The following is a 56,898-nucleotide window of genomic DNA, read 5'->3' as shown; positions in this document are numbered from 1 at the left end:
GTCCCTCGGCCCGCTGATCCTGGCCTTGATCGCCGGTCTCGTGGTGGCGATGGCCGCCTCGGCGGTCACGGCGGTCACGGTCGAGCTGGTCGCCTACCGGCCGCTGCGCCGCCGCAACGCGCCGCCGCTGGCCTTCCTCATCACCGCGATCGGCGCGTCGTTCGTGCTCGCCGAGTCGTTCGGCATCGGCACGCGCCGGGCCCCGTTCGGCATGGCGGAACTGATCCCGTCGAAGACGGTCTTCACCCTGTTCGGCGCCGAGGTGACGAACAAGCAGCTGCTCATCCTCGGCGTCACGCTGGTCATGATGATCGCGCTGGACCAGTTCGTGAACCGCAGCCGCCTGGGCCGCGGCATCCGGGCGGTCGCCCAGGACGCGGACACCGCCGCGCTCATGGGTGTCAACAAGAACCGGGTCATCCTGCTGGTGTTCGTGCTCGGCGGCCTGATGGCCGGCGTGGGCGCCCTGCTCTGGGACGTCCGGTTCAGCTACACCAAGTTCAACGTCGGCTTCCTGATCGGGCTCAAGGCCTTCGCGGCCGCGGTGCTCGGCGGCATCGGCAACCTGCGCGGCGCGCTGCTCGGCGGCCTGCTGCTCGGCGTGGCGGAGAACTACGCCGCCGGCCTCTTCGGCGGCGACTGGAAGGACTTCACCGGCTTCGTGCTGCTGATCGTGCTGCTGATGTTCCGGCCGACCGGTCTGCTCGGCGAATCTCTCGGGAGGGCGCGCGCATGACCGCCACCGTGGACAACAAGCGGACCGCGGGCTTCAAGAGCCGCTGGGCGGCCATGCCCAAGCAGGTGCGCTGGGCGGCGATCGCCGCGCTGATCGTCCTGCTCTACATCCTGCCCAACAAGTGGTTCTACGAGTACCTCGGCTTCCCCATCGGCAGCGACTACTTCGCCTTCTACACCACCCGCTCGGACTTCGCCGGGGTGCTCTTCGACACCGCGGTGTTCGTCCTGCTGGCCGTCGGGCTCAACGTGGTGGTCGGCTTCGCCGGCCTGCTCGACCTGGGCTACTTCGGCTTCTACGCGCTCGGCGCGTACACGGTCGCGCTGCTCACCTCGCCGGAGAGCCGGTTCGGCACGGACTGGCCGTGGCTGGCGGCGGTGCCGCTGGCGGTGATGGTGACGATGGTGTCCGGCGTGATCCTCGGTGGCCCGACGCTGCGCCTGCGCGGTGACTACCTGGCCATCGTGACCCTCGGCTTCGCCGAGATGATCCGCCTGTACGCGGCCCGCAACGAGGGCATCCTCCAGGGCCAGCGGGGCATCCCGGCGATCCCGCACCCGCCGGGCACCGGCACGGACGGCAAGCCGCTGTTCGGTGTGGTGGACGCCCGGCCGTACTACTGGCTGATGCTGACGCTGATCCTCGTCGTGCTGCTGCTGATCCGGAACCTGGCCAACAGCCGGGTCGGCCGGGCCTGGGTGGCCATCCGCGAGGACGAGGACGCCGCCGAGATCATGGGCGTGCCGACGTTCAAGTACAAGCTGTGGGCGTTCGCCATCGGCGCGGCCGTGGCCGGCCTGACCGGCGCGGTCTTCGCCGGCAAGCAGACGTTCATCAACTCCGACCAGTTCGTGCTGGAGAGCTCCATCCTGGTGCTGGCCGCGGTGATCCTCGGCGGCGCCGGCAACATCAAGGGCGCCATCGTCGGCGGTGCGGTCACCTGGTATCTGCCGGAGTGGCTGCGCGGCATCGGCGACCTCCTCGGGGTGGAGTTCGACGCCGCCGAGTACCGGATCCTGGTCTTCGGCCTGGTGGTCATCGTCATGATGATCTTCCGGCCGCAGGGTCTGGTGCCCAACCGGCGGCGGGCGGCGGAGTTCGCCGACCGGCGCAAGGAAGCGGTTCCCCAGGAGACGGTGCCCAATGAGTGAGCCGCAGATGCACAGCGAGCGGGACGAGACCAGCGAGCGGGACATCGCCGACGACGGTCGCAGCACGGTCGGCACCCCGCCGGAGAAGGGCGCGGACACGCCGGTCGAGCCCACGCCGGGCGAGACCCCCGCGGCCGGGCGGGAGCCGCTGCTGGAGGTCGACCACGTCACCCTCCGCTTCGGCGGTGTGGTCGCCCTCAACGATGTCGCCTTCACCCTGTACAAGGGTGAGATCCTCGGCCTCATCGGCCCGAACGGCGCCGGCAAGACGACCTGCTTCAACGCGATGACCGGCGTCTACCGGCCCACCGAGGGTGAGATCCGGTTCGCCGGGCAGCGGGTCAACGGCAGGCGCCGGAGCTGGATCACCAAGGCGGGCATCGCCCGGACGTTCCAGAACATCCGGCTCTTCCCGGAGATGACCGCGCTGGAGAACGTGATGGTGGGCGCGGACGCCCACCACAAGACCAGCGTGATCGCCGCCATGCTGCGGCTGCCGCGGCACTGGCGGGAGGAGCGGGAGGGCCGCGAGCGGGCACTCGAGCTGCTGCGCTTCGTCGGCATCGAGCGCCGCGCCGGGGATCTGGCCCGCAACCTCTCGTACGGCGAGCAGCGCCGGCTGGAGATCGCCCGGGCCCTGGCCACCGAGCCGAAACTCCTCTGCCTGGACGAGCCGGCCGCCGGCTTCACCCCGGCGGAGAAGGAGGAACTGCTCGGCCTGATCCGGAAGATCCGCGACAATGGCACGACGGTGCTGCTGATCGAGCACGACATGCGACTCGTCATGGGCGTGACCGACCGGATCGTGGTGCTGGAGTTCGGCAAGAAGATCGCCGAGGGCCTGCCGGCCGAGGTCCGGGACGACCCGAAGGTGATCGCCGCGTACCTGGGGGTGCCGACCGATGCTGCTTGAGATCAACGACCTGACCCTGCTGTACGGGCGGATCCAGGCGCTGCACGGGATCAGCCTGCACGTCGACGAGGGTGAGGTGGTGGCCCTGATCGGCGCGAACGGCGCCGGCAAGACCACCACCATGCGGGCGATCTCCGGGCTGCGCCCGGTGGCCTCCGGCTCGATCGTCTTCGACGGCACCGACGTCACCCGGATGCGGGCCGACCTGCGGGTGGTCCGGGGCATCGGGCAGGCGCCCGAGGGCCGGGGTGTGTTCCCCGGGATGACCGTCGTCGAGAACCTGGAGATGGGCGCGTACACCCGCCGGGACCGGTCGGGCATCGCCGAGGACATGAAGATGGTCATGGACCTCTTCCCCCGGCTGCACGAGCGGCGCAAGCAGGCCGGTGGCACGCTCTCCGGCGGCGAGCAGCAGATGCTGGCGGTGGGTCGGGCCCTGATGGCCCGCCCGAAGCTGCTGCTGCTCGACGAGCCCTCGATGGGGCTCGCGCCGATGCTGATCCAGCAGATCTTCGAGATCATCACCCGGATCAACGAGCAGGGCACCACCATCCTGCTGGTGGAGCAGAACGCCCAGCAGGCGCTCTCCCGGGCCCACCGGGGCTACGTGCTGGAGACCGGCCGGATCGTCAAGGAGGGCACCGGCCGGGACCTGCTGCACGACCCGGCGGTCAAGGAGGCGTACCTCGGCGTCGCCTGAGGTCGCACGACGTCGGCGGCCGGTCGTCCCTGTTCCAGGGCGGCCGGCCGCCGCTTTTCGCGGTCCCGCCGTCCGCCGGGTTGTCGGCGGTACGGACTAGAGTCGCTGCCGTGACAGCTACGACGCCGCGCCTGCTCCTCGTCGACGGACACTCCCTGGCATACCGGGCGTTCTTCGCCCTTCCGGTGGAGAACTTCTCCACCACCACGGGGCAGCCGACCAACGCCGTCTACGGCTTCACCTCGATGCTGATCAACGTGCTCCGCGACGAGCAGCCCAGCCACATCGTGGTCGCCTTCGACGTCTCCCGCCGCTCCTTCCGCACGGAGAAGTACGCGGAGTACAAGGCCGGCCGCAGCGAGACCCCGACCGACTTCAAGGGCCAGGTCAGCCTCGTCAAGGAGGTCCTCGCGGCGCTGCGCATCCCGGTCGTGGAGAAGGAGGGCTACGAGGCCGACGACGTCATCGCCACCCTCGCCTGCCAGGCCCGCGACCAGGGCATGGACGTGCTCATCACCACCGGCGACCGGGACGCCTTCCAGCTCGTCGGCGACCAGGTCACCGTGCTCTACCCGCGCAAGGGCGTCTCCGACCTGGCCCGGATGGACCCGGCCGCGGTCGAGGCGAAGTACGGCGTCGGGCCCGGCCGCTACCGCGACCTGGCCGCCCTGGTCGGCGAGACCAGCGACAACCTGCCCGGCGTGCCCGGCGTCGGCCCGAAGACCGCCGCCAAGTGGATCAACCTCTACGACGGGGTCGAGGGCGTGGTGGCCCGGGCCGACGAGATCAAGGGCAAGGCCGGCGACAGCCTGCGCGAGCGGCTCGCCGACGTGATCCGCAACTACGAGATCAACTGCCTGGTCACCGACCTGGAGCTGCCGGTGCGCCCGGAGGACGCCCGCTGGCAGGGCTGGGACCGGGAGGCCGTGCACCAGGTCTTCGACACCCTCCAGTTCCGCATCCTGCGCGACCGGCTCTACCAGTACCTGGAGGCCGTCGAGCCGGAGGCCGAGGCCGGCTTCGAGCTGGCCGGGCAGGTGCTCACCGAGCCCGGCGCGCTGGCCGGCTGGCTGGCCACGCACGCCCCGGCCGGCACCCCGGTCGGCCTGGCGGTCAAGCTCGACACCGGCCCGAACCGGCGGCACACCGCCGCGGTGACCGGCATGGCGCTGGCCACCGCCGACGGCGCGGGCGCCTGGTTCGACCCGGCCCTGCTGGCGGCCGACGACGAGGCCGCGCTGGCCGGCTGGCTCGCCGACGAGGCCCGCCCCAAGGTGCTGCACGACAGCAAGCCGGCCGTGCTGGCCTTCGCCGCGCACGGCTGGGACCTGCAGGGCATCTCCCGCGACACCCAGATCGCCGCCTACCTGGCCCGGCCCGACCAGCGCTCCTACGACCTCACCGACCTGGCGCTGCGCTACCTGCACCGGGAGCTGCGGGTCGACGCGCCGGAGAGCGGCCAGCTCACCCTCGACGGGCTCGGCGACGACGAGGCGGCCGAGCAGAACCTGATGCTCCAGGCGCGCGCCACCCTCGACCTGGCCGACGCGATCGACGCCGAGCTGTCCCGCGACGGCGAGCAGTCGGCCCGGCTCATGGCCGGCGTCGAGCTGCCGCTCATGCGGGTGCTGGCCACCATGGAGCGCACCGGCATCGCGGCCGACACCCACTACCTCTCCGAGCTGGAGGCGCACTTCGCCGCCGAGGTGAAGGCCGCGGCCCAGGGCGCCTACGCGGCGGTCGGGCGGGAGTTCAACCTGGGCTCGCCCAAGCAGCTCCAGGAGATCCTCTTCGGTGAGCTGGGCCTGCCCAAGACCAAGAAGATCAAGACCGGCTACACCACCGACGCCGACGCCCTCCAGTGGCTCTACGCGCAGAACCCGCACCCGGTGCTCGAGCACCTGCTGCGCCACCGCGACGTCGCCAAGCTCAAGATGACCGTCGACGGGCTGCTCAAGTCGGTCTCCGACGACGGCCGGATCCACACCACCTTCAACCAGACGGTGGCCGCCACCGGCCGGCTCTCCTCGACCGAGCCCAACCTGCAGAACATCCCGATCCGCACCGAGGAGGGGCGGCGGATCCGGCGCGCCTTCGTGGTCGGCGAGGGCTACGAGTGCCTGCTCACCGCCGACTACAGCCAGATCGAGATGCGGATCATGGCGCACCTGTCCTCCGACGACGCGCTGATCGAGGCGTTCAACTCGGGGCACGACTTCCACGCCGCCACCGCCTCCTCGGTCTTCACCGTCGAGGTCGACCAGGTCACCGCCGACCAGCGCCGCAAGATCAAGGCCATGAACTACGGCCTGGCGTACGGGCTGAGCGCGTTCGGCCTGTCCCAGCAGCTCGGGATCACCGCCGAGGAGGCGCGCGGCCTCATGGAGAACTACTTCGCCGGCTTCGGCGGCGTGCGCGACTACCTGCAGGAGGTGGTGGCGCGGGCCCGGCAGGACGGCTACACCTCCACCATCCTGGGCCGCCGCCGCTACCTGCCCGACCTGGTCAGCGACAACCGGCAGCGCCGGGAGATGGCCGAGCGGATGGCGCTCAACGCCCCCATCCAGGGCTCCGCGGCCGACATCATCAAGGTCGCAATGCTGCACGTCGACACCGCGCTGCGCGACGCGGGGCTGCGCTCCCGGATGCTGCTCCAGGTGCACGACGAGCTGGTCTTCGAGGTCGCGCCGGGCGAGCGGGAGACCCTGGAGGCACTGGTGCGCAAGGAGATGGGGGAGGCGTACCCGCTGTCGGTGCCGCTGGAGGTCTCCGTGGGCGAGGGCCGCGACTGGAACAGCGCCGACCACTGACCGACGCGCCGAGCTTCACGATCTTGGACAGTTGCCGTTCGGAGCGAACGGCAACTGTCCAAGATTGCTAAAGCGCCGGGCTGGTCGATGAGGATCGGGCCGGGTGTGGGGTGGGGCTCGATGCCGGCGCCGGGCTGGCGTCGCCGGCGAGGGCCGCGGCGGCGTCGCGCAGGGCGGCGGCGAGGCGGTCCCGTACCGCGAGCTGGGCGGCGATGCGGGCCTCCAGCACGGCCAGCCGCTCCCGCCCCACCCGGAGCCCGCCGGGGGAGGGCGGCGCGGCGGCCACGTCCCCGTCCAGGCAGGGCAGGAAGACCCGGACGTCGTCCAGGGTCAGCCCGGCGCCGAGCAGGTGCCGGATGTTGCGGACCCGGGTGACCGTCGCCTCGTCGTACTCGCGGTAGCCGTTCGCCGCCCGCGACGAGTCGATCAGGCCCTGCTCCTCGTAGTGCCGCAGGGCCCGCGGCGTGCACCCGGTCACCGCCGCCAGCTCGCCGATCCGCACCCGACCCCTCCGTCCCATGGTCGACACCGCTCCGCCGAGGTGGCGGCTTCACCCCGGCCGGGTCACCCCCACCTCGCCGATCCCGCGCGGCGGCGATCACCGGCGCCCGGGCCTGTCAGGCGACCAGCGCCCCGCCGTCCACCGGCAGCACGACGCCGGTGACGAAGGCGGCCGCCGGGTCGCAGAGCCGCAGGATCGCCCAGGCTACGTCCTCGGGGCGGCCGATCCGTCCGAGGGGCGTGTGGTCGAGCTGCCAGCGGCGTACCGCGGCGCGCTGGTCGGGGGAGAGGCCCTGGTGTTCGCCGATGGGTGTGTCGATCGCGCCGGGGGCCACCGCCACCACCCGGACGCCGCGCGGCGCCAGTTCCACCGCCCAGCTGCGGGTCAGCGAGTCGAGGGCGGCCTTGCCGGCCGCGTACACCGAGCTGCCCGGCCAGGCGCGCTGGCCGACGGTGGTGGTGACGTTGACGATCACGCCGCGGCTCGTCGCCAGCGGCTCGACCGCGGCGTGGGCCAGCCGGATCGGCGCGATGAGGTTGGTGTCGAGCTGGCGGCGGGCGGCCCGCTCGTCCAGCCCGGCGAGCGGTCCGCCGCCGGCGATCCCGGCGTTGTTGACCAGCACGTCCAGCCGGCCGTACCGGTCGAGGGCGGCGCCGACCACCCGGGCCGGCGCGTCGGCGTCGGTCACGTCGGCGGTGACCGGGGTGATGCGGAGGTCGTCGGCGGCGGTCTCCGCCAGTGGCCCGGGGCGCCGGCCCACGGCGAGGACGCGGGCGCCCTCGGCGGCAAAGGCGCGGGCGGTGGCCCGGCCGATGCCGGTGCCCGCGCCGGTGACCACCACGACCCGCTGCTGTTCGTCGTTCATGCCGGCGATCGTGCGACCCTGCCGTCAGTGGCAGGGTCAAGCGGCCCGGGCTCAGCGGCCGGGTCCCGGCGTTCCTTTCAGCCCAGAAGTGACTCTCCGGTGGGAGGGCCGCCGCCCTCGTGGACGAGCGCGGTCAGCTCGGCAACCTCCGTCCCGCTCAGGCGGATGCTCGCGGCGGCGAGGTTCTCCCGCAGGTGGGCGAGGCTCGTCGTGCCCGGGATGGGCAGCATCGCCGGGGAGCGGTGCAGCAGCCAGGCCAGCGCGATCTGCTGGGGCGTCGCCTCGTACCTGGCGGCCAGCGGCGCGATGGCCGCCGCGACCTGGTCGGCGTTGTCCCCGCCGTCACGGAGGCTGACCGGGTGCCAGGGTGAGAACACCGCCCCGGCCTGCTCCGCGGCGGCGAGGAGCGCGGCGCCGGCCCGGTTGCCGACGTTGTACCGGGCGGTCACCGCGGCGATGTCCGCGACCGACCGCGCCGCCTCGAACTGGTCCGGGGTCACGTTCGACAGGCCGATGTGCCGGATGTATCCCTCGTCCTGCAGCTTCTTCAGCTCACCGACCTGGTCCTCGAACGGGGCGTCGGTGGCGTAGCCGCTGTGCAGGTAGTACAGGTCGAATCGATCCAGGCCGAGGCGTTGCAGGCTCAGCATCGCCGACTGCCGCAGGTACTTGGGGTTGCCCACCCAGCCGAGCGTCGACAGGTCGTAGCCGCCACGGACGAAGCCGCCCTTGCTCGCGATGGCCAGGCCCGGCGGGTAGGGGTGCAGCGCCTCCCGGATGAGCAACTCATTGGTGTGCGGCCCGTAGACGTCGGCGGTGTCGATGAAGGTCACGCCCTCGGCCACGACGGCGCGAAGCAGGGCCACGCCACCCTCATGGTCGGGATAGGGGCCCCAGACCTGCCTGCCGGTGAGTTGCATCGCCCCGAAGCCGATCCGGCCGACCGGCAGGTCGCCGCCGATGGTGATGGTGGGCAGGGCAGAGCTGGCGTGACCGGCCATGGTCCACTCGATCCAGGTCAGGCCCCGGCGGGGCGGACGGAACCTCCGCCAGACCGGAGGCCGCCTCCGGCGACGGTGACGCTGACGGGCGGATCAGCGGCCCGGTCCCCGGCGTTCCTTCGGCGGGGCGCCGTGCCGCTCCAGGGCCTTGCGGGACGGGCCGCCCGGCGGCGGGAGCGGTCCCTTGACCGGGTCGTGGCCCCAGTTCATGAGGGAGTACCGCCACCGGGTCCGGCGCACGTCGCCGCTGGGTCGCTGGGCCATGTGCCGCCGGACGTACCCGACGACCTTGCGCATGTGCTTGTAGTCGGCGGCGCTGAGCTGGTCGCGCTTGCGGCGCAGCAGGTCGATGATCCGCCGGCCGGACTCGTGCCCCACCGACTCGCCGCCCCGGGTGCCCTTGCGCCAGCCCACGTGCTTGGACTCGTCGGTCTCCAGCCACTTCTGGAGCTCGCCCGGCTTCATGTTCACCGCGTCTGTGAACTCCCGGTACGTCTGCTGCGGATCGTCACCTCGGCTCATGACGCAGCACCTCCGGTCGGTGGGCGACGTCCCGGCCCGAGTCGTCGTTGCGGATCCGGTACTGCGGCTCCTCCGCCGACGCGTTCACGGTGTGCCCGCGGACGTGTGTGCGGTCGGTGAGCTTCTCCCTGACGACCCCGTACGCCCGGCCGCTGTGGCTGGCCCACGATACGTGGTCGCCCCGGCGGAACTCCTCCTTCTCGGCCATGGCGTCCGGTTACCCGGGCCCGGCGGCCGGAAACGACGCTCAGCCGGCGGCCGGCTTCTCCGCCACGAAGATGGCGGTGCCGGGGAAGAGCCGGCCGCGCAGTGGGCTCCACTGCCCCCAGATCCCCTCGTGCCCCGCCGGCCACTCCGGCTCCACCAGGTCCAGCAGGCGGAACCCGGCGCCGACCAGCTCCCGGATCCGGTCGCCGAGGGTGCGGTGCTGCTCGACGTACGTGGCCACGCCGTGCTCGTCCTGCTCGACGTAGGGGGATCGGTCGAAGTACGAGTGCACGGCGGTCAGCCCGCCCTCGCCCGGGTCGTCCAGGAAGATCCAGCGCATCGGGTGGGTGACCGAGAAGACCCACCGGCCGCCCGGGCGCAGCACCCGGGCCACCTCCCGCATGGCCGCCGCCGAGTCGTCCACGAACGGGATCGCGCCGAACGCCGTGCACACCGTGTCGAACGCGGCGTCGGCGAACGGCAGGGCGAGGGCGTCGGCCTGCACGAGCGGCACGCGTACCCCGGTCCGGGCGGCGGCCTCGGCGGCGTGCCGCAACATGCCGGCGGACAGGTCCAGGGCGACCGGCCGGGCGCCCTGCGCGGCGAGCCACCGGGCGGCGGCGGCCGCACCGCAGCCGAGTTCCAGGATCCGGCGGCCGGTCACCTCGCCGAGCAGCCCCGCATCGGCCTCGCGCAGGCCCTCCGGGCACCAGACGAAGTCCACCTCGCCGAGGAACGCGCCGTGCTCGGCCTGGTAGGCGTCGGCGTCCGCGTCCCACCAGCCCCGGTTGGCCCGGCGAACCTCGGTGGCGCCTACCCGGCGCCGGGTCACCCTGTCGTCGTCCACCCGCCCACGCTAGGCCTCCGGGCGTCGGGTGCGACGATCGGGCGGCGCTGTTGCGGGTGGGGCAGATGTGACGGACGAGACAGCTGTGGCACCTTACCGCGCGAAATCTCCGCTTTCGCAGCTGACGAGCCCGAGGAGACCTGGGAGGGCTTGCACGCTGTGGTAATGCAGCGGGTAGGCTAGACGATGCGCTCGCGGATCGTGTGCCTCGGCAGGGAGCAGGTGCGCGGTCACCGGAGCCACTAATGATCTTCTCTTGGCGATCGTTCGGTGTGCCCGGCGACGGATCCGCTGGCGCGGACAGGTCACCGCGACGCCACGCCTGCTGTGACAACCCATCCGACCGGAGCAACCGCCCACATGACGAGCAGCATCGAGGCCCCCTCGAGCGCCAACAAGGTCACGCACGACGATCTCGGTTCCGAGGAAGCTTTCCTCGCCGCGATCGACGAGACCATCAAGTACTTCAACGACGGCGACATTGTCGAAGGCACCGTCGTCAAGGTCGATCGGGACGAGGTCCTGCTCGACATCGGCTACAAGACCGAGGGCGTCATCCCCTCTCGGGAGTTGTCGATCAAGCACGACGTGGACCCCGCCGAGGTCGTCTCGGTCGGTGACCACATCGAGGCCCTTGTCCTCCAGAAGGAGGACAAGGAGGGGCGTCTGATCCTCTCCAAGAAGCGGGCGCAGTACGAGCGGGCCTGGGGCACGATCGAGAAGATCAAGGACGAGGACGGCGTCGTTCGCGGCTCGGTCATCGAGGTCGTCAAGGGTGGTCTCATCCTCGACATCGGGCTGCGCGGCTTCCTGCCCGCCTCCCTGGTCGAGATGCGGCGTGTGCGCGACCTGCAGCCGTACGTCGGCCGCGAGCTCGAGGCCAAGATCATCGAGCTGGACAAGAACCGCAACAACGTGGTCCTGTCCCGCCGGGCCTGGCTGGAGCAGACGCAGTCCGAGGTGCGCACCGAGTTCCTCAACAAGCTGCAGAAGGGGCAGGTCCGCAAGGGCGTCGTCTCTTCGATCGTCAACTTCGGCGCGTTCGTCGACCTGGGCGGCGTGGACGGCCTCGTGCACGTCTCCGAGCTCTCCTGGAAGCACATCGACCACCCGTCCGAGGTCGTCGAGGTGGGCCAGGAGGTCGAGGTCGAGGTCCTGGACGTCGACCTGGACCGCGAGCGGGTCTCGCTGTCGCTGAAGGCGACCCAGGAGGACCCGTGGCGGCAGTTCGCCCGCACCCACGCGATCCAGCAGATCGTGCCGGGTAAGGTCACCAAGCTCGTGCCGTTCGGCGCCTTCGTCCGGGTGGACGACGGCATCGAGGGCCTGGTCCACATCTCCGAGCTGGCCGAGCGCCACGTGGAGATCCCGGAGCAGGTCGTGCAGGTCGGCTCCGAGGTCATGGTCAAGGTCATCGACATCGACCTGGAGCGCCGTCGGATCTCGCTGTCGCTCAAGCAGGCCAACGAGGGCTTCGTCGAGGGCGAGGAGCACTTCGACCCGACCCTCTACGGCATGGCCGCGACCTACGACGAGCAGGGCAACTACATCTACCCGGAGGGCTTCGACCCGGAGACGGGCGAGTGGCTCGAGGGCTACGACAAGCAGCGCGAGACCTGGGAGCAGCAGTACGCCGAGGCGCGCCAGCGCTGGGAGGCCCACACCAAGCAGGTGCAGACCTCCCGGGCCGCCGACGCCGAGGCCGCTGCCAACCCGGCTCCGCCCGTCACCGGCACCACCACCACGACCTCGGCGGCCCCGAGCCGTCAGGCCGAGGAGCCGGCCGGCACGCTGGCCACCGACGAGGCGCTCGCCGCCCTGCGGGAGAAGCTCGCCGGCGGCAAGTGACCCGGTGACGACACCGGCTCGGCGAGTCCGAGCCCGGCGCAGTCGCTGAGGGCCCCGTCCCCGCGATCCGGCACCACCGGATCGCCGGGGGCGGGGCCCTCGCCCTGTCCGGGGGCAGGTTGGCACCGCCAACGGTGATCGGGTTGACTGTTGCCGTGCTGAGGGTGGGATTGACCGGTGGGATCGGGTCGGGCAAGAGCGCCGTGTCCAGCCGGCTGGCCGCGCTCGGCGCGGTGATCGTCGACGCGGACCGGATCGCCCGCGAGGTGGTCGCCCCGGGCAGCGAGGGCCTCGCCGAGATCGTCGGGACCTTCTCCGACCGGGTCCTCGACGCCGACGGCGCGCTGGACCGGGCCGCACTGGGCGCCCTGGTCTTCGGCGACGAGGCCGCCCGCCGCCGGCTGGAGGCGATCACCCACCCCCGGGTCCGCGCCCGCACCGCCGCGCTGATCGCCGCGGCGCCCCCCGACGCCGTCGTGGTCAACGACGTGCCGCTGCTGGTCGAGGTGGGGCTCGCACCCACGTATCACCTGGTGCTCGTGGTGCAGGCGGCCGTGACCACCCGGCTGGAGCGGCTGGCCCGCGGCCGCGGCATGGACCGCGCGGAGGCCGAGCGGCGGATCGCCGCGCAGGCCGACGACGCCCGCCGCCAGGCGGCCGCCGACGTGCTGCTCGGCAACGACGGCACGCTGGCCGACCTGCACGCCGCCGTGGACACCCTCTGGCGCGAGCGGCTCCTGCCCTACGAGCGCAATCTCCGGGAACGCCGGGCCGTCCGGCCCGAGCAGGTGGTGCTCAGCGAGCCCGACCCGACCTGGCCTGAGCAGTACGCCCGCCTGGCCGCCCGCATCCGCCACGCCGCCGGCCCCGACCTGCGGGTCGACCACATCGGCTCCACCGCCGTGCCCGGGCTGGCCGCCAAGGACGTCATCGACATCCAACTCACCGTGCCGTCGCTCGCCGAGGCGGACGGGCCGCTCGCCGACCGGCTCGCCGACGCCGGCTTTCCCCGGCTGCCCGGCGACTGGTGGGACAACCCCCGCCCGCCCGGCAGCCGGCGCTGGGAGAAGCGGCTGCACGGCAGCGCCGACCCGGGCCGCCCGGTGCACCTGCACCTGCGGGTGGCTGACTCGCCCGGCTGGCGGTACGCGCTGCTGATGCGCGACCACCTGCGCGCCGACCCGGGGCAGCGGTCCGCGTACCTGCAGCTCAAGCGGGAGTTGGCCGCCTCGGCGCCGGACAGCGCCACCTACGGCACGCTGAAGGACCCGTGGTTCGACGAGGAGCACCTGCGGGCGGAGGAGTGGGCCGCGCAGACCGGCTGGCGGCCCTGAGCCCGCTCAGCGGCGTTTCGCGGGTGGCCTGGCCGTCCGCTCGGCGCCGGGCAGCGCCGGCACCCGCCCGGGCGCGAGGTCCAGCCGAACCCAGACGCCCCCCGCGCTCCGCAGCTCCACCCGGCGCGGCAGCCCGTTCCGGTCGATCCACCAGCGCAGCCCGGCGCGTACCTCGATGACGTCCACCGTCCGGTCCGCCACCCGGTCGTCGCGGATCCGGACCGCCGCGGCAGCCGGCGCGGGGGCGGCGTCGCCCCGCAGCGCCGCGTCGAGCAGCCGCTCCACGTCGTCGCGGGGCGGTTGCCCGCCCATCCGCCTTAGCTCGGCCGGCGCCGGCAGCGGCGGGCCCGCCGCGCCGCCCGCCGGCACCACGAGCCGGGCCACGCTTCCCGGCCACGCCCGCACCAGCGTGCGGCGCCCCGGGTCGTCGCCCTCCACCATCGAGAGGTACGCGGCGGAGCCCGCCCAGCTCACCCAGCCGGTGCCGTGCAGGCCGGCGGACGGGGCGGCCAGGGTCAGGCCGGCGCCGCCGGCCGCTCGCAGCCGGGCCGGCAGCCGGGCCAACCGGTCGGCCTCGGCGTCGCTCAGGGCCCGAGGCAGCCCGGGCCGCCCGCCGAGCGCGGCCACCGGGCGCAGCGTGGGGCGGTCGGTGCGGGCCAGCTCGACGGTCACCGGGGTCCCGTCCGGCAGCCGGCCGGCCAGCCGGTGCAGCCGGGCGTCCCGGTCGACCCAGAGGCGCGGCTGCCCCTCCCGCGCCGGGGCGGTCGCCTGGGCGGCCGGCCGGAGTGCGGAGAGAGGGGCCCGGAAGACATCCACGGGGACCCCGTCGACGGTTTCCGCGCCCAGCCAGCGGGCCTCGGGTTCGGTCGCGTCGACCCGGGCCGCGCCGAGCCCGAGCAGCAGGTCCCGCACCGCCGGCAGGCCCCGCCCGGCCGGCAGCTCCCGCAGCCGCCACCGGTCGTCCGGGGGCACCAGCGGGGGCGGCGCCGGTGCGGGCGTCGCACCGGGATCCGGCCGCACCAGCAGCGTCGACGCGGTCGCCTGGACCAGCCCCCGCTCGGCGCCCGCGCCGGGGCCGCTGACATCCAGGTAGACCAGCGGTCGGGCCCAGTCGACCCAGCCGACCAGCTCGGTACGGCCATCGCCCGCACCCACGGTGACCCGGACCCCGGCACGGACGTCCCGCTGGTTGGTGACCCTGAGGGCGGCCAGCCGGTCGGCCTCGGCGGCGGTGAGCGGGCGGGCCGTCGCGGTGGGCTCGGCCGGCTCCGGTGACCAGCTCAGCAGGCCGGCGACCAGGGCGGCCGCCGAGGCGGTGGCGGCCACCGCGAGCGCGATCAGGACGGCGCGGCGGCGGGTGGGTTGCTCGGGTGGGTCGCCGGTCCCGTCCAGCTCCGGGTGGCCGGGCGGGGCGAACGGATCGGCCGGCCGTTCCCCGGCCACCGGATCCGCGCGCGAACGGCGGCCGGGGGAGTTGACGGGTTGGCTGGTCGCGGAGCCGGCGCGGCGGTGCCGGCGGCCGGGTTCGCGGGTTACGGCAGTCGCACCCGGGACGGTGGGGGCGTCGAGGGCGCACTCGCCGGGGGCCGTTGCTCCACGCTGCCGCGATCGCGGCGACATGCCGTTCGTGCCGGACGGTGGATCGCCGGGATCCCCGGTCGGCGGCTCGGCGGGCGAGCTGTGTGCCGTCGCGCCTCGCCGGCCGCCGGATCTTGGCGAGTTGTCGTTCGTGGCGGACGGTAGGTCGCCAAGATCTCCGGGTTGGTGGCGGGTGGGCGTGCTCGACGGCGGCGTGGGGGAGTTGTGTGCCCGCTCGCCTCGTCGGCTGCCGGATCTTGGCGAGTTGTCGTTCGTGGCGGGCGGTAGATCGCCACGATCTCCAGGTTGGCGTCCGGCGGGCGCGCTCGACGGCGGGGCGGGCGAGGTGTGTGCCGTCGCGCTCCGCCGTTTTCCCGACCTTGGCGAGTTGCCGTTCGTGGCGGACGGCAGGTCGCCAATATCCGCGGGAGCCGGTTCGGTGAGCTGGGGCGGCTGCGGGTCCGGTGCGCGTTCGCCTGTGGCGGGCCCGGTCGGCGCTGGGTCGGCGGACGCGGCGGGCATCGTGCGGCCGGCGGGCTCGGGCGCGGCGGTGTCGCTGGGCTCGGGCTCGGGCTCGGCGCTGTCGGCGGGCTCGGTGGGGCGGGCGTCGTCGGTGGGGAGGGGGCCGGTGTCGCGGGTGCGAGCCCGTCGCGGCCGGCGTCCGGGAGAGGTCTCCACGAGTGCACAACGCGGCTGCCGGGTTTCGGTGACGAGCAGGGGCGCTCGCGGCGGCCGGTCAGCGCGTCGAGCGCGACCACCTCGGGTGCGCACGCCGGTTTCTCGGGTGCTGCGACCCCCGGTGCCGGGGGCGGCCGGGCCCCGGAGGGGCGGCCACCTGCCCGATCGGCCGCCGCGAGCGGCCTACGGTACGAGGGTAGTCCGGTGAGATGAGCCACACAATGGGAATATCGAAGCCGATCAGGGACGGTACGCGCTCGGCCCGGAAGTGTCGGACCTCGGGCGTACCGTTGAGGTCATGGCGCTCGACATTCCCCGGCTCGACGGCCGCTTCCAGGTCGTCAGCGAGTTCCAGCCGGCCGGCGACCAGCCGGCAGCCATCGACGAGCTTGAGCGTCGCGTGCGCGGCGGCGACCGCAACACGGTGCTGCTCGGCGCGACCGGCACCGGCAAGAGCGCCACCACGGCGTGGCTGGTCGAGCGGCTGCAGCGGCCGACCCTGGTGCTCGCGCCCAACAAGACCCTCGCCGCGCAGCTCGCCAAGGAGTTCAGCGAGCTGCTGCCGCAGAACGCGGTCGAATACTTCGTCTCCTACTACGACTACTACCAGCCCGAGGCCTACATCCCGCAGACCGACACCTACATCGAGAAGGACTCCTCGGTCAACGAGGAGGTCGAACGGCTGCGGCACTCGGCGACGATGTCGCTGCTCACCCGCCGCGACGTGATCGTGGTGGCCACGGTGTCGGCGATCTACGGCCTGGGCACCCCGGAGGAATACCTGGACCGGGCCGTCCGGCTCGCCGTGGGGCAGGAGCTCGACCGTGACCAGCTGCTGCGCCGGCTGGTCGACATCCAGTACACGCGCAACGACATGGCCTTCCAGCGCGGCACCTTCCGGGTCCGCGGCGACACGCTGGAGATCATCCCGGCCTACGAGGAGCTGGCCGTCCGGATCGAGCTGTTCGGCGACGAGGTGGAGAAGCTCTACTACCTCAACCCGCTCACCGGTGACGTCGTCAAGGAGGTCGACGGGCTGGTCATCTTCCCGGCGACCCACTACGCGGCCGGCCCGGAGCGGATGGAGCGGGCGATCCGCGACATCGAGGTCGAGCTGGCCGAGCGTCTGGCCGAGCTGGAGCGGCAGGGCAAGCTGCTGGAGGCGCAGCGGCTGCGGATGCGCACCACCTACGACATCGAGATGATGCGCCAGGTCGGGTTCTGCTCCGGCATCGAGAACTACTCGATGCACATGGACGGGCGGTTGCCGGGCAGCCCGCCGCACTGCCTTCTCGACTACTTCCCCGACGACTTCCTGACCGTGGTCGACGAGTCGCACGTGACCATCCCGCAGATCGGCGGCATGTACGAGGGTGACGCCTCCCGCAAGCGGATGCTGATCGACCACGGCTTCCGGCTGCCCAGCGCGGCCGACAACCGGCCGCTGCGCTTCGACGAGTTCCTGGAGCGGGTCGGCCAGATGGTCTTCCTCTCCGCCACCCCGGGTCCGTGGGAGCTGGAGCAGGCCCAGGGCGAGTTCGTCGAGCAGGTGATCCGCCCCACCGGCCTGATCGACCCCGAGGTCGTGGTGAAGCCCACCAAGGGCCAGATCGACGACCTGATGCACGAGATCAAGCTGCGGACCGAGCGGGACGAGCGGGTCCTGGTCACCACGCTGACCAAGAAGATGGCCGAGGATCTCTCCGACTACCTGCTGGAGAACGGCATCCGGGTCCGCTACCTGCACTCCGAGGTCGACACGCTGCGCCGGGTGGAGCTGCTGCGCGAGCTGCGCAAGGGCGACTACGACGTGCTGGTCGGCATCAACCTGCTCCGGGAGGGCCTCGACCTGCCCGAGGTCTCCCTGGTGGCGATCCTCGACGCCGACAAGGAGGGCTTCCTGCGCAGCGGCCGGTCGTTGATCCAGACCATCGGCCGCGCGGCCCGTAACGTCTCGGGCCAGGTCCACATGTACGCCGACAAGATCACCCCGTCGATGGCCCAGGCGATCGAGGAGACCAACCGGCGCCGGGCCAAGCAGATCGCGCACAACGAGGCCAACGGGATCAGCCCCGAGCCGCTGCGCAAGAAGATCCACGACATCCTCGACGACATCTACCGCGAGGCGGAGGACACCGAGAACAGCCGGGTCGGCGGTGCCGTCCGGCAGCTGTCGCGGGGCAAGGCGCCGGTCAAGGAGACCCGCAGCCGCAGCCGCGGCGGCGCGGCCACCCCGTCGCGGGAGGGCATGGCCCGGGCCGACCTGGCCAACCTCATCCAGGAGCTCAACGACCAGATGCTCGCCGCTGCGCGGGAGCTGCAGTTCGAGCTGGCCGCCCGCATCCGCGACGAGGTTTCCGACCTCAAGAAGGAACTCCGCGGGATGGATGCCGCCGGGGTGAAGTGACGGCCCGGGGTCGGGGGAGGCCGGCGTGCTCACCGAGGCGGTGATCGGGCTCCCCGATCCCCGGCTCCGGCCCTACGTGGACCGCTACCTGGGCTACCGCGAGCACGCGGTCGGCCCGCTCGTGCGCCGGGAGGCGGCCGGCGCCTTCGTGGTGCTGATCCTCGGGTGGGGCGCTCCGCTCGACGTCACCGACCCGCGCGCCGCCGACCGGGGCGCGCACGGGACGAGCGCCTTCCTGGCCGGCCCGTTCGACGGCTGGTGCGCGACCCGCACGGCCGGCGAGGGCGTCGGGGTGCAGGTGCTGCTGACCGCTCCGGCCGCCCGCCGGCTGCTCGGGCTGCCGCTGGGCGAGCTGGCCAACCGGGCGGTCCCGGTCGACCGGCTCGACGGCTGGCTGGTCCGGCTCCGCGACGAGCTGGCCGACCTGCCCGACTGGGCGGGCCGGTTCGCCCGCCTCGACGCGGCGCTCGCCGCCCGGCTGGCTCTGACCGGGCCCATCGATGCGCGCCTGGTGCGGGCCTGGCGGCTGCTCGACCGCAGCGGCGGCGGGCTGGGCGTCGGCGCGCTGGCCGGGGAGGTCGGCTGGAGCCGCCGCCACCTGGCGGTCCGGTTCCGGCGGGAGTTCGGCCTCCCGCCGAAGACCGTCGCGCGGCTGCTGCGCTTCCAGCGGGCGTACGCGATGGTGGGCCGCACGCTGGTCCCCGCACCGACCGGCGGCGCGGACGCGCCCGCGGGCACCTCGCTCGCCCCGCCCCCGAGTGGCCGGCGGGCGGACGGCGGCCGGGGCGAGGTCGGGTGGGCCGACCTGGCGGTGCGGTTCGGCTACTACGACCAGTCGCACCTGATCCGGGAGTTCCGTGAGTTCTCCGGGGCCACGCCCGCGGCGCTGGCCGGGCCCGGATCGCATTCGTCCAATCCGACCTGACCGTCGCGGCGGCAGACTCGGGCCATGCGAAGCATCTACCCGGTCCTCCGGTATCCCGACGCCCGCGCCGCCGTCGACTTCCTCCGGTCCGCGTTCGGCCTCACCGTCCACGAGGTGCACGAGGGGCCCGACGGCGCCGTGCGGCACGCCGAGCTCGGCTTCGGCGACGGCCTCGTCATGCTCGGTCCGGGGCCGGCACCGGCGACCCGGCCCGCCGACGACGACTACCGCGTCTACGTGGCCGTCGACGACGTCGACGCGCACCACGAGCGGGCCCGGGCGGCCGGGGCGGAGATCGTCCGGCCGCCCTTCGACACCGACTACGGCTCCCGCGACTACGTGGCCCGCGATCCGGCCGGGCTGGTCTGGTCCTTCGGCACCTACCGACCCTGACGGCCGCCTGATAGCTCTGTGCGAGCAAGGTATTGCCCTGAGTGACGGTGATGCGTACTCTCCCACGGTGGGGAGGCGCACATGCCGTTGTCAGCAAGTCCTGTGGTCCGGCGGGTGCGGCTCGGCGCCGAGCTGCGCCGGCTGCGCCGCCGGGAGTCGCTCACCCTGGAGCAGGTGTGCGGCCGGCTCGGCTGGGCGTCCACATCGAAGCTGTCCCGCATCGAGCTGGGGCAGAGCCGGCCGGACCTGGCCGACGTGCTCGACCTGCTCGACGTCTACGGCGTGCCACCCCACCAGCGGGACGAGCTGATCGTCATCGCGCGGGACGCCGCCACCGGCCGCGGCTGGTCCCGGGCGCTGGGCGAGATGGGGGAGCGGCAGCGGGCGTACGCGGAGTTGGAGGCGGGCGCCGTCCGCATCGTGGACTACCAGCCGGTGCTGGTGCCCGGGCTGCTCCAGACCCCCGAGTACGCCCGGCTGCGCGTGTCGGCCGGCGCGTTGCTAGCCGACGACGTGGACGTCGAGGCCGACGTCCGTGCCCGCGCGGTGCGCCAGGAGGTGCTGCGCCGGCCCGATCCGCCGCACTACACGGCGCTGATCGACGAGCGCGCCTGCGACCCGGGCGGCCTGCCCACCGAGGTCTGGCGGGATCAGATGCGGCACCTGGCCGTCCTCGCCGAACGGCCGCACGTGACGATCCGGCTGCTGCCCCGCGACGCGTCCCCCCACGGCGACCTGCACCCGCTCGCGCCGTTCTCCTACTACGCCTACCCGGATCCGGCCGATCCCCGCACCGTGCTGGTGGAGACGCTCACCACCGACCTGCGGCTGGTGGCGGAGGCGGACGTCGCCCGCTACGAGCAGCTGATCGACTGGCTGCTCGTGGTGGCGCTGCCGGAGGAGGAGACGGCGGAGCTGCTGACCCGGCGGCTCGGGCCCGCGCCGGTGCCCCGGCCCCGCGAACCCCACGAGCCCGACTGAGCGGAGCGGAACCCTCTCCCGGCCAAAGGGCAACGGTTGACGCGCGGTCACCGGGCCCGGCGCCCCCGAATTACCGTCGGGACCGGTGGCCGGCGCGTCGAGCGCAGGCTATGTCAGGGGTACGACAGCTCAGGCCGGCACGTCGACGAAGTGCTCGACCAGGGGCGGGCCGGCGAAGTAGGGGCCGATCAGTTCCCGCCACCGCCCGAAGCGTTCGCTCTGCCGGAAGTTGACGTCGTGCGCCTCGACCGAGTCCCACTCGACCAGCAGCACGAACCGGGACGGCGACTCCACGCCGCGGGTCATCCGCACGGAGCGGCAGCCCTCGGTGCCGGCGAGGATGGGGTGCGCCTTCGCGTACGCGGCGGCGAAGTCGTCCTCGTTCCCGGGCGTGATGTCGATGAGCGCGACCTCAAGAACCATGCCCGAAGCCTCGCACGCCGGCCGCCGGCCGGTACGTCCCGGGGGCTGTTCCCCGCGCCACACCCCCTCTAGGGTGGTCGCTCGGGAAACGGGGGAGGGACTCATGCTCGACTGGCTCACCGCCACGGCGTTCACCGTCCTGGGCGCCGGCACCACCTGGGCGGAGCTGCTCGGCTTCGCCACCGGTGTGGTCAACGTCTGGCTGGTGGCCCGGCAGCACATCGCCAACTGGCCGATCGGCATCGCCAACGTGCTGCTGCTGATGCTGCTGTTCTGGACCGCCGGCCTGTACGCCGACGCCGGCCTCCAGATCGTCTACGTCGTCCTCGGCCTCTACGGCTGGTGGCACTGGCTCTTCGGCGGGGAGCGGCGCAGCCGGCTGACCGTGGCCCGCACCGGCCGGCGGGAGTGGTGGGCGCTCGGCGTGGCCGGGGTGCTGCTCACCGCCGGGCTCTGGGCGCTGCTGGACCGGGCCACCGACTCCACGGTGCCGCTGGCCGACGCGGTCACCACCGCGCTGTCGCTGCTGGCCACGTACGGTCAGACCCGCAAGCTGGTGGAGAGCTGGTGGCTGTGGATCGCCGCCGACCTGATCTACATCCCGCTCTACGCGTACAAGGGACTCTGGTTGACCGGCGGCCTCTACCTGATCTTCCTGGCGCTCTGCGTGGTCGGGCTGCGGGAGTGGCGGGCGGACCTGCGCCGGCGCTCGGCGGCGACGCCGGTGCCGCCCGGCCCGGCGCCCGTCGCGGCGTGAGCGCGGCGAGCGAGCCGGGTCGGCAGTTCCGGCACGGCCTGGTGGTGGGCAAGTTCTATCCGCCGCACGCCGGGCACCACGCGCTGATCGAGGCGGCCGCGGCCCGGTGCGCGGCGGTCACGGTCGTGGTCGCGCCGTCCCGGCGCGAGTCGATCCCGCTCGACCTGCGGCTCGCCTGGCTGCGCGAGGCGCACGCCGACACGCCCTGGGTGCGGTTCGCCGGCCGGTACGACGACCACCCCGTGGACTACGCCGACCCGGCGATCTGGGACCTGCACTGCGCGGTGTTCGCCGACGCGCTGGGCGGGGAGCCGGTGGACGCGGTGTTCTCCTCGGAGGCGTACGGCGAGGAGTTGGCCCGTCGTTTCGGCGCGGTCGCGGTCTGCGTGGACCTGGACCGGCGGGCCGTGCCGGTTTCCGGCACCGCCGTGCGCGCGGATCCGGTGGCGCACTGGCGGCGCCTGAGCCCGCCGGTGCGGGCCTGGCTGGTCCGCCGGGTCGTGGTGGTGGGTGCCGAGTCGACCGGCACCACGACGATGGCGGCGGCGCTGGCCGCCCACTACGGCACCCCCTGGGTCCCGGAGTACGGCCGCGAGCTGACCGAGCGCAAGCTCGCCGGGCTGCGCCGCGTCCGGCCGGAGGCGACGATCTTCGACGTCACGTGGGACCGGGCCGACTTCGTCGAGGTGGTCCGCGAGCAGCAGGCCGCCGAGGACGCGGCGGCCCGGACCAGCGGCCCGCTGCTGTTCTGCGACACCGACGCGCGGGCCACCGCGATCTGGGAGGAGCGCTACCTCGGGTCCTCGTCGGAGGCGGTCCGGTCGGCGGCCCGCCGGCCGGCGCTGTACCTGCTGACCGGCCACGAGGGGGTGCCCTTCGCCGACGACGGTCTGCGCGACGGTGAGCACCTGCGGGCCTGGATGACCGGGCGGTTCCGGGAGGAGTTGGCCGGCTGCGGGGTGCCGGTGGTCGAGCTGCGCGGCCCGCACGAGGAGCGGCTGGCGGCGGCCGTCGCGGCCTGTGACGCCCTGCTGGCCGCCGGCTGGTCGTTCACCGACCCGCTGCTCCCGGCGCCGTGACGCGCAGAAGCCACAGGGGTCGAAACCTGGACACCTAGCCTCCTAGGACGCCCTGCGCCGCGAGACCTCGCCCACACCGGAAGACTCTTACCCTGGCAAACGGGACCCCCGAAGATGCGGCGACCCGGGCCGATGGTGAACAATGGCGGCCGAGGAGGGGAGTATTCCCCCGCGACGGAGTCGTCAGCACGGAAGAGCCCCGGCCCCCCGGTGGCACGACCCGGCTCCGCCGGTCAGCGACCCGCACCCCGGGCCGCTGGCGGAAGAGACCTCCGACAGTCACCAGAGTCAGCGTCGACGCACCCCGGCCCCTCACCCGGCGTACGGTGTGCCCGACGCTGTGTGTCTGCCGGAGGATGGATTTGAACGTGTCCGGATGGGTGTGGGCGGGAACCCTGGTCGCGATGACCGCGGTCCTGCTGGTCGACCTGTTCATCATCGGTCGCCGCCCGCACGAACCCAGCGTCCGCGAGTCGAGCCTGTGGGTCGGCCTGTACGTGGGGCTGGCCCTGATCTTCGGGGCGGGGCTGTGGCTCGCCTCGGGCCCCAGCGTCGCGGGCCAGTTCTACACCGGGTGGCTCACCGAGTACAGCCTCTCGGTGGACAACCTCTTCGTCTTCGTGATCATCATGGCCCGCTTCGGGGTGCCCCGGCAGTACCAGCAGAAGGTGCTGCTCATCGGCATCCTGCTGGCGCTGGTCATGCGGGGCGGCTTCATCGCCGCCGGCGCGGCGCTGATCTCCCAGTTCTCCTGGGTGTTCTACATCTTCGGCGCGTTCCTGATCTACACGGCGGTCAACCTGGCCCGCCAGGGGGAGCCGGACGAGGACGAGTTCAGCGAGAACCTGCTGATCCGGTGGAGCCGCAAGGCGCTGCCGCTGTCCCGCGACTTCGACGGTGCGCGGATGACCACCCACGAGAACGGGCGGCGGCTGTTCACGCCGATGCTGATCGTGATGATCGCGATCGGCACCACCGACCTGATCTTCGCCCTCGACTCGATCCCGGCGATCTTCGGCATCACCCAGGAGCCGTACCTGGTCTTCACCGCGAACGTGTTCGCGCTGATGGGGCTGCGGCAGCTCTACTTCCTGCTCGGCGGCCTGCTGGACCGGCTGATCTACCTCAGCTACGGCCTGGCCGTGGTGCTCGGCTTCATCGGGGTCAAGCTGGTCCTGGAGGCCCTCGCCGACAACAACCTGCCGTTCGTCAACGGCGGCGACCATGTGGCCTGGGCCCCGCACATTCCCATCTGGCTGTCGCTCACCGTCATCCTGGGCACCCTTGCCGCCGCCACGGCGGCCAGCCTGCTGAAGTCGTCCCGGGACCGGCGCCGCGAGCTGGCCGAGGCCCGTCGCTGACCGGACCGCGCGAAAAGGGGCGCCCCCGAGTTCGGGGGCGCCCCTTTCGGCGTACGGGGGGTCAGATCCGGTGGGCGCCGACCAGGGTGGCCTCCCGGTCCGGGGGGAGCCGCTCCTCGACGACCCGGCGTTTCACGTAGCAGGCGTGCAGCATCCGCCGGATCTCGCCCTGCGGCTCGGTGCTGACGATGCCGACGTGGTGGATGCGCCGGCCCGGCCGGGCGAAGAAGTAGAGGTCACCGGGGCGTTCCTCGCCCAGCGCCAGGGGAGTGGTCGCCTCGGCCTGGTCGTCGGCGTCCCGGGGCAGGGTCAGGCCGTACCGGCGCCAGGCCAGGTGCACGAGGCCCGAGCAGTCGATGCCGTCGGTGGACAGCCCGCCCCAGATGTAGATCAGGTCGCGCAGCCGCTCGGCGAGGGCGAGCGCCTCCTTGGCCTCCGGCCGCTCGCCGGGCAACGGGACCAGGTCGCCCTCCGGGGCCCAGAGCGGCTCGGCCCGACCGGGCGCGAGCACCGGCCGCCAGCCGTCCACGGGCCGCCCGGCCGGGGTGAGGCGGGTGCCGAGGACCACGCCGGAAAGGGCCGGCGGGCCGCCGGGGGCGGCGTGCAGCGCGGTGTGGACGGCGTCCACGACCAGCGGGGTGGCCGGTGGGCCGGGCTCCGCCGGTGCGGTGAGCTGGGCGGCGGGCAGCCACCCCGGATAGCCGCGTACGTCGAGCTTGGCGGCGGGCTGCGCCAGGGCGACGACGTGTGCCCAGCCGTCCGCGCGCAGCTCGGTGACCAGCACCCGCTCGCCGAGCAGCAGTTGCGTCAGGACGCAGTCGCCGACCTGCTGGTCGCGGTCCATGCCGGCGATCCAGGCGGCGACGTCCGGCGGATCGCCCAGCGCGGGGCGGTCGACGGGACGGACCGCCTCGGGGGTGGTCCAGAGGGTCGCCACCGGGACCCGGACGACGGCCTCGCGGCCCGGTTGAACCTCCATGCCCACCCCCACCTCACGACCTTATGAAAAATTCCACCGGCGCTCAACCACGCGCCTGAACCTTTGCTTCATTCACGTTGGCGATGCCGAGCCCCGGGGCGTCCGGCAGCACGACGGTCGCGCCGTCGTACCGGATCCCGCCGGCGACCGGCGACCAGGCCAGCCACCAGGCGGCGTCGAGGTCCGACACGGCCGTGGTGCCGTAGGCCGCGACCAGGCTCGCCGCCGCGCCCAGGCCCACCTGGCTCTCCATCATGGAACCGACGATGGTGCCCATGCCGTGCGCGGCGGCCAGGTCCAGCAGGCTCCGGGCGGTGTGCAGACCGCCGCACTTGGCCAGCTTGACGTTGACCATGTCGGCCGCCCGGCGGCGGATCACCTCGACCAGGTCGCGCAGGTCGAAGACCGACTCGTCGGCGAGGATCGGCAGCTCCACCCGGTCGCTGACCCAGGCCAGCCCGTCCAGGTCCCGCCGGTGCACCGGCTGCTCGACCAGCTCGACGTCGAGCCCGGCGTCCTCGATGCCGCGGATCACCCGGACCGCCTCGCGCGGGGTCCAGCCCTGGTTGGCGTCCAGCCGGATCCGCACCTCGGGCCCGACCGCGGCACGGACCGCGCGCACCCGGTCCAGGTCGCCCCGCGCGTCGGTGCCGACCTTGAGCTTCAGCACGGTGAACCCCTCGGCCCGGCGCCGGGTGGCCGCCGCGGCCAGGTCCACCGCGTCGCCGGCGGCCAGGGTGACGTCCGTCGGGACGCGCAGCGCGGTGCCGCCGAGCAACCGCACCAGGGGTACGCCGAGCCGCCGCGCGGCCAGGTCGTGCAGCGCCACGTCGATGGCGGCCCGGGCCGACTCGTTGCCCACCACGGCGCGGCGCACCTCGGCGCAGCGGGCCTGGAGGTCGTCGGCGTCCCGCCCGGTCAGCAGCGGCCCGAGGAGGTGCTGGACGCACGCCTCGGCGCCGGCGATCGACGCGCCGGTCACCTGCCAGACCTGCGGGGCCTCGCCGAAGCCCGACCGCCCGTCGGTGTCCACCACCTCGACGACCAGGGTGTCCACGGTGGTGGTGCGGCGCAGCGCGGTGACGAACGGGGTGTGTAAGGGGGCCGAGAGCCGGTGGGTGCGTACCGCCGCGATCGTCATGTGCGGCACCCTATACGGAGCTGGCGGCGAACAGGGGAGGGCCGATGACCGGGCGGGACTGGGAGCTGGTGGGCGCGCCGAACGCCCGTGACCTGGGCGGGCTGCGCACCTCGGACGGGCGGCGGGTACGCGCCGGCCGCCTGATCCGCACCGCGGCGCTCGGCCGGCTCACCGACGAGGACCTGCCGGTGCTGGGCAAGCTCGCCCCGGCCTGCGTGGTGGACCTGCGGCACGCCACCGAGCAGGCGGTCGCCCCGCCCGATCGGCTGGCCGGCGAGCCGCGGGTGGTGCACCTGCCGGTCTACGACTCGGCCCACCCGGTGTTCACCTACGTCTCGGCGGTGCTGCTCGGCCACAACCTCGACGCGTACGAGGAGTTGGCCCGCGACGGCATGCCGGGGGCGATGGCGGGCATCTACCGCTGGTTCGTCACCGGGGAGTCGGCGCGGGAGGGGTTCGGGACGGCGGTGCGGCTGGCCGCCGACGGGGCGAACCTGCCGCTGCTGTTCCACTGCTCGGCCGGCAAGGACCGCACCGGCTGGCTGTCGGTGGTGCTGCTCACCGCCCTCGGGGTGGACGAGCCGGTGATCCGCGCCGACTACCTGCGGCACAACGAGCTGACCGAGAGCCTGCGCGAGGTGCTGCTGGCCGCCATGACCCGCCGCCGGCCGGACCTGGACCCGGCGGTCGCCCGGCCGCTGCTGGAGGTGCGGCCGGAGTACCTGGACGCCGCCTACGACGAGGTGCGCCGCGTGCACGGCACGTTCGACGCGTACCTGCGCGACGGCCTGGGGCTGACCGACGCGACGCTGGCCGGGCTGCGCGCGAACCTGCTGGACTGAGCGGTCACCCGGCCAGGTCGTGCCGGGCCGCCCAGACCCGCGCGGAGACGTCGGCGATCAGGCGGCAGGCGTCGTCCTCGACCTCCTCGCCGCTCGGGCCGCCGTGGGCCAGGTCGGTGGTGGTGCAGACCACGACGGCGTACGGCGGGGCGTCGTCGGGGAAGACCACGCCGGCGCCGTGCCGGATGCCGCGTACCCAGCCGTTCTTGTGCGCGATCCGGGTCCCCTCGGGCAGCCCGGCGGCGAGGTCCTCGCGGTGTTCCTGGGCGAACAGCACGTCGAGCATGGCCGCGCAGGCGGCCGGTGAGGCGAGCGGGCCGGGCCGGCGCGCGCCGAGCGCCAGCCCGCCGAGCAGCGCGGCCAGGTCGGCGGCGGTGACCAGGTTGTCGATCCCGGAGTCGCGGGCCGCGAAGTCCTCGATGCCCCGGCCGGTGACGCTGTGCCGCGCCCCGGCCAGGGTCCACGCCTCGGCCACGGCGGGCAGCCCGACCTGACCGATGCAGATGTTGGTGGCCAGGTTGCTGGACCGGATGATCATCCGCTCGGCGAGCCAGCGCAGCGGCGCCGTTCCGCCCACCCGCGCCCAGACGGCGTCGTCGTTGTCGTAGTGCTGCGCGTTGGTGAACCGGGGCGCGCCGGGCAGGGCGGAGTCGAAGCTGTTGCGCACCGGGATCGGCCGGTCGAGGTCGACCCGGCCGGCCTCGGCGGCGCGGTGCAGGGCTACCAGCACGGCGACCTTCATGGTGCTGGCCGCGTAGTGGGTGGCGTCCGCGTGCCGGGTCCAGGTGGGCGGGGCGCCGAGCCGCCCGACGTACGCCGAGACGGTGCCGGGCACCTTGTCCAGGTGCGCGTCGAGATCCTCCCAGGTCATGCCGGTGACCGTAGCGGATCATCGCCGGGGCTGCGGTACGGGCCGGGCGGGGTCTAGCGTGCGGAGATGACGACTGCCGCGTACGACGCCATCGCCGACTGGTACGAGGAGTACGCGACCGACACGTCCGCGGACTACATGGACCGGGTGCGCCGGCAGATCGCCGACCTGCTCGGCAACGGGTCGGGCCGCTGCCTCGACGTGTGCTGCGGCACCGGGGTGCACGCCGCGCAGCTGCGCCGGCTGGGTTGGGACCCGGTCGGGGTCGACCTCTCCGGCGGGCAGCTGCGCTACGCCCGTACCCGGCTTCCGGTGGCCCGGGGCGACGCGACCCGGCTGCCGGTCGGCGCTGCGAGCGTGCCCGCCGTCACCTGCGTACTCGGGCACACCGACCTGCCGGACTACCCGGCGGTGATCACCGAGGCGGCCCGGGTCCTGGCTCCCGGTGGCCGCTTCGTGCACGTGGGGGTTCATCCCTGCTTCACCGGCGCGTTCGCCGACCGCTCCGACCCGGCCCGCATCGTCATCGACGGCGGGTACGCCGACCGGGACCGCACCTTCCGCGCCTGGAGCCCGACGGGCGTGCGAGCCCGGGTGGGCGCCTGGCACGTCCCCCTGGCCGACCTGCTCAACGCGGTGACCGCCGCCGGCCTCACCCTGAACCGCGTCCAGGAGTCGGGCTCCACGCCCATCCCCGACATCCTGGCCCTCCAGGCCACCAAACCCTGACCAACCCACCCGCCCCGCACCCCGCCCGCACGTGATCACCGGTGTGGACGTGGGTGTGGGCGTGGGCCTGGAAAGGGTGGAGCCCGGTCCGCCGGTTGGGGCGGTCCGGGCTCCGGGGTGGCTGTTTCGTCAGCCGGCGTGCTTGCGGCGGGCGGCCATCCGGCCGCGCTGGGTCTGGTCCAGCACCACCTTGCGGATCCGCACCGCGGCCGGGGTCACCTCGACGCACTCGTCCTCGCGGCAGAACTCCAGGGCCTGCTCCAGCGACAGCTTGCGCGGCGGGATCAACTTCTCGGTCTCGTCCGAGGTCGACGCGCGCATGTTGGTGAGCTTCTTCTCCTTGGTGATGTTGACGTCCATGTCGTCGGAGCGGGAGTTCTCGCCGACGATCATGCCCTCGTACACCTCGGTGGTCGGCTCGACGAAGAGCTGGCCGCGCTCCTGCAGGTTGATCATGGCGAACGAGGTCACCGCGCCGGCCCGGTCGGCGACCAGGGAGCCGTTCTGGCGGGTGCGCAGCTCGCCGAACCACGGCTCGTACGACTCGAAGACGTGGTGCAGGATGCCGGTGCCGCGGGTGTCGGTGAGGAACTCGGTGCGGAAGCCGATGAGGCCGCGCGCCGGGACCAGCCACTCCATCCGGATCCAGCCGGTGCCGTGGTTGACCAGCTGCTCCATCCGGCCCTTGCGGGTGGCGAGGAGCTGGGTGATCGCGCCCAGGTACTCCTCCGGGGCGTCGATGGTCAGCCGCTCGACCGGCTCGCAGGTCTTCCCGTCGATCTCCTTGGTCACCACCTGCGGCTTGCCGACGGTCAGCTCGTAGGACTCGCGGCGCATCTGCTCGACCAGGATGGCCAGGGCCAGCTCACCGCGGCCCTGCACCTCCCAGGCGTCCGGCCGCTCGGTGGGCAGCACCCGCAGCGAGACGTTGCCGACGAGCTCCTTGTCTAGCCGGTCCTTGACCATCCGGGCAGTGACCTTGGCACCCTTGACCCGGCCGACCAGCGGCGAGGTGTTGGTGCCGATGGTCATCGAGATGGCCGGCTCGTCGACGGTGATCAGCGGCAGCGGGACCGGGTTCTCGGCGTCGGCCAGGGTCTCGCCGATCATGATCTCCGGGATGCCGGCGACCGCGATGATGTCGCCCGGGCCGGCGCTGTCGGCCGGCTTGCGCTCCAGGCCCTCGGTCATCAGCAGCTCGGAGATGCGGACCCGCTGGGTGCTGCCGTCGGTGCGGCACCAGGCGACCGTTTCGCCCTTGCGGATGGTGCCCTGCCGGACCCGGCACAGCGCCAGGCGGCCGAGGAACGGCGAGGCGTCGAGGTTGGTGACGTGCGCCTGCAGCGGCGCGTCCTCCTCGTAGGCGGGGGCCGGGATGGTGTCCAGCAGGGTGCGGAACAGCGGCTCCAGGTTGTGGCTGTCGTCGGGCACCGAGCCGTCGGCCGGCTGGGTCAGCGAGGCGATGCCGTCGCGGGCGCAGGCGTAGACGATCGGGAAGTCGATCTGCTCCTCGTCGGCGTCCAGGTCGAGGAAGAGCTCGTAGGTGTCGTCCACGACCTCCTTGATCCGGGCGTCGGGGCGGTCCACCTTGTTGATCACCAGGATGATCGGCATCCGGGCCTTGAGGGCCTTGCGGAGCACGAAGCGGGTCTGCGGCAGCGGTCCCTCGCTGGCGTCGACCAGCAGCACCACCCCGTCGACCATGGTCAGGCCGCGCTCGACCTCACCACCGAAGTCGGCGTGGCCGGGGGTGTCGATGATGTTGATGGTGACCGGGTCGGAGCCGTCCGCCGGCAGGTAGCGCACGCCGGTGTTCTTGGCGAGGATGGTGATGCCCTTTTCCCGCTCGAGGTCCATCGAGTCCATGACCCGCTCGGTGGTCTCACCACGGGCGCCGTAGGCGCCGGCCTGCCGCAACATGGCGTCGACCAGGGTCGTCTTGCCGTGGTCGACGTGGGCGATGATGGCGACGTTGCGGAGGTCGGTGCGAAGCTGCATACCCTCCATACTCCTGTCTGCGGTTGCCGGGGCACGCCTCGGGGGTCACCCCGAGATCGCCCGGATCTCTGCCGAAAGTGCTGTCCCGACCGTTTCAGCGACTGGCATGCTGGCTCCCGTGCGGGGAACCGGATGCCTGACCTGCTGAACTGGCTGCAGGAGCTGCCGCCCCTGCTGATCTACCTGGTCGCCGCGACGATCGTCGCGGGCGAGACCGCGGTGATCTTCGGACTGCTGGTGCCGGGCGAGGCGACCCTGCTGCTGGTCGGCTTCTTAGCCTACGCGGGGACGCTGCGGATTATTCCGGCGCTGCTGGCCATGACGGCGGCCGCCGTGATCGGAGACACACTCGCCTTCCGCGCCGGCCGGCGGTACGGGCCGAAACTGCGTGCCTCCGGCCTCGGCGCCCGGATCGGGCCGCACCGGTGGCGGCGCGCCGACTCGCTGCTCGACCGGCTCGGTGGGCGGGGCGTGCTGGCGGCCCGCTGGGTGGCCTTCGCCCGCACCCTGGCGCCCCGGCTGGCCGGCGCGGCCGGGCTGCCGTACCGCCGGTTCGCGCCGTGGAACCTGGCCGGGGTGGTGAGCTGGGTCGGCGCGTCCGTGCTGGTCGGCTACGCCGCCGGCGAGTCGTACGAGCGGGTGTCCCGGCTGCTGGGCCGGGCCACCGGCGCCGTGCTCGTGCTGCTGGTCTGCCTGGTCGGCGTGGTGTTGGCCGGCCGTTGGCTGGGCCGCAACCCGGACCCGGCGCGGGCGCTGGCCGCCCGGGCCGCCGCCCTGCCGTCGCTGCGCTGGCTGCGCGCCCGCTACGGGGTGCTGTTCTTCCTGCTCGCCATGCGGTTCGGCCCGGCCGGGACGCTGCTGATCAACCTGGCCGCCGGCCTGCTGCTGCTGTTCGCCGCCGGGCTGGCCGTCGCGGCGGTGCTGGAGGCGGTGGTCCGGCACAGCGGGCTGGGGGTGCTCGACGGGCTCGTCGCCGACTGGTTCGCCGCCCGGCGTACCCCCGGGGTGGCCGACGCGGCGCTGGGCGCGGTCTCGGTGTTGCGCGGCTGGCTGCTGATCGCCGCGGTGGCCCTCGTGGCGGCGGTGGTGGCCTGGCGGAGCCGGCCCTGGCGGGCCGACCTGCTCAGCGTGCTCGGCACGGTGGGAGCGTTCGTGCCGCTGGTGGTGCTGGTCGTGGTGGCCGGCCTGACCGGGCCGGGCGGCCCGGACGGCGCCCCGGACCTGCTGCCCACCCAGACCGCGGTGGTCACGGCGAGCTTCGGCACCCTGGCCTGGCTGCTCTCCCGGGGCGCCCGCTGGCCGGTGGCGGTGGCGGTCTGGACGGGCGCGCTGGCCGGCGTGGTCGCCGTCACCGGCGCCCGGCTCTACCTGGGGTGGAGCACGGCCAGCGGCACGGCCACCTCGGTGCTGCTCGGTGCGGCCTGGGTCACCGTGTTCGTGGTCGCCTGGGCCACCCGGGACCACGCGGTCGGCGGGGACGACCCGCCGCCCGGCCCGGACGGACCGGCCACAGGGGACGGACCGCCGCGGCCGAGGGCCTCCCGGCCGGCCTCGCGGGTACCCCGCCGGCCCGCCGACCCCTGCTAGGGTGCGGACGACCACGGGGGAGGTCTGATGCGTCGAGGAGTGGGCCGCTGGGCCACGGCGGCGGTCGCCGCGCTGCTGGCGGCGAGTGTGGTCACCGGGTGCGGCGGCGGCGACGAGCCGACCCGCGAGGTGGCCGTCGAGCTGCCCAGCGAGGCACCCGTCGAGGCGCCGGCGGACGACCCGGCCGACCTGCCGAGCGACGAACCGCCCGCGGAAGCGGCGATGGGTGCCCGGCCGAGCCCGAGCGCCTCCCGGACGGCGAAGCCGACCACCGGGCGGGCCGGTGCGCCGCGGCCCACGGTGAAGCCGCTGACCGAGACGAAGGCGCCGCCCGCCCCGAAGCCCCCGGTGACCGGCTGCAAGCCCAGCTACAAGGGCACCGCCGCCACCCGCGGCCAGGTCAAGCAGGCGCTGACCGACGCCGCCGCGAAGACCTACTGGCCGGTGTCCGCCCCGGACATCAAGGTGCCGCTCAACCTGGTGAAGGCGACGGCCTGGCAGGAGAGCGGCTGGCAGTCCAACATCTACGCCTGCGACAGCGGCGTCGGGCTCATGCAGGTCCAGCCGCCGACCGCGAAGTTCGTCAACGACCGGTTCGAGAAGAGCTACGAACTCGACGCCTACCGGGACAACGCGGTCCTCGGCGCCAACTACCTGGCCTGGCTGACCAAGAAGATCGGCGACTCCCACTTCGGCTCGGACTACCGGCTCGACACCTCGCTGTGCACCAGCGAGCTGACGTCCTGCCTGCTGAACGCGGTGATCGCCGCCTACAACGTGGGCCCGGGCAAGGTCGCACCGGACTGCGAGCCCGGCAAGAGCCCGCCGTGCGGGCCGCCACCGCCGCTGCGGATCCCCAACGACACGTACGTCTACAACGTCCGGGCGCTGATGACGGAGTGCGTCTGCCTGGAGTACTGAGCCCACGAGACGGGGCCCCGGCGGAGGATCGCCGGGGCCCCGCACTGTCTCAGTCCCGCGTGGCGGCCGGCGCGACGGCCGGCGGGGCCGCCTGCGCGGGGGCGTCGGGCTCGCGGGCGATCCGCCCCGGCCACCAGAACCGGTCGCCGAGCAGGAACGCCAGGGACGGCACCAGCACGGTGCGGACCAGCAGCGTGTCCAGCAGGACGCCGACGCAGACGATGATCCCGATCTGGGTGAGGGTGATCAGCGGCAGCACGCCGAGCACCGCGAAGACCGCGGCCAGCAACACGCCCGCGCTCGTGATGACGCCGCCGGTGACCCGCAGCGCGGAGAGCATGCCGTCGCGGGTGCCGCTGCGCCGGGCGTCCTCCCGGGCCCGGGTGACCAGGAAAATGTTGTAGTCGACGCCGAGCGCCACGAGGAAGACGAAGGCGAGCAGCAGCACCCCGCTGTCCAGTGCCGGGAAGTCCAGCACGTGGTCGAAGAGCAGCCAGGCCGCGCCGAGGCTGGCGAAGAACGAGGCGATCACGGTCAGCACCAGCAGCAGCGGCGCCAGGAGCCCGCGCAGCAGCAGCACCAGCACCGCCCCGATCAGCAGCAGGATGAGCGGCAGGATCAGCTGGAGGTCCTTGCTGTTGGCCTCGTTCGAGTCGTAGGTCGCGGCGACCGGGCCACCGACCAGGGCGCCGTCGGGAGTGTCCGCGCCCTGGACGGCGGGCGGCGCGGAGTCCGGTACGGCGGCCACGGCATCGCGCAGCGCCACCACGGCCCGGTCGGAGGCGGCGCTGCCGGGCTCGGCGGTGAGCACCACGTCGATCTGGGCGACCCGGTCTCCGGCGGCGCCGGGACGGGCCGAGGCGACCCCGTCGACGTCGCTGGCGGCGGCAAGGACCGCGGGGGCGGCCTGCGGGTTGGTGAGCACCGCCACCGGCTGGGTGCTGCCGGCCGGGAACGCCCGCGCGAGCGTCTCCGCCCCGGCGACCGCCTCGGGCTTCTCGCTGAACTGCTCGGTCTCGGACAGGCCGGTGCGGATGCCCAGCCCGCCGAGGGCGAGGCCGGAGAGCAGCAGGACGGCGAGCGCGGCGACCGGCAGCGGTCGGCGGACGACCATCTCGCCCAGGCGGCCCCAGATCCGTCCCTCGCGGGCGGCGCTGCCGACGCGGGGGATGAACGGCCAGAACAGGCGCCGGCCGAACAGCAGCAGGGCGGCGGGAAGCACGAACAAGGCGGAGAGCATGGCGAGGATCACACCGGTGGCGCAGGCCAGGGCGAGCGCCCGGTTGGTCTCCTGCTCGGAGAGGAGCAGGGTGAGTACGCCGAGGACGACGGTGCTGCCGCTCGCCAGGATCGGCTCGGCGGTGCGGCGCAGCGCGGAACGCATGGCGGCGAACCGGTCCTCCTCCCGGCGCAGTTCCTCCCGGTAGCGCGCGATGAGCAGCAGGGCGTAGTTGGTCGCGGCGCCGAACACCAGCACACTGGCGATGCCGGTTACCTGCCCGCTGGGCAGATAGATGCCGAAGGCGGGCACGAGGGACTCCACCACGCGCAGCGTGATCTGCTCGGTGGCGCCCACCACCAGCAGCGGTACGAGCCACAGGAACGGGCTGCGGTAGGTGACCAGCAGCAGCACCGCCACCACCGCGGCGGTGACCAGCAGCAGCGTCGTGTCCGCGCCCTCGAACACCTTGCCGAGGTCGGCGGTGAACGCCGGGCCGCCGGTGACCTCGACGGTCAGCTCACCGGGCAGGTCGCCGACCGCCTCGCGCAGCTTCTCCACCTCGTCGACCACGGCCCGTGGGCTGCCCTCGGTGGACAGCGGCACCGCGACAAGCGCCACGGTGCCGTCCGGGGAAACCTGAGCGGGGGAGACCCGCCCGCCGGCGGCGAGCGAGCTCAGCTCGCCCGCGATGCCGTCGAGCACACCGCGGTCCGCGCCGCTGAGCGGAGCCTGGTCGGCGCGGCTCACCACCACCAGGGCGGTCTGGGAGTCCTTGGCGGGCAACTGGTCCTGCAGCCGTTCGACCTGCGTCGACTGCCATTTCACGGACAGGCCGGTGTCGGAGACGGGATCGGGATTGTCCGCCTTCGGCAGCCCGAAGGCGACCACGCCGACGACGAGCGCGGCGGCCAGGGTGAGCCAGGCGGCGAGCCGGCCCCGGACGACGCGGGTGAACAGTGACATCGGATGCCCTCACATGAATGGTCGAGGAGGAATCTCTTCAAACAAGTATCTTGATGAGCGAGATTATCCGGGGTGGCTCTATGCTGCAACCGGACCGGTTGGGACAGGGGGGGTGGCGGCGGAACGTGGGCGCGCAGAGCATGTACCGGCGACGGGACGACCCGCGCGGACGGATGATCGCCGACATCACCAACGACCTGCGCCGCTACTCGGTGGACGCGCAGCACATCGGGCACGCGTTCGCCGGCCTGCACGGCCTCAACGCCACCGACCTGCACGCCCTCATCGCGGTGATGGACGCCGAGCTTCTCGGTGACCCGATCACCCCCGGCCGGCTGGGGGAGGCGCTCCACCTCTCCTCCGGCTCGGTGACCGCGCTCGTCGACCGGCTCGAGCGAGGCGGGCACATCCGGCGCGACCGGGACACCGCCGACCGGCGCAAGGTCCTCCTGCACTACGCCGACCGGGGCGCCGACCTGGCCCGCAGCTTCTTCGGCCCGCTCGGCCGGCGGACCGACGACGTGATGGCCCGGTTCAGCGACGACGAGCTGGCCGTCGTGCACCGGTTCATGGCCGAGATGGTGGTCTCGATGCGCGAGCACCGTGACGCCGTGCGCGCGGCCCGGGGCGAGCCCGGCCGCGGCGCGCCGGAACCCGCCGCGGACTGAACGTGCAGGGCCTCGTCACCCGGCTCGCCGCGGCGGCGCTGCGGCTGCCCGCCGCCCGGACCCGGCGGATCACGGTCACCCGGGACCTCCCGGTCCGGGTCCGCGACGGGGTGACGCTGCGCACCGACCACTACGCCCCGGACCTGCCCGGGGCGGCCTGCGTGCTGATCCGCACCCCGTACGGGCGGGGTGGTCCCGTCCGGCTGCTCGGCCGCCTCGTGGCCGAGCGCGGCTACCACGTGGTGATCCAGTCCTGCCGGGGCACGTACGGCTCCGGCGGGGAGTTCGCCCCGCTGGTGCACGAGCGCGACGACGGCCTGGACACCCTCGACTGGCTGCGCCGGCAGCCCTGGTGGACCGGCGCCTTCGGCATGTTCGGCGCCAGCTACCAGGGGTTCGTGCAGTGGGCGCTCGCCGCCGAGGCGGCCGACGAGCTGCGCGCGATGGTCGCCGTGGTCACCGCCTCGGCCACCCGCGACTCGACGTACGCGGGCGAGTCGTTCGCGCTGGACACGGTGCTCACCTGGGCGGAGCTGCTCCAGGCGCAGACCGTGCCCTGGCTGGCCCGGCAGTGGGAGCTCAAGCGCGGGCAGCCCCGTCTCACCCGTGCGCTGGCCCACCTGCCGCTGGCCGAGGCCGACCGGGTCGCCACCGGGGTGACCGTGCCGTTCTTCCAGGAGTGGCTGCGCCACCACACGCCGGACGCCGACTACTGGCGGACCCGCATCTTCGGCGACCGGATCGCCGAGGTTCGCGCGCCGGTGGCGATGGTGAGCGGCTGGCAGGACATCTTCCTCCCCGCCCAGCTCGACGACTACGTCCGGCTCCGGGCGGCCGGCGCCCGCCCGCGGCTGACCATCGGCCCGTGGACCCACGGCAGCCCCGGGCTTCTCGTGGCGGCCCTGCGCGAGGGGCTCGACTGGCTCGACGAGCACCTGGCCGGGCGGCCGGCGCCGCGCCGCGCGCCGGTCCGGGTGCACCTCGGCGGTGCCGGCGGCGGCTGGCGTGACCTGCCCGACTGGCCCCCACCGGCCGAGCCGACCCGCTGGCACCTGCACGCCGGCCGCACGCTGGCCCCCGCGCCGCCGGCCGGCTCCGCACCCGACCGGGTCTTCTACGACCCGGCCGACCCCACGCCGTCGCTGGGCGGCCCGCTGCTGGTCGCCCAGCGGGCCGGCGCGGTGGACAACCGGCCGGTGGAGGCCCGGCCCGACGTGCTGACGTACACCGGCGCGCCGCTGGACGGGCCGGTCGAGGTGGTCGGCCCGGTGCACGCCGAGATCCACGTCCGCAGCGAGCTGTCCTACCTGGACGTCTTCGTCCGGCTCTGCGACGTCGACCGGCGGGGGCGGTCCTGGAACGTCTGCGACGGGCTGGTCCGGGTCGCGCCCGGACGCTTCCCGCGCGACGCGTCCGGTGTGGTCCGGGTGCCGGTCACCCTCTGGCCGGCCGCGCACCGCTTCGCGCCCGGACACCGGCTCCGCGTCCAGGTCTCCGGCGGCGCCCACCCGCGCTACGCGCGCAACCCCGGCACCGGTGAGCCGCTCGGCACCGCCGTCACTCTTCGTGCTGGCTGGCGGGAAGTCCTGCACGATCCCGAGCATCCTTCGGCCCTGGTGCTGCCGGTGGTTCCGGCGCCGTCCACGGTCGGCCCATAGTTCCAGATGGTGCTCTGAACTGGGCATTTACCGCCCAGTGTGGATATCCTCGGTGCAAGTGCCCGGTGCCGTGCAGTTACCCGGCGGGGCGCGTCCCCGGATCGTGCGCCTTCACGCGCAGTGATCGTCGTGCCCTGCCGGTCAGCGATCCGGAGGGGAGATCCCATGACGTCGGCTCCGGCGAACCTGTTAGCCGTCCGCAACCTGTTGCTCACCCATCTCAACGTCGACAAGAACGCCGTACGGAGTCAGGACCTGGAGCCGGCCGAGGTCGGCATCGTGGGCGATCCCAACCACCGGGGTGGTTACCACTGCGGATCCGACCGGGTGGTGCCCAGGGACTACTCGGTGGTGGAGTCCACCCGGGACTCCTCCGGACTGACCCTGCACGCGTCCGCGCTGGACGTCGGGACGTTCTCGGTCACGTCCGGCGGCGCCACGCACAACCTGCGTACCTTCTCCACCTGGCTGGTGTCGCAGTGCGCCGCGGGCGCCACGGACGCCAGGGACATCCGGGAGATCATCTACTCCCCGGACGGCAGGACCGTGAAGCGGTGGGACCGGCTGGGCAAGCGCACCACCGGGGACGACAGCCACCTGTTCCACACCCACGTCAGCTTCTTCCGCGACTCGACCAAGGCGAACCGGGACCAGACCCCGCTGTTCCGGCGCTACCTGACCGCGATCGGCCTGATCGCCCCACCGAAACCGGAGACCGACATGGAGTTGACGGACAAGCTCACCAGAAGCACCGGAAACCCGAACCGAACCGTCGGCGACGTCCTGGCCGACCTGGAGAACCTGCGCAACTGGCTCGTCTCGCCGGTCAACACCGCGGGCCTGATCACCCCGCCCCAGGCGAACTCGCCGCTGCAGCAGATGCTGACCATGGCGCGGGCCTGGCCGGCGCTCGTGGCCCAGGTGGACGCGCTGTCCAACCGGGACTTCACCGACGAGCAGCAGATCGTCACCGGGGTCCTCGCCGGGCTGCCGCCGGAGAAGATCGCCGAGGCGATCCCGCCGCAGATCGCCCGCGACGTCGCCGACGAGCTGTCCCGGCGGCTGACCGCCTGATCGGGCCCGGCCCCGCGGCGAGTGCCGCGCCGCGGCCCCGGGCTCCGTCGGAAGATTAAGCAACAGGTATTGCGCAAGAACTCTTGCGGATGTCACGCTGTCCGCATGGAGAAGCCCACCGTCCGGCAGGTCACCGACTCCCGCGTCCTCGCCGCGCTCGCCCACCCGCTGCGGCGCCGCCTCATGGACGTCCTCAAGGTGTACGGCCCGTGCACCGTCGGCCAGCTCGCCGAGCGCACCGCCCAGGCGCCGGCCAACGTCAGCCACCACCTCAAGGTGCTGGCCGCCGCCGACCTGCTGCGGGAGGCGCCCGAACTGGCCCGGGACCGCCGGGAACGCTGGTGGCGGCTCCGCGACCGCGGGGTGCGCTGGTCCAACGCCGACTTCGAGGCCGACCCCGCCGACCGGGCGGTGGCCGACGCGGCCAGCTCGCTGAACCTCGACCGGCACGTCGCCCTTGTCCGGGCCTGGCACGCCGCCCCCGACGAGGCCCACGCCGCCTGGGGCGACGGCCCGTTCAGCACCGACAAGTGGCTGCGCCTGACCCCCGTGGAGCTGGCCCAGCTCAGCCGCGAGGTCATCGACCTCCTCGACCGCTGGGCCGACCGTCCCGTCCCCGACGACGGGCAGCGGCGCGAGCCCGTCTTCCTGTTCGCGCACGGCGTCCCGGGCCAGCCGTGACCGCCCCGGCAGGCGTGACCGCGCCGGACATCGCCCCCCGGCCGCGCGGCGGCCTGCTCCGGCACCGCGACTTCCGGCTGCTCTGGGCCGGGCAGACCGTCAGCGCCGTGGGCAGCAACGTGACCGCCGTGGCCCTGCCCCTGGTCGCCGTGGCCGTGCTCGACGCGACCACGTTCCAGGTGGCGGTCCTCACGGCGGCGGCCTGGCTGCCCTGGCTGCTGGCCGGTCTCCCCGCCGGCGCCTGGGTCGACCGGGTCCGCCGGCGTCCCATGATGATCGCCGCCGACCTGGTCTCGGCGGCGCTGTTCGCCAGCGTCCCGCTGGCCGCCCTGCTCGACCTGCTCACCGTCGGCCAGCTCCTGGTCGTCGCCCTCGGCGCCGGCCTGGCCCGGGTGTTCTTCGAGACCGCCGACCAGGTCTACCTGCCCACCCTCCTGCGCCCCGAGCAGGTGCCCGAGGGCAACGCCAAGCTGCACGCCACGCAGACCGCGAGCTATCTCGTCGGCCCCGGACTGGCCGGCCTGGTCGCCCAGCTCGCCGGCGCGGTGACCGCGGTCCTGCTCGACGCGGTCAGCTTCCTGGTCTCCGCCGCATGCCTGAGCCGTATTCGGGCCGTCGAGCACCGCCCGGACCGCCCCGCCGGGTCGTCCTCGCTGCGCCGGGAGGTGGCCGACGGGCTGCGCTTCGTGGTCCGCGACCCGTACCTGCGGGTGCTGACGGTCTTCGGCGCGGCCAGCAACATCGGGCTGACCGGCTACCAGGCGGTGCTGGTGGTCTTCCTGGTCCGCTCCGCCGAGCTGCCCGCCGGGCTGGTCGGGCTCCTCATCGGACTGGCCAGCGTGGGCGGGCTCGTCGGCGCCGCCCTGGCCACCGGGCTCGCGCGGCGGCTCGGCTCGGCCCGCGCCCTGCTCGTCGCGGGCGCGCTCACCGGACCGCCCGCGCTGCTCATCCCGCTGGCCGGCCCCGGCGGCCGGGTGGGCTGGCTGGTGCTGGGCGGCGCGCTCGTCAGCCTGGGCGTCGCGGTGGGCAACGTGGTGAAGGGCAGCTTCCGGCAGACGTACACGCCGCACGGGCTGCTCGGGCGGGTGACCGTGAGCATGCAGCTGCTGAACTACGGCACCATCCCGCTCGCCGCCCTGCTGGCCGGCGCGCTGGGCGCCGCGTGGGGCCCGGCCGGGGCGATCCGGGTGATGACGGCGTGGCTCGCGCTGACGCCGCTCATCCTGCTGGCCGGGCCGCTGCGGCGGCACCGTGACCTGCCGGCGGCACCGGCCTGAAGATGCCCTGCGGCGGCGGTCGGACAACCGACCGCCGCCACCAGCACGAAGCTACATCGGGCGGACGTTGTCCGCCTGCGGGCCCTTCTGCCCCTGGGTCACCTCGAACTCGACCTTCTGGCCCTCGTTCAGCTCGCGGTAGCCGCCGGATTGAATGGCCGAGTAGTGGACGAACACGTCCGGACCTCCGCCGTCCTGCTCGATGAAGCCGAAGCCCTTTTCCGAGTTGAACCACTTGACCGTGCCGGTTGCCATGCGTCTCTCCCTGTTCAATGCGGGTGAGCACCGGTCGCCGCCGGTGATCGCCCTGTACCTTCCCGACCTTAACCGCCCGAACCGCGATCCGCTGGCGGAAGTGTCGGCGTGGCCCACGATTACGCCGCCAGCGAGAAAATCCCCCCGGCCCGGGGCGGCGGGGGGCATGCTTGCCCCGGTGAGGACACCGACGCCGCTGGCCGACCTGGAACGGGAGATCGCGGCGCCCGGCGACGGCCTGGACCGGCTCCGGCTGGTCGACGCGCCGTTCGTGCCGGAAGTGCGCCTGCACCTCGCCGAGGACGCGATCCTCTGGTGGGCCCGGATGGAGGCGGCCGCCGGCCGGTCGCTGCCCCCGCCGTACTGGGCCTCCGTCTGGGCCGGGGGGCAGGCGCTCGCCCGGCACCTGCTCGACCACCCCGACCTGGCCGCCGGGCGGCGGGTGCTCGACCTGGCCGCCGGATCCGGGCTGGTCGCCATCGCCGCCGCGCTCGCCGGCGCCGACCGGGTGGTCGCCAACGACGTCGACCCCTGGGCGGTGGCGGCCGTGACGGTGAACGCCCGGGCCAACCGGGTGGCCGTGGCCGCCACCGGGGACGACCTGCTCGACGGCACCGCCAGCGCCGACCTCGTGCTGGCCGGCGACGTCCTCTACGACGCCGCGCTGGCCTCGCGGGTGCTGCCCTACCTGCAACGGGCCGCCGACCGGGGCGTCCAGGTGCTGGTCGGCGACCCGGACCGGGGACACCTGCCGCCGGACCGGTTGGAGCTCGTGGCGGTCTACCCGGTGCCCGTCACCGAGCCCTCGGTCGACTCCCCGGTCCGCCGGGTCCAGGTGCTCCGCCCCCGCTGACCCCTCAGGGATCATCCGGATCCGGACTCGGGGGACCGGTGGGGATCAAACCCGATGTGCCGGGTCGCCCCGGGGCCATAGCGTACGGAGCATGACAGATCTGCTGGCCCAGGTCGGGGAGCTGCCCACCACCCTCCTCATGGGGATGCTGGGCGTGGTGATGCTCGCCGACGCCGTACCCCTGCTCGGGGTGCTGGTCCCCGGCGACGCCGCGGTCCTCGCCGCGGTCGGCGCGGGCCGGCCGGCGACCGGCCTGGCGACCGTCGTGGCGGTGGTGGCCGGGTGCCTGGCCGGCTGGTCGTTGAGCTTCCTGGCCGGGCGGCGCTGGGGCGAGCGGCTGCGGCACAGCCGGCTGGGCGACTGGATCGGCGAGCCGCGCTGGGCGGCGGCGGAGGCGCTGCTGTGCCGCGGCGGCGGGCGGATGGTGCTGGTGGCGCCGTTCCTGCCGGTGTTCAACGCGCTGCTGCCCCTCGCCGCCGGGGGCCTGCGGATGTCCTACCGGAGGTTCGTGGTCTGCGCGACGGTCGGCGCGACGCTCTGGGCGGGCCTCTACGTGACGCTGGGCATCACGGCGCGGGCGCTGACCGGGCTGCTGCCCGGCGCCCCCAACCCGACCGTGCTCACCATGGCGTTCGGCCTGCTGCTCGCCGGTCCGGTGCTGCTCGGCACCCGGCACCGGCTCCGCGCGGTGACCGCCGCGGACGCCGGCTGAGCGGGCCGGCCGGGCCGGCCCGCCACGCTCACCAGCCGCGGGCCCGCCACTGCGGCAGCGCCGGACGCTCGGCGCCGAGAGTGCTGTCCTTGCCGTGGCCCGGGTAGAACCAGGTCTCGTCCGGCAGCCGGTCGAAGAGCTTCCGCTCCACGTCGTCGATGAGCTGGCCGAACCGCTCCGGATCCTGCTCGGTGTTGCCGACCCCGCCGGGGAAGAGCGAGTCCCCGGTGAACAGGTGCGGCACGCCGGACGGGTCGCGGTAGAGCAGCGCGATCGAACCCGGCGTGTGCCCCTTGAGGTGGATCACCTCCAGCGCGCAGTCACCCACCCCGACCGTGTCGCCCTCGCGCAGCGGCTCGGCGTCGATCGGCAGCCCCTCGGCGTCATCCGCGTGCACCAGCGGGCGGGCGCCGGTCTTGGCGACCACCTCCTCCAGGGCGACCCAGTGGTCCATGTGCCGGTGGGTGGTGACCACCGCGGCCAGCCCGCCGGAACCGACCAGGTCGAGCAGGCGGGGCGCCTCGTTCGCGGCGTCGATCAGCACCTGCTCGCCGGTCTCCCGGCAGCGCAGCAGGTAGGCGTTGTTGTCCATCGGGCCCACCGACACCTTCGTGATGGTGAGCCGGTCGAGCTCGCGCACGGCCGGCGCACCGCCGGGCGTGACGTCTCCGCTGTAGGTCATGACGGCGTTCAGATCCATTCCGGTGGAGTCGGCAGGGGACCGTCGGGAGTGACGGTGAGCACCTCGCCCGCGCTGCGGCCGGTCAGCCAGGCGGCGAGTTCCGGCGCGGGGCCGGTGACGGTGGGCGCCCCCTCGGGGTCACCCACGACGAGTTCCTGGCGCACGCCGTCGAAGCGCAGCACCATGGCCGGCGCCTGCGGGTTGCCGGCGAGGCCGGTCACCACCTCGTGCAGCAGCCGCTGGGCGAACGCGTCCGGCCAGTCGGCCGCCCGGTAGCCGGCCCCCAGGTCGACGTGGTGCACCTCGACCTCCCGCAGCCGGCCCCAGACCAGCATCGCCGCCGGCCACGGGCCGCGCCGGGTCTGCACGGTGGCGCCCCACGCCTCCACCGGCATCTCGGCGACCGCCGCGGTGAACCGCTGCGAGCTGCGGCGCAGATCGTCCATGAGGTCTGCCGGCCCGCGGCCCGCGCCGGCCTCGATGTCGGCCGACCGGGCCTCGGGGCTGGCGTACATCGGGATCGCCTCGCCGGTGCGGGCGGAGGTCAGCAGGTTGACGAAGCCGTCGGCGTTGCGGGCCAGGTGGGTCAGGACGTGCCCGCGCGTCCAGCCCGGCAACAGGGACGGCGCGGCCATGTCGTCGGCGCCCAGGGCGGCCACGGTACGCAGCAGCCGGGCGGTCGCCTCGTCCAGCTCGCCGGTCAGCAGGAGGGGATCGCTCGTCACGCCTTGGACCCTAGCGGTACGCCGCCGTCGCGTCGCCGGGGAAATCGCTTTCGGCGAGTCGGCGCGACCCCTACCGTCGGTGCCGACGACGTCAGGTCGCGGCGCGGCGTCAGATCGCGCCGGGCGGACGTGGTCGTCGGCGCGGCACCGGGAGTCGGAGCGGGGGTGGTGGTGAGCATGCCGGTCGCAACACACGTGATCCGCCACGAACCCCCTCGACACCGATGAGGACACATGACCATCGACCTGACCGCCCTCGGCTGGGACGCCGACCGGGTGGCGTACCTGAATCGACGCACTGACCGCCGACCGGGCCGGGTGGCCCGCGTCGACCGCGGCGTCTGCACCGTGCTCCGTCCGGAGGGGCCCGTCCGGGCCACCCTGGGCGGCGGCGTGCTGGCCGCCGCGGCCCGCGACCTCACCGCGCTGCCCTGCGCCGGCGACTGGGTGCTCCTGGCCAGCTGGCCGGACGGGCCGGTCACCGTGGAGACGGTGCTGCCCCGCCGCACCGCGCTGATCCGGCGTACCGCCGGCAAGGACGCCAGCGGCCAGGTGCTGGCCGCCAACCTCGACGCCGCCGCGGTGGTCGAGCCGGTGCACCCCGCGCCGGACGCCGCCCGCATCGAGCGGCTGCTCTCCCTGGCGCACGAATCCGGCGCCGAGCCGCTCGTCGTGCTCACCAAGGCCGACCTGGCCCGCGACCCGGCGGCCGTGGCCCGGCAGCTCGCCGCACTGGCGCCCGGGGTGCTGGTGCTGCCGGTCAGCGCCGAGCGCGGCACCGGGCTGGACCCGCTGCGCCGGTACGTCGCGCCGGGGCGCACCCTCGGCCTGCTCGGGCCCTCCGGCGCGGGCAAGTCGAGCCTGGTCAACGCACTGGCCGGGGCCGACGTGATGCGGACACAGGCGATCCGGCGGTCCGACGGCAAGGGCCGGCACACCACCACCTGGCGGGCGCTGGTGCCGATCCCCGGCGGGGGAGCGGTGCTGGACACCCCGGGCGTGCGGGCCGTCGGCCTGCTGGACGGCTCGGCCGGCCTGGACCGGGCGTTCGCCGACATCGCCGAGCTCGCCGCCGGCTGCCGGTACGGCGACTGCGCCCACGAGGCCGAGCCGGCCTGCGCGGTGCGGGCGGCCCTGGAGACCGGCGAGCTGCCCGTCCGGCGCTGGGAGAACTGGCGCCGGCTGCAGCGCGAGGTGGCGTACGAGAGCCGGCGCCGGGAGGTCCGGCTCGCCGCCGAGCGGCGGGGCAGTTGGCGCAACGGCCGGCGGCGGACCGCGCGTCCGGCGACCCCGCCCGGACCCGGGGGACTCTAGACCGTGCCGGGGCGGTCGGGCGGGCCGCGTCGGTGTCCGCCCGACCGCGCTGAGCTGGGGGAATGTCCGCGCGACGGAAGTTGTCATACCTCGGGGCTAGAGTTGCCGAGGCGTCTTCCCTGCGCCTCGACAACCCTCGAAAACCGCTCAGACCCCGCGTCGGGCGGACAGATCCGCCTCACATTCTTCTTCCGGGAGCACACGCACCGTGGCCGACCGACTGATCATCCGTGGCGCGCGCGAGCACAACCTGCGTGACGTCAGTCTCGACCTGCCCCGGGACGCCCTGATCGTCTTCACCGGGCTCTCCGGTTCGGGCAAGTCGAGCCTGGCGTTCGACACCATCTTCGCCGAGGGCCAGCGCCGCTACGTCGAGTCGCTCTCGTCGTACGCCCGGCAGTTCCTCGGCCAGATGGACAAGCCCGACGTCGACTTCATCGAGGGTCTCAGCCCCGCGGTCTCCATCGACCAGAAGTCCACCTCGCGCAACCCGCGCTCCACCGTCGGCACCATCACCGAGGTCTACGACTACCTCCGCCTGCTCTTCGCCCGCATCGGCGAGCCGCACTGCCCGATCTGCGGCGAGCGCATCTCGAAGCAGAGCCCGCAGCAGATCGTCGACCGGGTCCTGGCCATGGCCGAGGGCACCCGGTTCATGGTGCTCGCCCCGGTCGTGCGCGGCCGCAAGGGCGAATACGTGGACCTCTTCGCCGAGCTCCAGGCCAAGGGCTACGCCCGGGCCCGGGTCGACGGCGTGGTGCACCCGCTCACCGAGCCGCCGAAGCTCAAGAAGCAGGAGAAGCACACCATCGAGGTGGTCATCGACCGCCTCAGCGTCAAGCCCAGCGCCAAGCAGCGGCTGACCGACTCGGTCGAGGCGGCGCTCGGGCTCTCCGGCGGCCTGGTGCTGCTCGACTTCGTCGACCTGGCCGAGGACGACCCGGCCCGGGAGCGGCGCTACTCCGAGCACCTGGCCTGCCCCAACGACCACCCCCTGGCGATCGAGGACCTGGAGCCCCGGGTCTTCTCCTTCAACGCGCCCTACGGCGCCTGCCCGGAGTGCACCGGCCTGGGCACCAAGAAGGAGGTCGACCCGGAGCTGGTGATCCCGGACCCGGAGCGCACCCTGCGCGAGGGCGCCATCCAGCCCTGGGCGACCGGGCACAACCTCGAATACTTCCTGCGCCTGCTGGAGGCGCTCGGCGAGGCCCAGCACTTCGACGTCGACACCCCGTGGCGGGCGCTGCCGTCCCGGGCGCAGAAGACCATCCTGCACGGCTCCGACGACCAGGTGCACGTCCGCTACCGCAACAAGTACGGCCGCGAGCGCTCCTACTACACCGGCTTCGAGGGTGTGATGCAGTGGATCGAGCGCCGGCACACCGACACCGAGTCGGAGTGGTCGCGGGACAAGTACGAGGGCTACATGCGCGATGTGCCCTGCGCGGCCTGCGGTGGCACCCGCCTCAAGCCCGAGGTGCTCGCGGTCACCCTGGCCGGCAAGAGCATCGCCGAGGTCTGCAACCTCTCCGTCGGCGAGGCAGCCGACCTGCTCGCCGGCATCGAGCTCACCGACCGGCAGAAGATGATCGCCGAGCGGGTGCTCAAGGAGATCAACGCCCGGCTGAAGTTCCTGCTCGACGTCGGGCTCGACTACCTCTCCCTGGACCGCCCGGCCGGCACCCTGTCCGGCGGCGAGGCGCAGCGCATCCGGCTCGCCACCCAGATCGGCTCCGGCCTGGTCGGCGTGCTCTACGTGCTGGACGAGCCCTCCATCGGCCTGCACCAGCGGGACAACCACCGGCTCATCGAGACCCTGCTGCGGCTGCGCGGTCTCGGCAACACGCTGATCGTGGTCGAGCACGACGAGGACACCATCCGGGTCGCCGACTGGATCGTCGACATCGGCCCGGGCGCCGGCGAGCACGGCGGCAAGATCGTGCACAGCGGGTCCGTGCCGGCCCTGCTGGAGAACGAGGAGTCGGTCACCGGGGCGTACCTGTCGGGGCGGAAGTCGATCCCGACGCCGGTCATCCGCCGGCCGCAGACCCCGGGCCGCGAGCTGGTCGTGCACGGGGCGCGCGAGCACAACCTGCGCAACCTCACCGTGGGCTTCCCGCTCGGCCAGCTCATCGCGGTCACCGGGGTCAGCGGCTCCGGCAAGTCGACGCTGGTCAACGACATCCTGCACGCGGTGCTGGCCAACCAGATCAACGGCGCCCGGCTGGTCCCCGGCCGGCACACCCGCATCACCGGGCTGGAGCACGTCGACAAGGTCGTCGGCGTCGACCAGTCGCCGATCGGCCGCACCCCGCGCTCCAACCCGGCCACCTACACCGGCGTCTGGGACCACATCCGCAAGCTCTTCGCCGAGACCACCGAGGCCAAGGTCCGGGGGTACGGGCCGGGCCGGTTCTCGTTCAACGTCAAGGGTGGGCGCTGCGAGGCGTGCTCCGGCGACGGCACGATCAAGATCGAGATGAACTTCCTCCCGGACGTCTACGTCCCCTGCGAGGTCTGCAAGGGCGCCCGTTACAACCGGGAGACCCTGGAGGTGCACTACAAGGGCAGGACGGTCGCCGAGGTCCTGGACATGCCGATCGAGGAGGCGGCCGAGTTCTTCTCCGCCATCCCGGCCATCCACCGGCACCTCAAGACCCTGGTCGACGTCGGCCTCGGCTACGTGCGCCTCGGCCAGCCCGCGCCGACCCTCTCCGGCGGCGAGGCGCAGCGCGTCAAGCTCGCCTCCGAGCTGCAGAAGCGCTCCACCGGCCGGACCGTCTACGTGCTCGACGAGCCCACCACGGGCCTGCACTTCGAGGACATCCGCAAGCTCCTCATGGTGCTGGAGGGCCTGGTCGAGAAGGGCAACACCGTGATCACGATCGAGCACAACCTCGACGTGATCAAGTCCGCCGACTGGATCATCGACATGGGCCCGGAGGGCGGGCACCGGGGCGGCACGGTGCTCGCCACCGGCACGCCCGAGGAGGTCGCCGAGGTGCCGGAGAGCCACACCGGCCAGTTCCTGCGGCCGATCCTCAAGCTCGACGGCGCGGCCAAGGGCGCCAAGGCGGCCACCACCCGGGCGGCCAAGGCCAACGGCGGCGCGGCGAAGCCACGCACACGCAAGGTGCCGGCCGGGGCGCGCTGAATCAGGCGTACGACGGGCGGGCCGGGTCACCGGCCCGCCCGATCTCTGCTCAGATATCCGTTTGGTGACGCGTGAGTATGAACCGTGCGGCACCCTGGTCCGTGTTCCGAAGTGCGGCCACGGATCATGACGGTGGCGACAGCAGAGAGGAAAACCGGACATGAGTGATGATCAGGTGCTGACCGGGCCGGCCACGCAGACGCGCCGCGCCCTGCTCGCGGGCGCCGGCGCGGTCGGCGCGGCCGTGGTGCTGGCGGGCTGTGGCGACGGCGACGAAACCGGCTCGGGCGCCCCCGCCCCGACCAGCGGCGGTCCGGGCGCCACCGGCGCCGGTGACGCCGAGGGCGGCGACCGGGACAGCACCGGCCCGCTCGCCCGGACCACCGACATCCCGGTCGGCGGCGGCGCGGTCTTCGCCAGCAAGGGCGTCGTGATCACCCAGCCCGAGGCCGGCCAGTTCAAGGCCTTCGACCCGATCTGCACCCACCAGGGCTGCCCGGTGTCGAACGTCGACGGCGGCACCATCAACTGCACCTGCCACAACAGCCGGTTCTCGATCACCGACGGCTCGGTGAAGCAGGGCCCGGCCACCAAGCCGCTCGCGCCGAAGACCATCAAGGTCACCGGCGAGCAGATCACCCTGGCCTGACCGTCCCGCGCGTCCCCCGCTCGCCGCCCGCCGGCGGGGGACGCGCGGCGACGGCCGGGTGTCGGGGGTGCGGACTAGGCTTGGCGCGTGGCTGACCCCTCGACCTACCGTCCCGCACCTGGCACCATCCCGGAGTCGCCAGGGGTCTACCGCTTCCGCGACGGCACCGGCCGGGTGATCTATGTCGGCAAGGCGCGCAACCTGCGCAGCCGGCTCAACTCCTACTTCGCCGACCCGGTCAACCTGCACCAGCGCACCCGGCAGATGGTCTTCACGGCCGAATCGGTGGACTGGATCACCGTCGCCACCGAGGTCGAGGCGCTCCAGCAGGAATACACCTGGATCAAGCAGTACGACCCGAGGTTCAACGTCCGCTACCGCGACGACAAGTCGTACCCCTACCTGGCGGTGACCCTCGACGAGGAATACCCGCGCCTGCAGGTGATGCGCGGCGCCAAGCGCAAGGGGGTGCGCTACTTCGGGCCGTACTCGCACGCCTGGGCCATCCGCGAGACGCTGGACCTGCTGCTGCGCGTCTTCCCGGCGCGGACCTGCTCCTCCGGGGTGTTCAAGCGGGCCGGCCAGGTCGGCCGGCCCTGCCTGCTCGGCTACATCGGCAAGTGCTCGGCGCCCTGCGTCGGCAGCGTCACTGCCGAGGGCCACCGGGACATCGTCAACGGCTTCTGCGACTTCATGGCGGGCCGCACCGACACCATGGTCCGCCGGATCGAGAAGGAGATGCTGGAGGCCAGCGAGCAGCTCGAGTTCGAGCGGGCCGCCCGGCTCCGGGACGACGTGGCGGCGCTGCGCCGGGCCATGGAGAAGCAGACCGTGGTGCTCGGCGACGGCACCGACGCCGACGTGGTGGCCTTCGCCGACGACCCCCTCGAAGCCGCGGTCCAGGTCTTCCACGTCCGCGACGGCCGGGTCCGCGGCCAGCGCGGCTGGGTGGTGGAGAAGACCGAGGACCTCACCACGGGCGACCTGGTGCACCACTTCTGCACCCAGGTCTACGGCGGCGAGCAGGGCGAGGCCGACGTCCCGCGCGAGCTGCTCGTCCCCGAGCTGCCCGGCGACGTCGACGCCCTCGCCGAATGGCTCTCCAGCCGGCGGGGCAGCCGGGTGTCGCTGCGGGTGCCGCAGCGCGGCGACAAGCGGTCCCTGCTGGAAACCGTCGAGCGCAACGCCAAGGACGCGCTCGCCCGGCACAAGCTCAAGCGGGCCGGTGACCTGACCACCCGCGGCCAGGCCCTCGACGAGATCGCCGAATCGCTCGGCATGCGCACCTCCCCGCTGCGCATCGAGTGCTTCGACGTCTCCCAGATCCAGGGCACCGATGTGGTGGCCAGCATGGTCGTCTTCGAGGACGGCCTGCCCCGCAAGAGCGAGTACCGCCGGTTCATCGTGCGGGGCGCCACCGACGACCTGTCCGCCATGTCCGAGGTGCTGCGCCGGCGCTTCGCCCGCTACCTCGATGCCCGAGCCGAGACGGGCGAGATCGGCGAGGAGACCGCCTCCGACCCGGACCGGCCCGGCATCGACCCGACCACCGGGCGGCCGCGTCGGTTCGCGTACCCGCCGCAGCTGGTCGTCGTCGACGGTGGCCCGCCGCAGGTCGCGGCCGCCGCACAGGCCCTCGCCGAACTGGGCATCGACGACGTGGCGCTCTGCGGGCTCGCCAAGCGGCTGGAGGAGGTCTGGCTGCCCGACGACGAGTTCCCGGTCATCCTGCCGCGCACCTCCGAGGCGCTCTACCTGCTCCAGCGGGTCCGCGACGAGGCCCACCGCTTCGCCATCACGTTCCACCGCCAGCGGCGCTCCAAGCGGATGACCGAGTCCGCGCTGGACAACGTCCCCGGCCTCGGCGAGGTACGCCGCAAGGCCCTGCTGCGGCACTTCGGCTCGCTCAAGCGGCTGTCTGCGGCGACGGTGGAGGAGATCACCGAGGTGCCGGGGGTGGGGAAGCGGACGGCGGAGGCGGTCCTGGCCGCCCTCGACGAAGGCGCCCAACGCACCCCCAGCGCCTGACCCCCGCCCGGCCTTCGGCAGGTCGCGTCTCTCCACCGCTTGTCGCCTCCGGCTGCGGCCCAGCCGTCGGTGGAACGGTATGGACGTCTTGCGTCTGCCGAGACACCCATGACGATCCACTCACCGACGCCCATTCCGCGAGGTCACGACGCGATCCACCGAGATGTCCGTCATGCCGTCTGGTGACCCGTCGACCCGCTGCGTGGAAGCCTCGCCCCGCACCGCGTTGATCAAGGAGTTTGCGTCGGTCTTCGGCCGGGATGCGACACAAACCTCTTGATCAACGCGCCAGTGTCCGGGGTTGCCGATCTCGCCGAGCTCCCCGACCTCGCCGACCTCGCTGTGTTCACCGGGCTCACCGGGCTCATGGGGCTCACGGGGGTTCACGGGGCTCAGCGGCCCGCCCCTCTCGCCCCCGCCCTGCAGATCTTGGACAGTTGTCGTTCGCTGCGAACGGCAACTGTCCAAGATCCGCGCCGTCGCCATGCGCGCCCTGGGGTGCCCGTCCGGTTTGCGCTGGCAGATTCAGCCGGACTGTCCGGTTTCGGCAGGTCGTGGGGGGTGGTCGGCGCCACCGTCGGGGCGGAATCATGCCGGGGGCGGGGTCGTTGTACATGGCAGACCGCGCAGCACCCGCCCCCGAGCGAGGCAGCCCCGGTCGGAATGACCGGCCCCCGCCGGTCGTTACACATGGCGGGCCGCGCACCACCGGTCCACCACACCGGGTCGGCCGCAGGGAATCACCCCGCAGCCCCGGTCGTTACATCCCCGGGCCACGCACCACCGGCCCGCGCCGGTCGAGTCAGGGAATCATCCGCTGTCCCCGGTCGTTACATCCCCCGGACCGTGAAGGTCCGAGACGGTAGAGCCAGGGAATGATCCCCGGTCGCCGGTGGTTACATCCCCGGGACATCGGATCAGGTGTGTGGGAATCGCTTCCCCGCCGCCGATGGTTACACCCCCCGGCCGCCCGAGCAGATCACCCCCCTGATCGCTGGGCACCCCTTCACAGACTTTCACCACGCAGCACCGCACCCCCTATCGGCGTGTGCTGTGAACCCCCGACAGAAAGGCGTGACTCATCATGCGTACCAACACCATGCTGCGAAACACCGTTCTGACCGCCGCCGGCTTCGCCGCCACCACCGTCGGTATCGCCGGGCCCGCCATCGCCGCGCAGGCCACCCCCGCCGAGAAGACCGCCCAGGTCGTCGCCGACCGTAAGGGTCACGGCGAGCGGGAGCTGGACGTCCGCTACGAGGCGCAGCCGAACTTCTACTACTGCGGCCCCGCCGCGACCCGTAACGCCATCAGCGTGCTCGGCAAGAACATCGACGTCGACGCCATGGCCAAGGAGATGGGCACCACCGAGAACGGCACCAACAGCATCAACGACATCACCCCCGTGCTGAACAAGGAGACCGGTAAGAGCTACCGGTCGGTCGAGATCAAGGACGGCAAGGCCGACGACAAGCAGACCGACACCCTGCGCGCCGACATCGTGCGCACCGTCGACGACGGCCGCGCCGTGGTCGCCAACATCGCCGGCACCGCCACCGACACCGACGGCAACACCCACTCCTTCGAAGGCGGCCACTACATCAGCGTCGTGGGTTACCGCGACGGCGGGAAGACCGTGACCATCGCGGACTCGGCCGACCCGAACATGGCCTCCTACCGCATGAGCGTGGACAACCTCGCCGACTGGATCGCCACCCGCGGCTACAGCGCCTCCTGACCGGCCATCCGCTGACAGGAGCGAGCACGAAGGGCCGGCCCCCACAAGGGGCCGGCCCTTCGTCGTGTCTCAGGAGCGGTGTCTCAGGACTCCGCGAGGACGGCGAGGATCCCCTCGCCGTACTTGGCCAGCTTGTTGTCGCCGACGCCGCTGATCCGGGACAGCTCGGCCAGCGAGGTCGGCGCCTCGGTGGCGATCTGCCGCAGGGTGGCGTCGTGGAAGATCACGTACGCGGGGACGCCCTGTTCCTTGGCCGTGGCCGCCCGCCAGGCGCGGAGCCGCTCGAACACGGGGACGGCGGCCGGGGCGAGGTCGGCCACCACGGTGGCCGCGCCACGGGGCTTGGCGGACCGGCCGGACGCGGGTCGTTCCGGCTCCCGCCGCATGGTGACCGTGCGCCGGCGGCCCAGCACCTCGGCGCTCGCCTCGGTCAGGGCCAGGGTGCCGTAGTCGCCCTCGACGGCGAGCAGCCCCTCGGCGAGCAGTTGCCGCACGACGCCCCGCCACTCGGCCTCGCGCAGGTCGGTGCCGATGCCGAAGGTGCTCAGCGCGTCGTGGCCGTGCTGGTCGATCTTGTCGGTGCGCTTGCCGAGCAGGATGTCCACGCAGTGCCCGGCGCCGAACCGCTGGTTGCGTTCGCGGTCGAGCCGGTAGACGGTGGAGAGCAGCTTCTGCGCGGCGACCGTGCCGTCCCAGGACTCCGGCGGCTCCAGGCAGGTGTCGCAGTTGCCGCAGTTGGCGGTGCCGCCCTCGCCGAAGTATTCGAGGAGCTGCGCGCGGCGGCAGCGGACCGTCTCGCAGAGCGCCAGCATGGCGTCGAGATGGGTGGCCAGGTTGCGCCGGTGGGCCAGGTCGCCCTCCGACGTCTCGATCATCTTGCGCTGCTGCACGACGTCCTGGAGTCCGTACGCGAGCCAGGCCGTCGACGGCAGCCCGTCCCGCCCGGCGCGGCCGGTCTCCTGGTAGTAGCCCTCCACCGACTTGGGCAGGTCGAGGTGGGCGACGAAGCGGACGTCGGGCTTGTCGATGCCCATGCCGAAGGCGATGGTGGCGACCATGACGAGGCCGTCCTCGCGCAGGAAGCGCTGCTGGTTGGTCGCCCTGGTCGCCGCGTCGAGCCCGGCGTGGTAGGGCAGCGCCGCGATGCCGTTGGCGACGAGGAAGTCGGCGGTCTTCTCCACGGAGGCGCGGGACAGGCAGTAGACGATGCCGGCGTCGCCCGGGTGCTCGTCGCGCAGCAGTGCGAGCAGCTGCTTGCGCGGCTCCCGCTTGGGCACGATCCGGTACTGGATGTTGGGCCGGTCGAAGCTGGCCACGAAGTGCCGGGCGTCGGTGAGGTTGAGCCGGGTGGCGATCTCCGTGCGGGTGGCCTGGGTGGCGGTCGCGGTCAGCGCGATCCGCGGCACCCCCGGCCAGCGCTCGTGCAGCATCGACAGGTTGAGGTAGTCGGGGCGGAAATCGTGCCCCCACTGCGAGACGCAGTGCGCCTCGTCGATCGCGAAGAGCCCGATCCGCCCGCGCTCCAGCAGGGCGACGGTGGCGCGCGTCGCCAGCGCCTCCGGGGCGAGGTAGAGCAGGTCGAGCTCGCCGGCGAGGAAAGCCGCCTCGACCCGGCGCCGCTCGGCGAGATCCTGGGTCGAGTTGAGGAACCCGGCCCGGACCCCGACCGCGGTGAGCGCGTCGACCTGGTCCTGCATGAGCGCGATCAGCGGCGACACGACCACCGCCACGCCGTCGCGGACCAGCGCCGGGATCTGGTAGCAGAGCGACTTGCCGCCCCCGGTCGGCATCAGCACCAGCGCGTCGCCGCCGGCCACCACGTGCTCGACGACCTCGTGCTGGAAGCCGCGGAAGGCGTCGTAGCCGAACACCCGGCGCAGCACCCGCAGCGCGTCCTCGGTCCGCTCATCGGTGGGGGAGACCATCCGCGCAGTCTACGAGCGCCCGCCGACACCACTCCGCCCGAACGGGCGTGTGGCGGCAACCAGGCCTCCAGGAAGCGACAGCCGGGCCTCCGGGAAGCGGCAGCCGGGCCTTCGGAAAGGGGCGGCCCGGGCTCCGGGAAGGGGCAGCCGGCCTTCGGGAAGCGGCAACCGGGCCGCCGGGAAGCGGCAGCCGAGCCTCCGGGAAGCGGCAAGCCGACCCGCCGAGGGCGGCAGCCGGAGCTCGACAAAACGGACAAGCGCCTGTTCCGGTCGTCACCCCGTGGAATCCCGGGCGGGGTCGCAGCCGTTAGAGTCGCTGACTGACCACGCGCGGCCGACCGGCCGCGGCGCCACGGCTGGGGGTACGGGTGAGCGAGGCGCGGACGGCGGGAGACCTGGTGCCGACCAACGCGGAGACAGCTCTCGGGCGGCCGGCGCCGGCCGAGGCGGACACCACCCTGGTGGTGGTGACCGGCCTGTCCGGCGGTGGCCGCAGCACGGTGGCCCGGGCCCTGGAGAACGTCGGTTACTACGTGGTGGACAACCTGCCCCAGGCGCTGATGCTGGACATGGCCGAGCTGGCCTTCAAGGCCGGCGGCGCGGCCCGGCGTACGGCGATGGTGCTGGACGTCCGCTCGCGGGCCTTCTCCACCGACCTGGCCGGGGCGATCCGGGAGCTGCGCGAGCGCGGCTTCCAGCCCCGGGTGGTCTTCGTGGATGCCGACGACGAGGTGCTGATCCGCCGGTTCGAGAGCGTCCGCCGCTCGCACCCGCTGCAGGGCGACGGGCGGCTGGCCGACGGGATCGCCGTCGAGCGGGCGCTGCTGGAGGAGGCCCGGGACCAGGCCGACGTGATCATCGACACCAGCCACCTGAACGTGAACCAGCTCCGCCGCCGGGTCGAGGAGCTGTTCGGCGGGGAGGACTCCCGCCGGCTGCGGATCACCGTGCTCTCGTTCGGCTTCAAGTACGGCCTGCCGCCGGACGCCGACTTCGTGATGGACGCGCGGTTCCTGCCGAACCCCTATTGGGTACCGGAGCTGCGTGAGCACACCGGGCGCGAGGAGGCGGTGAGCGCGTACGTGCTGGGCCAGGAGGGCGCGGACGCCTTCGTGGCCGGGTACGCGGACCTGGTCAACGCCACCACCGCCGGTTTCGAGCGGGAGGGCAAGCGCTACCTGACCGTGGCCGTCGGCTGCACCGGTGGCAAGCATCGCAGCGTGGCGATCGCCGAGGAACTGGCCGCCCGGCTGCGCCGCTCCGGCATCGCCGCCAACCCCCAGCACCGGGATCTGGGGCGCGAATGACCCCGACCAGGGTGGTCGCCTTCGGCGGCGGGCACGGGCTGTCGGCGTCGCTGCGGGCGCTGCGGCACTGCGTACCCGGACTGGATCTGGACATCACCGCGGTGGTCACGGTCGGCGACGACGGCGGCTCCAGCGGGCGGCTGCGCGCGGAGCGCGGCGGCCTGCCGCCGGGCGACCTGCGGCAGGCGCTCGTCGCGCTGGCCGGCGACCACCCGGCCACCCGGCGCAGCGCGGCGCTGTTCCAGCACCGCTTCGCCGCCGCCGGGGGCGGGCGGGACGGTGCCGATTCGCTCGCCGGCCACGCGGTCGGCAACCTGCTGCTGCACGGGCTGACCGAGCTGCTGGGGGACCCGGTGGTCGCGCTCGACCACGCGGGCGCGATGCTCGGCGCGGTGGGCCGGGTGCTGCCGATGTCGCGGCAGCCGGTCGGCATCGAGGCCCGGGTACGCGGCGCCGACCCGGACCGCCCGGACGAGGTCCGCACGGTGCGCGGCCAGCACCAGGTGGCGGTCACCTCCGGCACGGTCGAGTCGCTGCGGCTCACGCCGGCGGCGCCGGCCGCCTGCGCCGAGGCGGTGACCGCGGTCCGCGCCGCCGACTGGTTGATCTTCGGGCCGGGCAGCTGGTACACCAGTGTGCTGCCGCACCTGCTGGTCCCCGGCCTGGCCGACGCGATCGTCTCCAGCCCGGCCCGTCGGCTGGTCACTCTCAACCTGGTGGCGGAGAAGGAGACGCTCGGGTTGTCCCTGCCCGACCATCTGGACACCCTCCGACGCTATCTGCCCGAGTTGAAAGTGGACATGGTGCTGGCCGACTTGAAGGCGGTGGGTGATCCCGTGGCGGTCGAACGTGCGGCAGAATCGCTGGGTGCCCGGCTGGTCCTCGCTCCCGTCGCCGTCACCGACGGCACACCCCGTCATGATCCGG

At 73.3% G+C, this 56,898-nt stretch carries 49 protein-coding genes (2 of these 49 running past the window's edge); 32 read left to right on the top strand and 17 right to left on the bottom strand.

Annotation, left to right across the window (positions count from 1 at the left end):
• From ACQP12_RS24020 to polA, 5 genes are all read left to right on the top strand, one after another.
• A protein-coding gene (locus ACQP12_RS24020; protein ID WP_433282217.1) for a branched-chain amino acid ABC transporter permease crosses the window boundary here: on the top strand, window positions 1-736 show its 3' portion. The gene continues 215 nt to the left of window position 1, outside the view; the window shows 736 of its 951 coding nt (coding positions 216-951); its start codon lies off the left edge, out of view; it ends in the stop codon at window positions 734-736.
• A complete protein-coding gene (locus tag ACQP12_RS24015) occupies window positions 733-1,887 on the top strand; it encodes a branched-chain amino acid ABC transporter permease (RefSeq protein ID WP_433282215.1) in 1,155 nt (384 codons plus the stop codon). Before ACQP12_RS24020 ends, ACQP12_RS24015 begins: the two co-directional genes overlap by 4 nt.
• Window positions 1,880-2,800: an ABC transporter ATP-binding protein gene (locus ACQP12_RS24010; RefSeq protein WP_433282213.1), complete on the top strand. Its 921-nt coding sequence runs from the start codon at window positions 1,880-1,882 to the stop codon at window positions 2,798-2,800. Before ACQP12_RS24015 ends, ACQP12_RS24010 begins: the two co-directional genes overlap by 8 nt.
• Window positions 2,790-3,500: an ABC transporter ATP-binding protein gene (locus ACQP12_RS24005; RefSeq protein WP_151464709.1), complete on the top strand. Its 711-nt coding sequence runs from the start codon at window positions 2,790-2,792 to the stop codon at window positions 3,498-3,500. Before ACQP12_RS24010 ends, ACQP12_RS24005 begins: the two co-directional genes overlap by 11 nt.
• Window positions 3,501-3,610: 110 nt before the next feature.
• The gene (gene polA / locus ACQP12_RS24000) at window positions 3,611-6,310 is read left to right on the top strand and encodes a DNA polymerase I (RefSeq protein ID WP_433282212.1); all 2,700 of its coding nucleotides are present in this window, start codon (window positions 3,611-3,613) and stop codon (window positions 6,308-6,310) included.
• Between the two features lie 67 nt (window positions 6,311-6,377).
• On the opposite strand, the gene ACQP12_RS23995 is transcribed toward polA, so the two are convergent.
• The 6 genes from ACQP12_RS23995 to ACQP12_RS23970 all read right to left on the bottom strand — a co-directional run bounded on the left by ACQP12_RS23995 (window position 6,378) and on the right by ACQP12_RS23970 (window position 10,254).
• Window positions 6,378-6,830: a MerR family transcriptional regulator gene (locus ACQP12_RS23995; RefSeq protein ID WP_433282209.1), complete on the bottom strand. Its 453-nt coding sequence runs from the start codon at window positions 6,828-6,830 to the stop codon at window positions 6,378-6,380.
• Window positions 6,831-6,927: 97 nt separating this feature from the next.
• Window positions 6,928-7,677, bottom strand: a complete 750-nt coding sequence (locus tag ACQP12_RS23990) for an SDR family NAD(P)-dependent oxidoreductase (protein ID WP_433282207.1) — start codon at window positions 7,675-7,677, stop codon at window positions 6,928-6,930.
• 77 nt (window positions 7,678-7,754) lie between these two features.
• On the bottom strand, window positions 7,755-8,678 hold the full coding sequence (locus ACQP12_RS23985; RefSeq protein WP_433282205.1) for an aldo/keto reductase: 924 nt from the start codon (window positions 8,676-8,678) through the stop codon (window positions 7,755-7,757).
• Window positions 8,679-8,771: 93 nt separating this feature from the next.
• Window positions 8,772-9,200, bottom strand: coding sequence for a DUF3140 domain-containing protein (locus tag ACQP12_RS23980; RefSeq protein WP_357950025.1), 429 nt, complete (start codon window positions 9,198-9,200; stop codon window positions 8,772-8,774).
• On the bottom strand, window positions 9,187-9,408 hold the full coding sequence (locus ACQP12_RS23975; protein ID WP_433282203.1) for a DUF2945 domain-containing protein: 222 nt from the start codon (window positions 9,406-9,408) through the stop codon (window positions 9,187-9,189). The genes ACQP12_RS23980 and ACQP12_RS23975 overlap by 14 nt, the downstream gene beginning before the upstream one ends.
• Before the next feature lie 39 nt (window positions 9,409-9,447).
• Window positions 9,448-10,254, bottom strand: a complete 807-nt coding sequence (locus ACQP12_RS23970) for a class I SAM-dependent methyltransferase (protein WP_357950021.1) — start codon at window positions 10,252-10,254, stop codon at window positions 9,448-9,450.
• 360 nt (window positions 10,255-10,614) lie between these two features.
• On the opposite strand from ACQP12_RS23970, the gene rpsA reads away from it, so the two are divergent.
• A complete protein-coding gene (gene rpsA, locus ACQP12_RS23965; protein WP_357950018.1) occupies window positions 10,615-12,102 on the top strand; it encodes a 30S ribosomal protein S1 in 1,488 nt (495 codons plus the stop codon).
• A gap of 155 nt (window positions 12,103-12,257) precedes the next feature.
• Window positions 12,258-13,436, top strand: a complete 1,179-nt coding sequence (coaE, locus tag ACQP12_RS23960) for a dephospho-CoA kinase (protein WP_433282200.1) — start codon at window positions 12,258-12,260, stop codon at window positions 13,434-13,436.
• A gap of 6 nt (window positions 13,437-13,442) precedes the next feature.
• Here the strand turns inward: coaE and ACQP12_RS23955 are convergent, their stop codons facing one another.
• Window positions 13,443-14,879, bottom strand: a complete 1,437-nt coding sequence (locus tag ACQP12_RS23955; RefSeq protein ID WP_433282198.1) for a hypothetical protein — start codon at window positions 14,877-14,879, stop codon at window positions 13,443-13,445.
• 1,111 nt (window positions 14,880-15,990) lie between these two features.
• Here ACQP12_RS23955 and uvrB point away from each other — a divergent pair.
• From uvrB to ACQP12_RS23935, 4 genes are all read left to right on the top strand, one after another.
• Window positions 15,991-18,099, top strand: coding sequence for an excinuclease ABC subunit UvrB (uvrB, locus tag ACQP12_RS23950; protein WP_433282196.1), 2,109 nt, complete (start codon window positions 15,991-15,993; stop codon window positions 18,097-18,099).
• Window positions 18,100-18,124: 25 nt separating this feature from the next.
• Window positions 18,125-19,024, top strand: a complete 900-nt coding sequence (locus ACQP12_RS23945; RefSeq protein WP_433282194.1) for a helix-turn-helix domain-containing protein — start codon at window positions 18,125-18,127, stop codon at window positions 19,022-19,024.
• 24 nt (window positions 19,025-19,048) lie between these two features.
• Window positions 19,049-19,417, top strand: a complete 369-nt coding sequence (locus ACQP12_RS23940) for a VOC family protein (protein WP_433282193.1) — start codon at window positions 19,049-19,051, stop codon at window positions 19,415-19,417.
• A gap of 81 nt (window positions 19,418-19,498) precedes the next feature.
• Window positions 19,499-20,398: a DUF5753 domain-containing protein gene (locus ACQP12_RS23935; protein WP_433282191.1), complete on the top strand. Its 900-nt coding sequence runs from the start codon at window positions 19,499-19,501 to the stop codon at window positions 20,396-20,398.
• 129 nt (window positions 20,399-20,527) lie between these two features.
• On the opposite strand, the gene ACQP12_RS23930 is transcribed toward ACQP12_RS23935, so the two are convergent.
• Window positions 20,528-20,821: an antibiotic biosynthesis monooxygenase family protein gene (locus ACQP12_RS23930; protein WP_433282189.1), complete on the bottom strand. Its 294-nt coding sequence runs from the start codon at window positions 20,819-20,821 to the stop codon at window positions 20,528-20,530.
• A gap of 103 nt (window positions 20,822-20,924) precedes the next feature.
• Between ACQP12_RS23930 and pnuC the strand changes: the two genes are divergently transcribed.
• The 3 genes from pnuC (at window position 20,925) to ACQP12_RS23915 (ending at window position 24,018) form a co-directional block, all read left to right on the top strand.
• Window positions 20,925-21,578, top strand: a complete 654-nt coding sequence (pnuC, locus tag ACQP12_RS23925; protein WP_387117454.1) for a nicotinamide riboside transporter PnuC — start codon at window positions 20,925-20,927, stop codon at window positions 21,576-21,578.
• Window positions 21,575-22,657: an AAA family ATPase gene (locus tag ACQP12_RS23920; protein ID WP_433282186.1), complete on the top strand. Its 1,083-nt coding sequence runs from the start codon at window positions 21,575-21,577 to the stop codon at window positions 22,655-22,657. The genes pnuC and ACQP12_RS23920 overlap by 4 nt, the downstream gene beginning before the upstream one ends.
• 362 nt (window positions 22,658-23,019) lie before the next feature.
• On the top strand, window positions 23,020-24,018 hold the full coding sequence (locus ACQP12_RS23915; protein ID WP_357949990.1) for a TerC family protein: 999 nt from the start codon (window positions 23,020-23,022) through the stop codon (window positions 24,016-24,018).
• A 61-nt stretch (window positions 24,019-24,079) separates the two neighbouring features.
• On the opposite strand, the gene ACQP12_RS23910 is transcribed toward ACQP12_RS23915, so the two are convergent.
• On the bottom strand, window positions 24,080-24,997 hold the full coding sequence (locus ACQP12_RS23910) for an NlpC/P60 family protein (RefSeq protein ID WP_357949987.1): 918 nt from the start codon (window positions 24,995-24,997) through the stop codon (window positions 24,080-24,082).
• 43 nt (window positions 24,998-25,040) lie between these two features.
• Window positions 25,041-26,138: a mandelate racemase/muconate lactonizing enzyme family protein gene (locus ACQP12_RS23905; RefSeq protein ID WP_433282184.1), complete on the bottom strand. Its 1,098-nt coding sequence runs from the start codon at window positions 26,136-26,138 to the stop codon at window positions 25,041-25,043.
• A 44-nt stretch (window positions 26,139-26,182) separates the two neighbouring features.
• Between ACQP12_RS23905 and ACQP12_RS23900 the strand changes: the two genes are divergently transcribed.
• Window positions 26,183-26,980, top strand: a complete 798-nt coding sequence (locus tag ACQP12_RS23900) for a tyrosine-protein phosphatase (RefSeq protein WP_433282182.1) — start codon at window positions 26,183-26,185, stop codon at window positions 26,978-26,980.
• A 4-nt stretch (window positions 26,981-26,984) separates the two neighbouring features.
• Here ACQP12_RS23900 and ACQP12_RS23895 read toward each other — a convergent pair whose 3' ends face one another.
• Window positions 26,985-27,851, bottom strand: coding sequence for a serine hydrolase (locus tag ACQP12_RS23895; protein WP_433282180.1), 867 nt, complete (start codon window positions 27,849-27,851; stop codon window positions 26,985-26,987).
• Window positions 27,852-27,917: 66 nt separating this feature from the next.
• Here ACQP12_RS23895 and ACQP12_RS23890 point away from each other — a divergent pair, with 66 nt between their 5' ends.
• Window positions 27,918-28,580 carry a class I SAM-dependent methyltransferase gene (locus ACQP12_RS23890; RefSeq protein WP_433282178.1) on the top strand — a complete coding sequence of 221 codons (663 nt, stop codon included), beginning with the start codon at window positions 27,918-27,920 and terminating at the stop codon, window positions 28,578-28,580.
• A gap of 129 nt (window positions 28,581-28,709) precedes the next feature.
• On the opposite strand, the gene typA is transcribed toward ACQP12_RS23890, so the two are convergent.
• Window positions 28,710-30,578 carry a translational GTPase TypA gene (gene typA / locus ACQP12_RS23885; RefSeq protein ID WP_357949974.1) on the bottom strand — a complete coding sequence of 623 codons (1,869 nt, stop codon included), beginning with the start codon at window positions 30,576-30,578 and terminating at the stop codon, window positions 28,710-28,712.
• A 132-nt stretch (window positions 30,579-30,710) separates the two neighbouring features.
• Here typA and ACQP12_RS23880 point away from each other — a divergent pair, with 132 nt between their 5' ends.
• Both ACQP12_RS23880 and ACQP12_RS23875 read left to right on the top strand, forming a co-directional pair.
• Window positions 30,711-32,165 (top strand): DedA family protein, encoded by a 1,455-nt coding sequence (locus tag ACQP12_RS23880; protein ID WP_433282176.1) that lies wholly within the window; start codon window positions 30,711-30,713, stop codon window positions 32,163-32,165.
• A 27-nt stretch (window positions 32,166-32,192) separates the two neighbouring features.
• A complete protein-coding gene (locus ACQP12_RS23875; protein ID WP_433282174.1) occupies window positions 32,193-33,086 on the top strand; it encodes a transglycosylase SLT domain-containing protein in 894 nt (297 codons plus the stop codon).
• A 49-nt stretch (window positions 33,087-33,135) separates the two neighbouring features.
• Here ACQP12_RS23875 and ACQP12_RS23870 read toward each other — a convergent pair whose 3' ends face one another.
• Window positions 33,136-35,271 (bottom strand): MMPL family transporter, encoded by a 2,136-nt coding sequence (locus ACQP12_RS23870; RefSeq protein WP_433282172.1) that lies wholly within the window; start codon window positions 35,269-35,271, stop codon window positions 33,136-33,138.
• Window positions 35,272-35,411: 140 nt separating this feature from the next.
• Here ACQP12_RS23870 and ACQP12_RS23865 point away from each other — a divergent pair, with 140 nt between their 5' ends.
• From ACQP12_RS23865 to ACQP12_RS23845, 5 genes are all read left to right on the top strand, one after another.
• Complete coding sequence (locus ACQP12_RS23865; protein WP_433289411.1) at window positions 35,412-35,939, top strand: MarR family winged helix-turn-helix transcriptional regulator; 528 nt, start codon at window positions 35,412-35,414, stop codon at window positions 35,937-35,939.
• A gap of 2 nt (window positions 35,940-35,941) precedes the next feature.
• Window positions 35,942-37,597, top strand: coding sequence for a CocE/NonD family hydrolase (locus ACQP12_RS23860; RefSeq protein WP_433282170.1), 1,656 nt, complete (start codon window positions 35,942-35,944; stop codon window positions 37,595-37,597).
• Window positions 37,598-37,762: 165 nt separating this feature from the next.
• On the top strand, window positions 37,763-38,671 hold the full coding sequence (locus ACQP12_RS23855; protein WP_433282168.1) for a hypothetical protein: 909 nt from the start codon (window positions 37,763-37,765) through the stop codon (window positions 38,669-38,671).
• A gap of 105 nt (window positions 38,672-38,776) precedes the next feature.
• On the top strand, window positions 38,777-39,352 hold the full coding sequence (locus ACQP12_RS23850) for an ArsR/SmtB family transcription factor (RefSeq protein WP_433282166.1): 576 nt from the start codon (window positions 38,777-38,779) through the stop codon (window positions 39,350-39,352).
• Entirely contained in the window at window positions 39,349-40,629 is a 1,281-nt protein-coding gene (locus ACQP12_RS23845) for an MFS transporter (protein ID WP_433282164.1), read from the top strand. The genes ACQP12_RS23850 and ACQP12_RS23845 overlap by 4 nt, the downstream gene beginning before the upstream one ends.
• A gap of 51 nt (window positions 40,630-40,680) precedes the next feature.
• On the opposite strand, the gene ACQP12_RS23840 is transcribed toward ACQP12_RS23845, so the two are convergent.
• A complete protein-coding gene (locus tag ACQP12_RS23840; protein WP_091059998.1) occupies window positions 40,681-40,884 on the bottom strand; it encodes a cold-shock protein in 204 nt (67 codons plus the stop codon).
• A gap of 166 nt (window positions 40,885-41,050) precedes the next feature.
• Here ACQP12_RS23840 and ACQP12_RS23835 point away from each other — a divergent pair, with 166 nt between their 5' ends.
• Window positions 41,051-41,737 carry a class I SAM-dependent methyltransferase gene (locus ACQP12_RS23835; RefSeq protein ID WP_433282161.1) on the top strand — a complete coding sequence of 229 codons (687 nt, stop codon included), beginning with the start codon at window positions 41,051-41,053 and terminating at the stop codon, window positions 41,735-41,737.
• Window positions 41,738-41,828: 91 nt separating this feature from the next.
• Window positions 41,829-42,449 (top strand): DedA family protein, encoded by a 621-nt coding sequence (locus ACQP12_RS23830; RefSeq protein ID WP_357949945.1) that lies wholly within the window; start codon window positions 41,829-41,831, stop codon window positions 42,447-42,449.
• Between the two features lie 28 nt (window positions 42,450-42,477).
• Here ACQP12_RS23830 and ACQP12_RS23825 read toward each other — a convergent pair whose 3' ends face one another.
• Together ACQP12_RS23825 and ACQP12_RS23820 are read right to left on the bottom strand one after the other, a co-directional pair.
• A complete protein-coding gene (locus ACQP12_RS23825; protein ID WP_433282158.1) occupies window positions 42,478-43,131 on the bottom strand; it encodes an MBL fold metallo-hydrolase in 654 nt (217 codons plus the stop codon).
• An 8-nt stretch (window positions 43,132-43,139) separates the two neighbouring features.
• Window positions 43,140-43,856, bottom strand: coding sequence for a maleylpyruvate isomerase family mycothiol-dependent enzyme (locus tag ACQP12_RS23820; RefSeq protein WP_357949939.1), 717 nt, complete (start codon window positions 43,854-43,856; stop codon window positions 43,140-43,142).
• Window positions 43,857-44,090: 234 nt separating this feature from the next.
• Here ACQP12_RS23820 and rsgA point away from each other — a divergent pair, with 234 nt between their 5' ends.
• The 5 genes from rsgA (at window position 44,091) to ACQP12_RS23795 (ending at window position 52,739) form a co-directional block, all read left to right on the top strand.
• Window positions 44,091-45,170 (top strand): ribosome small subunit-dependent GTPase A, encoded by a 1,080-nt coding sequence (gene rsgA / locus ACQP12_RS23815; protein WP_433282155.1) that lies wholly within the window; start codon window positions 44,091-44,093, stop codon window positions 45,168-45,170.
• 208 nt (window positions 45,171-45,378) lie between these two features.
• A complete protein-coding gene (uvrA, locus tag ACQP12_RS23810; RefSeq protein WP_357949933.1) occupies window positions 45,379-48,324 on the top strand; it encodes an excinuclease ABC subunit UvrA in 2,946 nt (981 codons plus the stop codon).
• A 160-nt stretch (window positions 48,325-48,484) separates the two neighbouring features.
• Window positions 48,485-48,973 carry a Rieske (2Fe-2S) protein gene (locus ACQP12_RS23805; RefSeq protein WP_433282153.1) on the top strand — a complete coding sequence of 163 codons (489 nt, stop codon included), beginning with the start codon at window positions 48,485-48,487 and terminating at the stop codon, window positions 48,971-48,973.
• Window positions 48,974-49,060: 87 nt separating this feature from the next.
• Complete coding sequence (gene uvrC, locus ACQP12_RS23800) at window positions 49,061-51,001, top strand: excinuclease ABC subunit UvrC (RefSeq protein ID WP_433282151.1); 1,941 nt, start codon at window positions 49,061-49,063, stop codon at window positions 50,999-51,001.
• A gap of 1,084 nt (window positions 51,002-52,085) precedes the next feature.
• Window positions 52,086-52,739, top strand: a complete 654-nt coding sequence (locus ACQP12_RS23795; RefSeq protein ID WP_433282149.1) for a C39 family peptidase — start codon at window positions 52,086-52,088, stop codon at window positions 52,737-52,739.
• A gap of 83 nt (window positions 52,740-52,822) precedes the next feature.
• Here the strand turns inward: ACQP12_RS23795 and recQ are convergent, their stop codons facing one another.
• The gene (gene recQ / locus ACQP12_RS23790) at window positions 52,823-54,664 is read right to left on the bottom strand and encodes a DNA helicase RecQ (RefSeq protein ID WP_433282147.1); all 1,842 of its coding nucleotides are present in this window, start codon (window positions 54,662-54,664) and stop codon (window positions 52,823-52,825) included.
• A gap of 398 nt (window positions 54,665-55,062) precedes the next feature.
• On the opposite strand from recQ, the gene rapZ reads away from it, so the two are divergent.
• Window positions 55,063-55,971, top strand: coding sequence for an RNase adapter RapZ (gene rapZ, locus ACQP12_RS23785; RefSeq protein WP_151461987.1), 909 nt, complete (start codon window positions 55,063-55,065; stop codon window positions 55,969-55,971).
• Window positions 55,968-56,898 carry the 5' portion of a gluconeogenesis factor YvcK family protein gene (locus ACQP12_RS23780; RefSeq protein ID WP_357950118.1) on the top strand. Its footprint extends 47 nt past the window's final position, so the window shows 931 of its 978 coding nt (coding positions 1-931); its start codon is at window positions 55,968-55,970; its stop codon lies beyond the right edge, outside the window. Before rapZ ends, ACQP12_RS23780 begins: the two co-directional genes overlap by 4 nt.

Source organism: Micromonospora sp. CA-244673, assembly GCF_050948395.1.
Classification (GTDB): Bacteria; Actinomycetota; Actinomycetes; order Mycobacteriales; family Micromonosporaceae; genus Micromonospora.
The sequence above is the reverse complement of the archived record's forward strand: the minus strand, read 5'-3'. Positions and strand labels throughout refer to the sequence as shown.

Bases quoted from the DNA above. Each gene is read 5' to 3' on its own strand.
- ACQP12_RS24015 (WP_433282215.1), top strand. From the start codon at position 733: ATGACCGCCACCGTGGACAACAAGCGGACCGCGGGCTTCAAGAGCCGC.
- ACQP12_RS24010 (WP_433282213.1), top strand. From the start codon at position 1,880: ATGAGTGAGCCGCAGATGCACAGCGAGCGGGACGAGACCAGCGAGCGG.
- ACQP12_RS24005 (WP_151464709.1), top strand. From the start codon at position 2,790: ATGCTGCTTGAGATCAACGACCTGACCCTGCTGTACGGGCGGATCCAG.
- ACQP12_RS23995 (WP_433282209.1), bottom strand. From the start codon at position 6,830: ATGGGACGGAGGGGTCGGGTGCGGATCGGCGAGCTGGCGGCGGTGACC.
- ACQP12_RS23990 (WP_433282207.1), bottom strand. From the start codon at position 7,677: ATGAACGACGAACAGCAGCGGGTCGTGGTGGTCACCGGCGCGGGCACC.
- ACQP12_RS23985 (WP_433282205.1), bottom strand. From the start codon at position 8,678: ATGGCCGGTCACGCCAGCTCTGCCCTGCCCACCATCACCATCGGCGGC.
- ACQP12_RS23980 (WP_357950025.1), bottom strand. From the start codon at position 9,200: ATGAGCCGAGGTGACGATCCGCAGCAGACGTACCGGGAGTTCACAGAC.
- ACQP12_RS23975 (WP_433282203.1), bottom strand. From the start codon at position 9,408: ATGGCCGAGAAGGAGGAGTTCCGCCGGGGCGACCACGTATCGTGGGCC.
- rpsA (WP_357950018.1), top strand. From the start codon at position 10,615: ATGACGAGCAGCATCGAGGCCCCCTCGAGCGCCAACAAGGTCACGCAC.
- uvrB (WP_433282196.1), top strand. From the start codon at position 15,991: ATGGCGCTCGACATTCCCCGGCTCGACGGCCGCTTCCAGGTCGTCAGC.
- ACQP12_RS23940 (WP_433282193.1), top strand. From the start codon at position 19,049: ATGCGAAGCATCTACCCGGTCCTCCGGTATCCCGACGCCCGCGCCGCC.
- ACQP12_RS23935 (WP_433282191.1), top strand. From the start codon at position 19,499: ATGCCGTTGTCAGCAAGTCCTGTGGTCCGGCGGGTGCGGCTCGGCGCC.
- ACQP12_RS23930 (WP_433282189.1), bottom strand. From the start codon at position 20,821: ATGGTTCTTGAGGTCGCGCTCATCGACATCACGCCCGGGAACGAGGAC.
- pnuC (WP_387117454.1), top strand. From the start codon at position 20,925: ATGCTCGACTGGCTCACCGCCACGGCGTTCACCGTCCTGGGCGCCGGC.
- ACQP12_RS23910 (WP_357949987.1), bottom strand. From the start codon at position 24,997: ATGGAGGTTCAACCGGGCCGCGAGGCCGTCGTCCGGGTCCCGGTGGCG.
- ACQP12_RS23905 (WP_433282184.1), bottom strand. From the start codon at position 26,138: ATGACGATCGCGGCGGTACGCACCCACCGGCTCTCGGCCCCCTTACAC.
- ACQP12_RS23900 (WP_433282182.1), top strand. From the start codon at position 26,183: ATGACCGGGCGGGACTGGGAGCTGGTGGGCGCGCCGAACGCCCGTGAC.
- ACQP12_RS23895 (WP_433282180.1), bottom strand. From the start codon at position 27,851: ATGACCTGGGAGGATCTCGACGCGCACCTGGACAAGGTGCCCGGCACC.
- ACQP12_RS23890 (WP_433282178.1), top strand. From the start codon at position 27,918: ATGACGACTGCCGCGTACGACGCCATCGCCGACTGGTACGAGGAGTAC.
- typA (WP_357949974.1), bottom strand. From the start codon at position 30,578: ATGCAGCTTCGCACCGACCTCCGCAACGTCGCCATCATCGCCCACGTC.
- ACQP12_RS23880 (WP_433282176.1), top strand. From the start codon at position 30,711: ATGCCTGACCTGCTGAACTGGCTGCAGGAGCTGCCGCCCCTGCTGATC.
- ACQP12_RS23875 (WP_433282174.1), top strand. From the start codon at position 32,193: ATGCGTCGAGGAGTGGGCCGCTGGGCCACGGCGGCGGTCGCCGCGCTG.
- ACQP12_RS23870 (WP_433282172.1), bottom strand. From the start codon at position 35,271: ATGTCACTGTTCACCCGCGTCGTCCGGGGCCGGCTCGCCGCCTGGCTC.
- ACQP12_RS23865 (WP_433289411.1), top strand. From the start codon at position 35,412: ATGTACCGGCGACGGGACGACCCGCGCGGACGGATGATCGCCGACATC.
- ACQP12_RS23855 (WP_433282168.1), top strand. From the start codon at position 37,763: ATGACGTCGGCTCCGGCGAACCTGTTAGCCGTCCGCAACCTGTTGCTC.
- ACQP12_RS23850 (WP_433282166.1), top strand. From the start codon at position 38,777: ATGGAGAAGCCCACCGTCCGGCAGGTCACCGACTCCCGCGTCCTCGCC.
- ACQP12_RS23840 (WP_091059998.1), bottom strand. From the start codon at position 40,884: ATGGCAACCGGCACGGTCAAGTGGTTCAACTCGGAAAAGGGCTTCGGC.
- ACQP12_RS23835 (WP_433282161.1), top strand. From the start codon at position 41,051: ATGCTTGCCCCGGTGAGGACACCGACGCCGCTGGCCGACCTGGAACGG.
- ACQP12_RS23830 (WP_357949945.1), top strand. From the start codon at position 41,829: ATGACAGATCTGCTGGCCCAGGTCGGGGAGCTGCCCACCACCCTCCTC.
- ACQP12_RS23825 (WP_433282158.1), bottom strand. From the start codon at position 43,131: ATGACCTACAGCGGAGACGTCACGCCCGGCGGTGCGCCGGCCGTGCGC.
- rsgA (WP_433282155.1), top strand. From the start codon at position 44,091: ATGACCATCGACCTGACCGCCCTCGGCTGGGACGCCGACCGGGTGGCG.
- ACQP12_RS23805 (WP_433282153.1), top strand. From the start codon at position 48,485: ATGAGTGATGATCAGGTGCTGACCGGGCCGGCCACGCAGACGCGCCGC.
- ACQP12_RS23795 (WP_433282149.1), top strand. From the start codon at position 52,086: ATGCGTACCAACACCATGCTGCGAAACACCGTTCTGACCGCCGCCGGC.
- recQ (WP_433282147.1), bottom strand. From the start codon at position 54,664: ATGGTCTCCCCCACCGATGAGCGGACCGAGGACGCGCTGCGGGTGCTG.